The sequence below is a fragment of the Candidatus Omnitrophota bacterium genome (assembly GCA_028716565.1).
GTDB lineage: Bacteria > Omnitrophota > Gorgyraeia > Pluralincolimonadales > Pluralincolimonadaceae > Pluralincolimonas.
In genome coordinates, this window is the sequence record JAQUPL010000001.1 from 228,671 (window position 1) to 286,341 (window position 57,671).

At 52.8% G+C, this 57,671-nt stretch carries 48 protein-coding genes and 1 tRNA gene (2 of these 49 running past the window's edge); 1 reads left to right on the forward strand and 48 read right to left on the reverse strand.

Annotation, left to right across the window (positions count from 1 at the left end; translation table 11 throughout):
- The 32 genes from PHO67_01295 to PHO67_01450 all read right to left on the reverse strand — a co-directional run.
- On the reverse strand, positions 1-1,070 hold the 5' end (the start) of the coding sequence (locus PHO67_01295; protein ID MDD5545782.1) for a DNA polymerase III subunit alpha. Its footprint begins 2,377 nt before the window's first position; only the first 1,070 of its 3,447 coding nucleotides appear in the window; the start codon lies at positions 1,068-1,070; its stop codon lies beyond the left edge, outside the window.
- Positions 1,071-1,209: 139 nt separating this feature from the next.
- Positions 1,210-2,754: a glutamine-hydrolyzing GMP synthase gene (guaA, locus tag PHO67_01300; GenBank protein ID MDD5545783.1), complete on the reverse strand. Its 1,545-nt coding sequence runs from the start codon at positions 2,752-2,754 to the stop codon at positions 1,210-1,212.
- The gene (locus PHO67_01305) at positions 2,755-3,915 is read right to left on the reverse strand and encodes a GuaB3 family IMP dehydrogenase-related protein (protein MDD5545784.1); all 1,161 of its coding nucleotides are present in this window, start codon (positions 3,913-3,915) and stop codon (positions 2,755-2,757) included. It abuts the gene before it with no gap.
- A gap of 235 nt (positions 3,916-4,150) precedes the next feature.
- The gene (gene groES, locus PHO67_01310) at positions 4,151-4,438 is read right to left on the reverse strand and encodes a co-chaperone GroES (protein ID MDD5545785.1); all 288 of its coding nucleotides are present in this window, start codon (positions 4,436-4,438) and stop codon (positions 4,151-4,153) included.
- 62 nt (positions 4,439-4,500) lie between these two features.
- The gene (groL, locus tag PHO67_01315) at positions 4,501-6,135 is read right to left on the reverse strand and encodes a chaperonin GroEL (protein ID MDD5545786.1); all 1,635 of its coding nucleotides are present in this window, start codon (positions 6,133-6,135) and stop codon (positions 4,501-4,503) included.
- A gap of 20 nt (positions 6,136-6,155) precedes the next feature.
- Positions 6,156-6,443, reverse strand: a complete 288-nt coding sequence (groES, locus tag PHO67_01320; protein MDD5545787.1) for a co-chaperone GroES — start codon at positions 6,441-6,443, stop codon at positions 6,156-6,158.
- A gap of 209 nt (positions 6,444-6,652) precedes the next feature.
- The gene (locus PHO67_01325) at positions 6,653-7,429 is read right to left on the reverse strand and encodes a type III pantothenate kinase (GenBank protein ID MDD5545788.1); all 777 of its coding nucleotides are present in this window, start codon (positions 7,427-7,429) and stop codon (positions 6,653-6,655) included.
- Positions 7,426-8,385 carry a biotin--[acetyl-CoA-carboxylase] ligase gene (locus tag PHO67_01330; protein ID MDD5545789.1) on the reverse strand — a complete coding sequence of 320 codons (960 nt, stop codon included), beginning with the start codon at positions 8,383-8,385 and terminating at the stop codon, positions 7,426-7,428. The genes PHO67_01325 and PHO67_01330 overlap by 4 nt, the downstream gene beginning before the upstream one ends.
- Positions 8,378-10,351 carry an excinuclease ABC subunit UvrB gene (gene uvrB / locus PHO67_01335; protein ID MDD5545790.1) on the reverse strand — a complete coding sequence of 658 codons (1,974 nt, stop codon included), beginning with the start codon at positions 10,349-10,351 and terminating at the stop codon, positions 8,378-8,380. The genes PHO67_01330 and uvrB overlap by 8 nt, the downstream gene beginning before the upstream one ends.
- Before the next feature lies 1 nt (position 10,352).
- Positions 10,353-13,106 (reverse strand): discoidin domain-containing protein, encoded by a 2,754-nt coding sequence (locus tag PHO67_01340; GenBank protein MDD5545791.1) that lies wholly within the window; start codon positions 13,104-13,106, stop codon positions 10,353-10,355.
- Positions 13,103-13,924 (reverse strand): carboxylating nicotinate-nucleotide diphosphorylase, encoded by an 822-nt coding sequence (gene nadC, locus PHO67_01345; protein MDD5545792.1) that lies wholly within the window; start codon positions 13,922-13,924, stop codon positions 13,103-13,105. The genes PHO67_01340 and nadC overlap by 4 nt, the downstream gene beginning before the upstream one ends.
- 20 nt (positions 13,925-13,944) lie before the next feature.
- Positions 13,945-16,596, reverse strand: a complete 2,652-nt coding sequence (locus PHO67_01350) for a valine--tRNA ligase (protein ID MDD5545793.1) — start codon at positions 16,594-16,596, stop codon at positions 13,945-13,947.
- Position 16,597: 1 nt separating this feature from the next.
- Positions 16,598-18,166, reverse strand: a complete 1,569-nt coding sequence (cimA, locus tag PHO67_01355; protein ID MDD5545794.1) for a citramalate synthase — start codon at positions 18,164-18,166, stop codon at positions 16,598-16,600.
- An 11-nt stretch (positions 18,167-18,177) separates the two neighbouring features.
- On the reverse strand, positions 18,178-19,404 hold the full coding sequence (locus tag PHO67_01360) for an aspartate kinase (protein ID MDD5545795.1): 1,227 nt from the start codon (positions 19,402-19,404) through the stop codon (positions 18,178-18,180).
- Positions 19,405-19,425: 21 nt separating this feature from the next.
- Positions 19,426-20,625, reverse strand: coding sequence for a cofactor-independent phosphoglycerate mutase (locus PHO67_01365; protein MDD5545796.1), 1,200 nt, complete (start codon positions 20,623-20,625; stop codon positions 19,426-19,428).
- Positions 20,626-20,628: 3 nt separating this feature from the next.
- A complete protein-coding gene (thrC, locus tag PHO67_01370; protein MDD5545797.1) occupies positions 20,629-21,693 on the reverse strand; it encodes a threonine synthase in 1,065 nt (354 codons plus the stop codon).
- A 4-nt stretch (positions 21,694-21,697) separates the two neighbouring features.
- Positions 21,698-22,990 carry a homoserine dehydrogenase gene (locus tag PHO67_01375; protein ID MDD5545798.1) on the reverse strand — a complete coding sequence of 431 codons (1,293 nt, stop codon included), beginning with the start codon at positions 22,988-22,990 and terminating at the stop codon, positions 21,698-21,700.
- Positions 22,991-23,029: 39 nt separating this feature from the next.
- Positions 23,030-23,106: transfer RNA gene (locus tag PHO67_01380), tRNA-Pro, on the reverse strand.
- Positions 23,107-23,175: 69 nt separating this feature from the next.
- Positions 23,176-24,180 carry an NAD(P)-dependent glycerol-3-phosphate dehydrogenase gene (locus tag PHO67_01385; GenBank protein ID MDD5545799.1) on the reverse strand — a complete coding sequence of 335 codons (1,005 nt, stop codon included), beginning with the start codon at positions 24,178-24,180 and terminating at the stop codon, positions 23,176-23,178.
- A complete protein-coding gene (gene plsY / locus PHO67_01390) occupies positions 24,170-24,796 on the reverse strand; it encodes a glycerol-3-phosphate 1-O-acyltransferase PlsY (protein MDD5545800.1) in 627 nt (208 codons plus the stop codon). Before plsY ends, PHO67_01385 begins: the two co-directional genes overlap by 11 nt.
- A 1-nt stretch (position 24,797) precedes the next feature.
- Positions 24,798-25,349, reverse strand: a complete 552-nt coding sequence (pgsA, locus tag PHO67_01395) for a CDP-diacylglycerol--glycerol-3-phosphate 3-phosphatidyltransferase (GenBank protein ID MDD5545801.1) — start codon at positions 25,347-25,349, stop codon at positions 24,798-24,800.
- 3 nt (positions 25,350-25,352) lie between these two features.
- Complete coding sequence (lepB, locus tag PHO67_01400; protein ID MDD5545802.1) at positions 25,353-25,952, reverse strand: signal peptidase I; 600 nt, start codon at positions 25,950-25,952, stop codon at positions 25,353-25,355.
- Positions 25,953-25,962: 10 nt separating this feature from the next.
- Positions 25,963-27,753 (reverse strand): translation elongation factor 4, encoded by a 1,791-nt coding sequence (lepA, locus tag PHO67_01405; GenBank protein MDD5545803.1) that lies wholly within the window; start codon positions 27,751-27,753, stop codon positions 25,963-25,965.
- Positions 27,753-29,216: a phosphoglucomutase/phosphomannomutase family protein gene (locus PHO67_01410; protein MDD5545804.1), complete on the reverse strand. Its 1,464-nt coding sequence runs from the start codon at positions 29,214-29,216 to the stop codon at positions 27,753-27,755. Before PHO67_01410 ends, lepA begins: the two co-directional genes overlap by 1 nt.
- 24 nt (positions 29,217-29,240) lie before the next feature.
- A complete protein-coding gene (locus PHO67_01415; GenBank protein ID MDD5545805.1) occupies positions 29,241-30,512 on the reverse strand; it encodes a pitrilysin family protein in 1,272 nt (423 codons plus the stop codon).
- Entirely contained in the window at positions 30,505-30,924 is a 420-nt protein-coding gene (ruvX, locus tag PHO67_01420; GenBank protein ID MDD5545806.1) for a Holliday junction resolvase RuvX, read from the reverse strand. Before ruvX ends, PHO67_01415 begins: the two co-directional genes overlap by 8 nt.
- Positions 30,921-31,988 carry a sugar phosphate nucleotidyltransferase gene (locus PHO67_01425; protein MDD5545807.1) on the reverse strand — a complete coding sequence of 356 codons (1,068 nt, stop codon included), beginning with the start codon at positions 31,986-31,988 and terminating at the stop codon, positions 30,921-30,923. The genes ruvX and PHO67_01425 overlap by 4 nt, the downstream gene beginning before the upstream one ends.
- Positions 31,989-32,010: 22 nt before the next feature.
- Positions 32,011-32,805 carry a tryptophan synthase subunit alpha gene (gene trpA / locus PHO67_01430; GenBank protein ID MDD5545808.1) on the reverse strand — a complete coding sequence of 265 codons (795 nt, stop codon included), beginning with the start codon at positions 32,803-32,805 and terminating at the stop codon, positions 32,011-32,013.
- Between the two features lie 58 nt (positions 32,806-32,863).
- Entirely contained in the window at positions 32,864-34,054 is a 1,191-nt protein-coding gene (gene trpB / locus PHO67_01435) for a tryptophan synthase subunit beta (GenBank protein ID MDD5545809.1), read from the reverse strand.
- Positions 34,055-34,137: 83 nt separating this feature from the next.
- Positions 34,138-34,443, reverse strand: a complete 306-nt coding sequence (locus tag PHO67_01440; GenBank protein ID MDD5545810.1) for a hypothetical protein — start codon at positions 34,441-34,443, stop codon at positions 34,138-34,140.
- A gap of 5 nt (positions 34,444-34,448) precedes the next feature.
- The gene (locus PHO67_01445) at positions 34,449-40,250 is read right to left on the reverse strand and encodes a FecR family protein (protein MDD5545811.1); all 5,802 of its coding nucleotides are present in this window, start codon (positions 40,248-40,250) and stop codon (positions 34,449-34,451) included.
- 18 nt (positions 40,251-40,268) lie between these two features.
- A complete protein-coding gene (locus PHO67_01450; GenBank protein ID MDD5545812.1) occupies positions 40,269-41,672 on the reverse strand; it encodes a tetratricopeptide repeat protein in 1,404 nt (467 codons plus the stop codon).
- A gap of 284 nt (positions 41,673-41,956) precedes the next feature.
- Between PHO67_01450 and PHO67_01455 the strand changes: the two genes are divergently transcribed.
- Positions 41,957-42,472: a PEP-CTERM sorting domain-containing protein gene (locus PHO67_01455; protein MDD5545813.1), complete on the forward strand. Its 516-nt coding sequence runs from the start codon at positions 41,957-41,959 to the stop codon at positions 42,470-42,472.
- Positions 42,473-42,479: 7 nt separating this feature from the next.
- On the opposite strand, the gene PHO67_01460 is transcribed toward PHO67_01455, so the two are convergent.
- From PHO67_01460 to alaS, 16 genes are all read right to left on the reverse strand, one after another.
- Positions 42,480-44,372, reverse strand: coding sequence for a CHASE2 domain-containing protein (locus tag PHO67_01460; protein ID MDD5545814.1), 1,893 nt, complete (start codon positions 44,370-44,372; stop codon positions 42,480-42,482).
- A complete protein-coding gene (locus tag PHO67_01465) occupies positions 44,369-46,366 on the reverse strand; it encodes an ATP-dependent DNA helicase (GenBank protein ID MDD5545815.1) in 1,998 nt (665 codons plus the stop codon). Before PHO67_01465 ends, PHO67_01460 begins: the two co-directional genes overlap by 4 nt.
- Positions 46,367-47,224, reverse strand: a complete 858-nt coding sequence (gene htpX / locus PHO67_01470) for a zinc metalloprotease HtpX (protein MDD5545816.1) — start codon at positions 47,222-47,224, stop codon at positions 46,367-46,369.
- 14 nt (positions 47,225-47,238) lie between these two features.
- Positions 47,239-47,781, reverse strand: coding sequence for a PilZ domain-containing protein (locus tag PHO67_01475; protein MDD5545817.1), 543 nt, complete (start codon positions 47,779-47,781; stop codon positions 47,239-47,241).
- A 14-nt stretch (positions 47,782-47,795) separates the two neighbouring features.
- On the reverse strand, positions 47,796-48,416 hold the full coding sequence (locus tag PHO67_01480; GenBank protein MDD5545818.1) for a phosphoribosylanthranilate isomerase: 621 nt from the start codon (positions 48,414-48,416) through the stop codon (positions 47,796-47,798).
- The gene (trpC, locus tag PHO67_01485) at positions 48,410-49,186 is read right to left on the reverse strand and encodes an indole-3-glycerol phosphate synthase TrpC (GenBank protein MDD5545819.1); all 777 of its coding nucleotides are present in this window, start codon (positions 49,184-49,186) and stop codon (positions 48,410-48,412) included. Before trpC ends, PHO67_01480 begins: the two co-directional genes overlap by 7 nt.
- On the reverse strand, positions 49,183-50,193 hold the full coding sequence (gene trpD, locus PHO67_01490) for an anthranilate phosphoribosyltransferase (protein ID MDD5545820.1): 1,011 nt from the start codon (positions 50,191-50,193) through the stop codon (positions 49,183-49,185). Before trpD ends, trpC begins: the two co-directional genes overlap by 4 nt.
- Positions 50,193-50,762 carry an aminodeoxychorismate/anthranilate synthase component II gene (locus PHO67_01495; GenBank protein ID MDD5545821.1) on the reverse strand — a complete coding sequence of 190 codons (570 nt, stop codon included), beginning with the start codon at positions 50,760-50,762 and terminating at the stop codon, positions 50,193-50,195. The genes trpD and PHO67_01495 overlap by 1 nt, the downstream gene beginning before the upstream one ends.
- A gap of 4 nt (positions 50,763-50,766) precedes the next feature.
- Positions 50,767-52,248 carry an anthranilate synthase component I gene (gene trpE, locus PHO67_01500; protein ID MDD5545822.1) on the reverse strand — a complete coding sequence of 494 codons (1,482 nt, stop codon included), beginning with the start codon at positions 52,246-52,248 and terminating at the stop codon, positions 50,767-50,769.
- A complete protein-coding gene (gene hisI, locus PHO67_01505; GenBank protein ID MDD5545823.1) occupies positions 52,248-52,637 on the reverse strand; it encodes a phosphoribosyl-AMP cyclohydrolase in 390 nt (129 codons plus the stop codon). The genes trpE and hisI overlap by 1 nt, the downstream gene beginning before the upstream one ends.
- 86 nt (positions 52,638-52,723) lie before the next feature.
- Positions 52,724-53,521 (reverse strand): imidazole glycerol phosphate synthase subunit HisF, encoded by a 798-nt coding sequence (gene hisF / locus PHO67_01510; GenBank protein ID MDD5545824.1) that lies wholly within the window; start codon positions 53,519-53,521, stop codon positions 52,724-52,726.
- Complete coding sequence (hisA, locus tag PHO67_01515; GenBank protein ID MDD5545825.1) at positions 53,493-54,221, reverse strand: 1-(5-phosphoribosyl)-5-[(5-phosphoribosylamino)methylideneamino]imidazole-4-carboxamide isomerase; 729 nt, start codon at positions 54,219-54,221, stop codon at positions 53,493-53,495. Before hisA ends, hisF begins: the two co-directional genes overlap by 29 nt.
- Positions 54,218-54,829, reverse strand: a complete 612-nt coding sequence (hisH, locus tag PHO67_01520) for an imidazole glycerol phosphate synthase subunit HisH (GenBank protein ID MDD5545826.1) — start codon at positions 54,827-54,829, stop codon at positions 54,218-54,220. The genes hisA and hisH overlap by 4 nt, the downstream gene beginning before the upstream one ends.
- Positions 54,830-54,878: 49 nt before the next feature.
- Positions 54,879-55,487, reverse strand: coding sequence for an imidazoleglycerol-phosphate dehydratase HisB (hisB, locus tag PHO67_01525; GenBank protein MDD5545827.1), 609 nt, complete (start codon positions 55,485-55,487; stop codon positions 54,879-54,881).
- A complete protein-coding gene (gene hisD, locus PHO67_01530; protein MDD5545828.1) occupies positions 55,488-56,711 on the reverse strand; it encodes a histidinol dehydrogenase in 1,224 nt (407 codons plus the stop codon). It lies immediately after the preceding gene.
- Positions 56,708-57,671, reverse strand: partial view of an alanine--tRNA ligase gene (alaS, locus tag PHO67_01535; protein ID MDD5545829.1) — the 3' end only. 1,700 nt of this gene lie beyond the right edge of the window; the window shows 964 of its 2,664 coding nt (coding positions 1,701-2,664); its start codon lies beyond the right edge, outside the window; it ends in the stop codon at positions 56,708-56,710. Before alaS ends, hisD begins: the two co-directional genes overlap by 4 nt.

Sequence of the window (57,671 nt, forward strand, 5' to 3'; positions counted from 1 at the left end):
ACGGGTATGCCTTTCGATTTCGCGTAATTTATAAAATCCCACGCGATCAGGAAGTAGCTGGTGAAGCCGGTCTTTTTTATGATGTTGAGTTCGTGTTCGACCCTGTCCTCTATGGCCTTGTCTACGGCGGGGTAGCGCCTCTTTAGCCCGGCCTCCACGAGTTCCCTCAGGTATTCCTCTCGGTTCTTCCCCTCGGGCGGGTCAAACTGCGGCAGGTGCGTCTTGTTAAAATCGAGCTCGAGGTTGCATTTCTCGGCTATCTCTATCGTGGAATTTACCGCCTGGGGGACATCCTCGAACATCTCCTTGAAGTCCTCGGTTGATTTGAAATAGAATTCGTCCGTCGAGAACTTCATGTGGTCGGGGTCGTTTAAAGTCGATTGGGTCTGGATGCAGAGCAGGCCTTCGTGCGCGCGCGCAGATTTTTTCCGAAGGTAATGGACGTCGCCGGTGGCGACAAGCGGGATCTCGAGCTCTTTCGCGAGCTTCAATAACCCTGCGTTCGCGATCTCCTGTTCAGGGATCAGGTTCTTCTGGATCTCGAGATAATAATTTCCCGCTCCGAACATCTCTTTATACTGCGCGGCGACGAGCTTCGCCTCCTCGAACTTGCCCTTTACTATGAGGTACGGGACCTCGCCCTGGAGGCAGGCCGATTGGGCGATGAGGCCTTTGGAATATTTGGCGAGGAGTTCCTTGTCGACGCGCGGCTTGTAATAGAAACCTTCGAGATAACCGGCCGAGACGAGTTTCATCAGGTTGCGATAGCCTTCCTCGTCCTTTGCCAGGAGTATCAAGTGATACGACGCCTCTTGGTTTGCCGGAGTCGACCTGTCGAAACGCGAGCCCGGCGCGACATAGACCTCGCACCCGATTATCGGCTTTATCCCGTTCTTCATAGCCTCGGAATAGAATTCTATCGCGCCGAACATATTGCCATGGTCGGTGATGGCCACCGCCGGCATCTTATATTCCTTGGCTAACGCGATGAGTTCAGGGATCTTGCAGGCGCCGTCAAGAAGGCTGAATTGAGTGTGGACATGAAGATGGACAAAGTGTGAATGCTGCACTTATGACTCCAATAAATGAATTATTGTATGAGATTTAAGTCTCGCTCGGCTTTATTTATTACTCGCAATGGCTATTATCCTGCTGCGTCATAAACCGGCTCTGCGCGAGACGTTAAATTTCATATGATCAAATCTTTTCCTACTCCCATTCTATAGTAGAAGGCGGCTTGGAGCTTATGTCGTAGACGACGCGGTTGACGCCCCTCACCTCGTTTATTATCCTGTTGGAGATCTTCTCTAGCAGGTCATAAGGCAGCCGCGCCCAATCGGCGGTCATCCCGTCGGCACTCGTCACGGCCCGGAGGGCGATGACGTTCTCGTAAGTCCTCTCATCCCCCATTACTCCCACCGTCTTTATCGGGAGCAGCACGGCGAACGATTGCCATACCTCCCTGTAAAATCCCGCCTTCTTGATCTCTTCTATCACCGCGACGTCGGCCTCGCGCAAGATATTGAGGCGTTCCTTCGTGACGTCGCCTATGATCCTTATGGCCAGTCCGGGCCCGGGGAACGGCTGGCGCAAGACAATCTCGTCCGAAAGCCCCATCGCCTTCCCGACCTGCCTCACCTCGTCTTTGAATAATTCGCGCAGCGGTTCGACAAGCTTTAGTTTCATCTTCAGCGGCAGACCGCCGACATTGTGGTGCGACTTGATGGTCGCCGAAGGGCCGCCGAACGCGGACTTTGATTCGATGACGTCGGGATACAATGTCCCCTGCGCAAGGAATCCTATCTTCCCGAGCTTCTTCGCCTCTTCTTCGAATACGCGGATGAACTCATGGCCTATTATCTTGCGTTTCTTTTCAGGGTCGACGACCCCTTTCAGTTTATTGAGGAACCGCGACTCGGCGTTCACGTATTTCAGGTTGATATGGAAATGCTTTTTGAAAGTCTTGACTACGCGTTCGGCCTCGCCCTTCCTCAGGACGCCGTTATTGATGAATATGCAAAATAGCCGCTTGCCTATCGCCTTATTGATGAGGACGGCGGCGACGGACGAATCTACTCCGCCGGAGAGGCCGCAGACGACCTTTTCTTTTCCCGCCACATCCCTTATATTTTTGACGGTATCGTCTATGAAGGACTGCATCGTCCAATTCCCCCGGCACCTGCAGATATTACACAGAAAATTCGCGATTATCCTGCTGCCCTTGGGGGTGTGGGCGACCTCGGGATGGAACTGGACGCCGTAGAGGCGCCTTGCCTTGTCAGCTATAGAGGCAAATTCGGTATTATAGGTATGGCCGATCTTGTTGAAGCCGGGGGGCAAACGCGAGACATAATCGCCATGGCTCATCCAGCTGATTATTTTATTATCGAGCCCGGCGCAGAGGCCCTCGAAATCATCTATAAGGAATTCGGCGTGCCCGTATTCGCGTTTCCCGGCCTTGGTAACTTTGCCGCCGAGCATATGAGCCATAGCCTGCATGCCGTAGCAGATGCCCAGGACAGGGATCCCCAGTTCGAATATCTCTTTCTTAGGTTTGGGCGCGCGGGCGCCGTAGATCGAGGCGGGGCCTCCGGAAAGGATAAGCCCTTTCGGGTTCAGTTTCCGGATCTCTTCGGCCGTGATGTCATGCGGGACTATCATGGAGAACACTTTATTCTCCCTGACACGGCGGGCTATCAACTGGTTGTATTGCGAGCCGAAGTCTAAAACAAGGATAACCTCATGCTGCGGCATCTATTTGCCCATTCCGACCCTTTGTACCTGTTGGAATATCTTACCTTCCGTCCTGATCGACGGGGCTATGATGATCTCTGTCTTCTGGAATTCTTTTATGCTCGAGGCTCCCACCGAACCCATCGATGTCTGTAACGCGCCCATTAAGTTCTGCGAGCCGTCGTCGAACCTCGCCGGCCCGAATAGTATCTCTTCGAGCAAACCGGTCGTTCCGACATGGATCCTCGTGCCGCGCGGAAGGTTCGCGTGCGGCGTGGCCATTCCCCAATGGTAACCGCGCCCCGGCGCCTCTATCGCGCGGGCGAACGCCGAGCCGACCATGACCGCGTCAGAGCCGCAGGCGAACGCCTTGCAGATATCGCCGCCTGTCCTCATACCGCCGTCTGTTATTATGGGGATGTATTTCTTGGTCTTCTTGAAAAAAGCGTCCCTTGCCGCGGCGCAATCCACAGTCGCGGTGACCTGCGGTACGCCGATGCCTAAGACGCCTCTTGTCGTGCAGGCCGCGCCGGGGCCGATGCCGACCAATATACCTGCGGCGCCTGCGGCCATCAGTTCATACGCGACCTCGTATCCGACGCAATTGCCTACGATGACGGGTATCTTCGACGCCCTGGCGAACCTCTTGATATCCAGGGCCTGGTATTCTTTGGATATATGCTTGACCGTGCTGACCGTCGATTGTATGACGAATATGTCCGCGCCGGACTCCTGCGCGATCTTCCCGAACCTCTCGGCGCGCTGCGGGATAGCGCTCACCGCCGCCGGGACATCTGCGTCCTTGATTTGGCGGATGCGCTTTTCGATAAGTTTTTCCTGGATCGGTTTTGTGTAGATCGATTGGATTATTTCCGTGGCTTTTTCGGGATCGGCTTTTACGAGCTGTTCAAGGACCTCATCGGGGTCCTCGTATCTTGTCTGGACGCCCTCTAGGTTCAAGACGGCGATGCCGCCGAGCTTTCCCATGGCGATGGCGAATTTAACGTCTACCACGCCGTCCATGGCAGCTGCCAGGATCGGGACGTTGAATTTTTTTCCGTCAATTTTCCAGCTTGTGTCCACTTCGGCGGGGTTGATCGTCACTCTTCCGGGGGCTAACGCGATTTCATCGAAACCATAACAGCGGCGGGCCTTACGTTTGATGCCTATATATTCACCCATATATCAGGAACCTCCTTGAAATAGGGTTATATGATACAAAAATCACCCGCAAAAGTCAAGGAAAAGAGCGTTCCGCTTTACTGAAATTTAAGTCTCGCTTGGCCTTATTTATTACTCGCCTCAACCATTAGCAACTGCGTCATAAACCGGCTCTGCGCGAGACATTAAATTTCAGTAAAAATAATACGCCCCTTAGCTATCAGCATAAGGGGCGTATTTGTATTCAGCAGTTGTATTACTTGACTATCGCGAGGATGTCGTCCGCGTCGATTATGAGGTATTCCCTCTCATCGACCTTGACTTCGCTTCCGGAATATTTCCCGAAGATGACAATGTCGCCGGTTTTCACCTCCGGCGCAACGACCTTGCCGTTCTCGAGCGTCTTGCCAGAACCGACCGCGATGACCTTCGCTTCCTGCGGCTTCTCTTTCGCCGTGTCAGGGAGGATTATCCCGCCCTTGGTCTTATCCTCGGCCTTAAGCACCTCGACGATCACTTTATCGCCTAACGGTTTCAAGTTCATTCAAGTCCTCCTGATGGGTTTATCCTAACAGATAGACCTTCCTGATCCTTATAAGGAAAGGTCTAGTACATTCCCTCGCCGTAGCCGCCGTGCGGTGGCATAGGAGGAGTCTTTTCTTTTTCGGGTATGTCCGTGACCACGCACTCGGTCGTAAGCAACAGGCCCGCGATCGATGAAGCGTTCTGCAGGGCTGTCCTTGTGACCTTTGTCGGGTCGATGACGCCGGACTTTATCATATCTACGTAATCGGCCTGCATGACGTCGTAACCTACGGCCGGGTCTTTTTCGTTCTTGACGTGTTCCGCGACGACTGAGCCTTCAAGTCCCGCGTTCTCGACGATATGGCGGATCGGTTCCTCAAGAGCCCTCTTCACTATATCGACGCCGATCTGCTCATCGCTTGAAAGTTTCATCTTTTCAAGCGCCGGGATGCAGCGAAGGAGCGCTACACCGCCGCCCGGGACGATGCCTTCCTCGACAGCCGCGCGCGTGGCGTGCATCGCGTCCTCGACGCGGGCTTTCTTTTCCTTCATCTCGGTCTCGGTGGCCGCGCCTACATTGATGACGGCTACTCCGCCGGAGAGTTTAGCCAGCCTTTCCTGCAGCTTCTCCTTATCGTAATCCGAATCGCTTTTCGATATCTGGGCCTTGATCTGCTCTATCCTGCCCTTGATATCCGAGGTCTTGCCGGCGCCCTCGACGATCGTGGTGTTATCTTTATCGATGGTGACCCTCTTGGCGCGCCCGAGCTCATTTATGTCGATGTTCTCGAGTTTCTTTCCGAGGTCTTCGGTGACCGCTATGCCGCCGGTCAGGACCGCGATATCATCAAGCATCGCCTTTCTCCTGTCGCCGTAGCCCGGGGCTTTAACCGCGCAGCACTGGAACGTTCCGCGTATCTTATTGATGACCAATGTAGCGAGGGCTTCGCCGTCCACTTCCTCGGCTATTATGACCAAAGGCCTTCCGGTCTTGGCTATCCTCTCGAGCAGGGGCAGCATCTCCTTTATATTGGAGATCTTCTTCTCGTGGATAAGTATGTAAGGATCTTCGAGCGCGGCTTCCATCTTCTCCGCGTCCGTGACGAAATACGGCGAGAGATAGCCCTGGTCGAACTGCATGCCTTCGACGACTTTTACCGTCGTCTCGGTCGATTTGGCTTCCTCAACCGTGATGACGCCATCCTTGCCGACTTTGTCCATAGCTTCAGCTATCTGGTCGCCGATGGTCATGTCGTTGTTGGCGGCAATGGACGCGACCTGAGATATCTCTTTCTTGTCCTTGCCTATGGGTTTGGTTATCTTCTTTAGGTGGGCCACTACTTCCTCGACGGCCTTATCGATGCCGCGCTTCAGGGCCATCGGGTTCGCTCCGGCCGTTACGTTCTTGAGGCCTTCGCGGTATATCGCCTCAGCGAGGAGTGTCGCCGTGGTGGTGCCGTCACCGGCGTTGTCAGAGGTCTTGCTGGCGACCTCTTTTACCATCTCAGCGCCCATGTTCTCAAACGGGTCTTCGAGCTCTATCTCTTTGGCGACCGTTACGCCGTCTTTGGTTATCGTAGGTGAGCCGAATTTCTTGTCGAGGACTACATTGCGGCCTTTAGGGCCGAGCGTCACTACTACCGCCCTTGAAAGTTTTTCGACGCCTGCGAGTATCTTGCGCCTTGCCTCATCACTATAAAGCAGCTGCTTTGCCATTTTCTACCGCCTCCCTTTTGTTATTTGACTATCGCCAAAACTTCCGATTCCCTTAATATTAGAAGGTCTTCCCCTTTGTAGTTGATCTCGGTGCCGCCGTAACGGCCGTAAAGGACCGTATCTCCGGCTTTCACTTCCAGTTCTTTTATCTTTCCGTCATCCAGGAGCTTTCCTTTACCAACGGATACTACTTTGCCCTTGGACGGTTTCTCCTGCGCCGTGTCAGGCAGGATTATGCCGCTTTTTGTCTTACTTTCGCTCTCCGTGGGCTTGACCAAAATCCTGTCACCTAACGGTTGAACCGCCATTTAACACCTCCTTAAAGATTGTTTTGGCTTAAATTTAGCTAGATTTACCTAGGAATTAAGCGGAAATTAGCACTCCATATTGGCGAGTGCCAACTTTGTCATATATTATAGATTTTCTAGGGAATTTGTCAAGAAAAAAATTATTTATCCCTGAAATTTAAGTCTCGCTTGGCCTTATTTATTACTAGCCTCAACCATTAGCAACTGCGTCATAAACCGGCTCTGCGCGAGACATTAAATTCCAGGTTATATATCATATTTAATCCAAGCAAGGTAAGATTTGGATTTATCTTGTCAATTTCCGTAGAGTATTTTGCCATAAGAGCGGCGTGTCCGCCGGTGGCGATGACCTTCATAGGGCTGCCCCGCCCCGGAGCGATATGTTCATATTTTGCCTTTAGTTTCGCGATAACTCCGTCACAGAGGGCGCCGGTGCCGTGAAATACTCCGCTTTTCATGCTGTCGGCTGTGTCGCGGCCGATCAGGCCTTTTGGCGGCGTGAATTTTATCTTAGGAAGGAGCGCAGCTTTCTGCGAGAGGGCGTTAAGGGAAGTTTCGATCCCGGGGAATATCAGGCCGCCGAGGTACTCCCCTTTCTTTGAGATGACATCAAAAGTGATAGCCGTACCAAAATCGATGACTATAGCGGGACAACCATAGAGCTCTTTTACGGCCACCGCGTCAACGAGCCTATCCTGCCCAACCTGACCCGGTTTGCGGTAAAGGTTCTTTATAGGCGCCTTGATGTTCTCTCCCAGGACTAGCGGGCGGATCTTATATTTTTTCTCTATTGCTTTCTTGATAATAGGGGTTGCTTTGGGCACGACGCTCGATAATATCGCCGTCTTGATACCCTTCGGAAGTTTTATCGTTTTTTTGGATAAGACGCCCTGCGTAGGGATCTTCCAGGATGACCTGAGCCTCTTCCTCCGGAATACCCCGAATGCGACGGATGTATTTCCTATGTCGATAGCTAATAGCATCATCTCACCATCAGCACATCACCGGCGGTGATGTGCTCCGTGAACCCGTTGTCCATGCGCACGACTAGCGCTCCTCCCGCGTCAAGGTCTACGGCTGTGCCTTCTATCTTCCTGTCCTGGCAGACGATCTTTACCTCTTCGCCGAGGGTGTGCGAGAGGTCTTTCCACTCCTCTATTATTCTTTTAAAACCCTTTTCCCTGAAAATAAGATATTGCCTCTCGAATTCCCTTAAGACTTCACGCGTAAGTTCCACGCGCGAAAAATTCCTGCCTGCTTCCGCTTTCAGCGAAGTGGCTTCCCCGGGAAGGTGGTCTTTGTCGGTATTCACATTTATGCCGATGCCGAGGACTATATAGTTGACAGTGTTGACCTCGGCGCTCATCTCCGTGAGTATCCCGCAGGCCTTGCGGTCGTTTATCATTATATCATTCGGCCATTTGATCAGGGCCCCGAGGTGTGTCACTTTCCTTATGGCGAGCGCGACGGCGACCGCAGACATAAGGGTTATTTTCGGCGCTTCCGCCGGCGCGACATCCGGCCTCAGGATAGGCGAAAAATATATGCCCTTCCCTTTCGGCGAAACCCAATGCCGTCCCATCCTGCCGCGGCCCTTCGTCTGGCTTTCGCTGAAGACCACCGTCCCGTCAGGCGATCCGGATAGGGCGAGCTTATGCGCCACATCCATCGTCGAATCGGTCGTCTCGTAGGAGTATATCTTCTTGCCGATTATCTTTGTCCCGAGGCCGTGGGATATCTCTTCCGGGATGAGTTTATCCGGGGTGCCTGTAAGGCGATATCCCACATGCGGCTCGCCCGTTATCTCATACCCCTCTTTGCGCAGCTGTTCGATGTGCTTCCATACCGCGGCGCGCGTGATCTTCAGTTTTTCACTTATCTCTTCGCCGGAGATGAACTCGCCGTTCGAGGAGCGGAAGATATTTAAAATTTTATCATCCATTCAATCTCTTCCTTAATTCCGCGATCTTATCGCGGATGACTGCGGCTTTTTCGAATTGCAGGTTGCGCGCGGCGAGGTCCATCTCGTATTCTAGTTCCTCTATGATCTTTTCTGTCTCATACCCGCCGGCCTTGACGCCTACCGCCTCCATCTCGACCTCTTCGGCTTCCTGGAGCATCTCGATACCTTCACGGATAGCTTTTTGTATCGACTTCGGCGTGATATTATTCTCCTTATTATACTCCAATTGCAGTGCGCGTCTACGGTTTGTTTCACCGATCGCGCGCTTTAGCGAACCGGTGATGTTATCGGCATACATTATTACCCGGCCGTTTATATGGCGCGCTGCGCGTCCTGAAAGCTGGATAAGCGACGTCTCGGACCGCAGAAACCCCTCTTTATCCGCGTCCAGTATCGCCACAAGCGTGACCTCGGGAAGGTCCAGCCCTTCCCTCAACAGGTTGACGCCGACAAGGCAGTCGAACTTGCCCTGGCGCAGTTCCTTAAGTATTTTTACCCTCTCTATCGCGTCGATATCCGAGTGGATATATTTTACGCGCAGGTCGAGGTCCTCCAGGTATGCCGATAGGTCCTCTGCCATGCGTTTGGTGAGCGTCGTGACGAGGACGCGCTCTTTCTTCTTCGCGCGCTCGCGGACTTGGACGATGATGTCGTCGACCTGGCCTTCGGTCGGCTTTATTATTATCTCCGGGTCGACAAGCCCTGTCGGCCGTATCAGCTGCTCGACGACTTTCGCGCCGGATTTCAGTATCTCGTATTCGGACGGCGTTGCTGAGGCAAATATCGCCTCTTTCATCAGCGTCTCGAACTCATCGAAACGCAGAGGCCTGTTGTCGAGGCACGACGGCAGGCGGAAACCGAATTCGACGAGGGTCTTTTTGCGCGAGCGGTCGCCCTCATACATCCCCCTCACCTGCGGGATGGTCACGTGCGACTCGTCTATTATCAACAAAAAATCCTTCCGGAAATAATCTATGAGGCAGTACGGACGCGCGCCTGCCGGCCTGCCGCCCAGGTGGCGGGAATAATTCTCCACGCCGTGGCAATAGCCTATCTCCTGCAGCATCTCCATATCGTATTTCGTGCGGCTCTCGAGGCGCTGTGCCTCAAGGAGCTTTCCTTTGGCGCAGAAATATTCCAGCTGCACGGCGAGTTCCTCTTTTATCATTTTTATCGCTTCTTCTATCTTCGGCGGCGAGGTGAGGAAATGTTTCGCAGGATAGACAGCCGCGCGGTCGAGCTGGGATATTATCTTCTGCGAGACAGGGTCGAACTCGGTTATCTTCTCTATCTCGTCGCCGAACATCGATACCCTTATCGCCTTCTCGGAATACGCCGGGAATATCTCTACAGTGTCTCCGCGGACGCGGACCTTGCCGCGGATGAATTCGATATCGTTGCGCTCATATTGAATACTGAGCAGGCGCCGCAGGACCTCGTCTCGGTCTATCTTTTGGCCTTTATCGAGCACGACCATCATGTTCGAATAATCCTCCGGCGAACCGAGGTTGTAGATGCAGGATACGCTGGCGACAATGATCACATCGTCCCTGGACATAAGCGAAGATGTCGCGGCAAGGCGCAACCGGTCGAGCCGGTCGTTTATTGAAGAGTCTTTTTCTATATAAGTGTCTGTCTGCGGGATATACGCTTCGGGCTGGTAATAATCGTAATAACTGACGAAATATTCTACGGCGTTCTCCGGGAAAAACTCCTTGAATTCGCTGTAAAGCTGCGCCGCGAGGGTCTTATTGTGGGAGATGACGAGGACGGGTTTGCCGGTCTTTTCAATGACATTGGCCATTGTGAAGGTCTTGCCCGAGCCGGTAACGCCCAAGAGCGTCTGGTAGCGCTTTCCGCCCAGGAGCCCTTCGGACAACTCCTTTATCGCCTGGGGCTGGTCGCCCTCGGGCTTAAAAGATGATACGAGCTTGAACTTCGCCATGTCAGAACTTTACTTCAAGTTCCTTTGTGTCCGCGGGAACGCTGATCCTGTTCTTGCCGAGCGTCAGGATATACCCACCCGGAGGCGGCGTCGCGCAATCGGTAGACAGCTTGACAAAGCCCTTGGCTCGCGAGCTTTCTACTTTGAAAGATACCTTGCCAAAATACGTCGGGGCATCCTTTATCTCTATGACCTTGCCGTCATCGAGCCACGAGTCCGGGATGCAGGACAAAAGCACCAGCTTATCGCCGTCCTCGCGAAAAAGCATGTCGCGCAGCAGTAAAATATAATGCGCGGCCGACCAGCCGTGCGGGACGTCGCCTACTATCCCTTCGGTGATCTCCCTCAATCCTTTAGAGTTGACCTTGGTCGGCATCGCCTCCATCCATCCGCCGGGGCAGGATTGGTGCTCTATACCCCACTCGATGCTCTTAAGCGCGACGTCTTCCATTCCAATATATATAAGGGGATGCGCGAGCTTGAAATTATATCCCCAGAAGAGCTGCTCGTATTCAACGAACCACCCGCCGTCATAGTCCGAGAACTTCCCGGCGTTCTTCCAATATTGCTCATATGAAGTCTTGAACAGCTCCGCAGGTACCGGGATGCCCATATTCTCTCCCGGGAATAATGCCGGCCTGTGCGCCCACGCCATCTGCGTATCGCCCAGTATGCGGTGATCCATGTCCTTTATGCGCATCTCTTTGGGCCAGTAATCGGCGAACCCGGGCATGAACGACAGCCCGTTCTTCTTCATCGATTTTTCGATGCTCGCGATAGTGGCGGAATGGAGGCTTCCGTATTCGGCTTTCATCCATTTGGCGTCATCCGGTTTTCCGAGTATCTGCGCCGACTCGTAAGCCGCCTTAAGGCCTATCATCGCCCACCAGTCATCTACGTAAAGGTAGGCAGGTATCTTGAAATTGTCCTGGCTCACCCCCTTAGGAAGGAGCCCGTAAGCCACGTCTTCCTTCGGCAGTGACATCTGCGGGGCCCGGACCTTCCTTATGAGTTCGCACGCCGACTTCATCCTGGGATATGCGGCCTCCAGGTATTTAACGTCCTTTGTCAGCCGGTAATGCTCGTAAGGCGCGAAGATGCTGCCGCCGAGCTCGTCTACGTAGCCGCCGCCTTCCTTGTAATTGAAGTGTTCGGTTGAGGCGCGCGCCTCTTCGGTAAGCCCTGCCTTGTCGAGCGCGTTGTCCATATCTATCGCGTCATGCATGAAGAACGATGTATATTCATACGGGCCCGGGAAAAGTTTATGTTCCTCGTCCATTATCAGGATGTAATAGAGAGATGAATAAAAACAATCACTGTAGCGCTTATCCGGGATATTCATTACGAGCGGGATGCGGCCTTTCCAGTATTTGAACGTCAGCGCGAGCGCTTCGTCGAAACCTTTATCCTTGATGTCGTTAAATGACAACTCCGCTCCTGTGCCTGATGGTACGATAAAATCAAGGGATTCTGTAGTACCGGCAGGTATCTTTTTCCTGTAAGATAGCGAATCCCTCAGGTCTTTGCCTAGAGGGCCTTCCGCCCTTTCGTCAAGGAAGAGCCGCGGCGCGCCGTTTATCTTTACGGTATGGTCGGCGTCGTATTCGATCGTCTTCATATCCGTAACTTTCCATTTAGGGTAAAGCGGGTTCGGCCGGATGACTGCCATTATCAACACTTCTTTATCCCGGGCGCTTGTATTTTTGACAGATTCCCTGGCAAAGGTCAGGACTTTGCCTGCTTTTTCATCGAACCAGGAGAATATCTTCGTCTCGCCTTCGATACCGTTGCCTTTCCACGATACCACCGTCACAGGATACCCGCCGTCGACCAATTTCCAATCGGTATGGAGCGTTTCCGGGGTATAGAGCCGGTCGTCATCGTTTACCCAGAAACTGACCCTGAACGGGTAAGGATAGACGGCAAAAGAACCGTCCTTTCCGATGAAAGTCTTGAATTTGGAACCCTCCCACCCGGCGAGGCCGCGGGCCTTGTTCAGGCCTTTGTGTTTGGCGATATCGTCCCAGTCCTTGAATTCGATCTTCTTCATCACGCTTTCCTTCCCTTTGTTGTCTTCACAGTTGATCTTTATGTGGCGTTTCCCGAATATGTTAGCATATATCCTGTCCTGTCCGCCAGTGCAAACCTCTTTATTATAGACGGTCTTCCGGCGGTTATCCTCTTCGATCTCCACGCGGTACGATCTTGGGAAGTCCTCCCCCCATGTTATAAATAAAGCGCCGATATTCCTGTCCTTCTTGAGCTCTATCGAGATCGTAGTCCTGCCGTTATCGCTCGAGGTCTTTATCGGTATCTCGTCATCGAGCCCTTTGATCCTGATCTCCCAGATCGAATATCCCCACGCCGTGCCGCGCTCCTTTAAGTCCAGTTTTATGAATCGCGCCTTCTTCCTCCCGAAATATACGTCGTCGACTACCCCTTCGCCTTCGGACGTGGAATAGGCGTTCTCCCAATTTTTCCCGTCCTCTGATATGAGTACGTCGTAGGATCTCGCGTAAGCGGCCTCCCAGTTTATGATCAGGCCGACCAGGTCCTCGGTCCTCCCGAGGTCTATCTGGAGCCATTGCCTGTCGGAGAACCCGCTCGACCATCTCGACTGCAGGTTATTGTCGAACGCGTAAGAGGGCCCGGTGGAATCGTTTTCGGATGATGACGCATTCACCGTTGCGGCGTTTGAAAGATGGGCTATCGCCAAAAATATGCAAAGGATCATTGCGGTCTTTATCTTTTTCATTGCACGATCTCCAGGGAGAAGTCTATCGCCTTTACTGAATGTGTCAGCGCGCCGATAGATATCATCTCTACGCCGGTTGAAGCGATCTTTTTTACGTTCTTGAGGTTAACGCCGCCCGAGACTTCCAGCCTCAGCCCGTGACGGTATTTGTCGCGCAAAGCTACGGCGGACTTGATCTCTTTCAAATCCATATTATCCAGCATTATTATGTCGGGGTTGATCTTAAGGGCTTCGTTAAATTGCTTAAGGTCCTGGACCTCTATCTCGGCCTTTATCTTTTTCCTCTGGCAGGACCTGACGGCTCGAGAGACGGCGTCCCAGTTGTAACCGGCCGCGGCAAGATGGTTATCCTTGATCAATACCTGGTCGTGGAGGCCTATGCGATGATTGGTGCCGCCGCCGGTCTTGACCGCGTATTTCTCGAGTATGCGCAGTCCCGGCGTGGTTTTGCGGGTGTCCATTATCTTTGTTCTATAAGGTCTTACCGCTTCAACGAATTCGGCCGTCAAAGTAGATATTCCCGACAGGCGGCTTAGGAAGTTTAAGGCCGTCCTTTCGGCGCTGAGTATTGCTTTCGCATCCCCCTCTATATATGCGATCTGCTGTTCCGGCCGTATCGGTTCGCCGTCCATCGCGAGCGGCATGAATTTTATCCCGGAGTTGCGCATGACGAATACCGCCATAGCTATCGTGATGCCGCAGAGCACGCCTTCTTCGCCGGATATTATTGCCGCCTGCGCCGTCTTCGGCTTTTGGAAGAGTGCCGCGGACGTTATGTCCCTGTCTGCGGCGTCCTCATCGAGTGAGCGGCGTATCATCTCCAAGATATCCTTGTCGGCTAGCTCTCTAATCGTTTTAAGTTCTCCCTTAATTTTCCCAAAGATACTTTCGCCTCGGAGAGCTTCTCCTTCTCCTTGTCGATGATATCTTTCGGCGCCCGTTCAACGAAGTTCTTGTTATTCAGTTTCGATTCTATGGATTTAACATATTTTTCAAGTTCTCCGGCCTTCGACATCATCTTCTTCTTTTCCGCCTCGATGTCCACAAGCCCCTCGAGCGGCACGCATATCTCGCAATCGCCGAATACGGCTACCGAGGAGGCCTTCGGCCGTTTCAGTTTTTCAGTGACCTCAAGCGATTCGAGCCTTCCCAGGTTCTTTATATAATCGAGCGACTTGTCGATAGCGGCGCGGCTCTTCGCGCTCCCGGCCGCGACTATCGCTTTGCAGCTCTTCTGCGGCGGGATGTTCACCTCGGCGCGGATATTCCTGATGACGGTTATTATGCCTATCGCGAGGTCCATCTCCTCTTCGGCTTTTTTATCTATAAGGTCCTTCTGTAGGTGCGGCCACGGTTGGACCATTATCGAGTCCCTCTTGTGCGGCAGGATGCTCCATATCTCTTCCGTAAGGAACGGCATTATGGGATGCAGCAGCCTTAGGCTTTTCTCCAGCACCTTATATAAGATCACCTGCGTATTTTTTTCCTTTATGCGGCTCTTGGCTATCTCCAGGTACCAGTCGCAATATTTATGCCAGATGAAGTCGTAGAGCAGGTTTGCCGCCTCGCTGAACCTGTACGATCCGAGCGCCTTTTCCAGGCCCTCGAGCGTCGAATAGAGGTTGCTGAGTATCCACCTGTCGGCGAGAGTCAGGTCCGCGTTCTTGTATAAGACGCAAAGGTCAGTGTCGACGTCTTCCGAGAGGTTGGCCATAACGAACCTCGACGCGTTCCAGATCTTATTCGCAAAATTCCTGCCGACCTGGAATTTTTCTTTCGACAGGAATACGTCCTGGCCCACTGCGGTGATCGAGATTATGCTGAACCTCAGCGCATCGGTGCCGAACTCGTCTATTATTTCGATAGGGTCGATGATGTTTCCCAGGGATTTGGACATCTTCGCGCCGGTCTCGTCGCGCACCGTGCCGTGGATGTAAATATCCCGGAACGGCGCATCGCCCATGAACTCATATCCTGCCATTATCATGCGCGCGACCCAAAAGAATATTATCTCCTGCGCCGTTACCAAAGTCGATGTCGGATAGAAATACGCGAGGTCCTTTGTCTTCTCCGGCCAGCCGAACGTCGAGAACGGCCAGAGCCACGAGGAGAACCAGGTATCGAGGACATCTTCGTCCTGTACGATATCCGTCCCGCCGCAATCCGGGCATTTCTGAGGTTTTGAGCGCGCTACTATTATTCCCTTCTTTCCCTCGCTCGCTTTTTGGCACTTTCCGCAATAATAGACAGGTATCCTGTGGCCCCACCATATTTGCCTCGAGATGCACCAGTCGCGGATGTTCTCCATCCAATCGAGATATACCTTGCTCCAGCGCTCCGGATAGAATTTTATCTTGCCGCTTTTGGCCGCCTCTATGCCCGGCTTAGCCAAGGGTTTCATCTTCACGAACCACTGTAATGAGAGGTAGGGCTCTACAACGGTGTGGCACCTGTAGCAGTGTCCGACCGAATGCGCGTGCTGGTCGATCTTCTCGAGAAGGTTCATCTCTTTCAAGTCTTCGATTATCGCCTCGCGCGCCTCGAACCTGTCCATCCCCGCGTAATCCCCGGTGTTCTTGCTCATGCTGCCGTCAGGGTCCATCACGACTATAGGTTCAAGGCTGTGCCGCCTGCCCATGTCAAAGTCATTGGGGTCGTGGGCAGGGGTCACTTTGACCGCGCCGGTGCCGAATTCCGGGTCAACGATATCGTCGGCGAAGACCTTTATCTCCCTGTTAATAAGAGGGAGTATCAGTGTCTCGCCCACCAGGTTCTTATACCTTTCGTCCTTCGGATTTACCGCGACCGCGACATCGCCCAGCATCGTCTCAGGGCGCGTCGTAGCGACGGTGACGTACCTCTTCTCGCCTTTTACCGGATATTTTATGTAATAGAGCAGGCCGTTGAGGTCTTTGTGCTGGGCCTCCTCATCGCTTAACGCGGTCTGGCACCTGGGGCACCAGTTGATGATGTAATTTCCGCGGTAGATAAGCCCCTTTTCGTAAAGGCGTATGAATACTTCATTGACCGCGCTTGAAAGGCCTTCGTCCATCGTGAAACGCGTGCGGTCCCAGTCGCACGAACAGCCGAGCCGCTTCAACTGCGAGATTATGGTGGTGCCGTACTGCTCGCGCCACTGCCAGACGCGCTCTATGAACTTTTCGCGGCCGAGGTCCTGCCTCTTCTTCCCTTCTTTCGCGAGCATCTTCTCGACGACGTTCTGTGTCGCGATGCCGGCGTGGTCTGTCCCGGGAAGCCACTCGGCGTTCCAGCCCTGCATCCTGCGCCACCTTATGATGATATCCTGGATAGTGTCGTTGAGGGCGTGGCCCATATGGAGGATGCCGGTAATATTAGGCGGCGGGATGACTATCGTGTAGGGCTTGCGTTCCGAGTCGGGTTCGGCATGGAAGAGTTTCTTCGACTCCCAAAGCTTGTACCACTTGTCTTCCGTCACCTTCGGGTTGTATGCAGAAGGTATCTCTGGCATATTATTTTCGGTCTTTGAGCAGTTTATATTCGATGGAATCTACCAGGGCGTTCCAGGACGCCTCGATGATGTTCTCGGATACGCCGATAGTCCACCATGAGTCCTTCGCATCTTCCGATTGGATGAGGACGCGGACCTTCGCCGCGGTGCCGGCCTTTTCGTCAAGCACGCGCACCTTGAAGTCGGAAAGGCGCATCTCCGCCAAAGCAGGGTAGAATTCCAGGAGCGCCTTGCGCAGCGCGTTATCCAGGGCGTTAATAGGGCCGTCTCCCTCGGCCGCGGTATGCTCCTCGACTTTGTTGACTTTTACCTTTATAGTCGCTTCGGAAAGCAGCTTGTTGCCTTTATGCTCCGTAACGACCTTGAAGCCCTCGAGTTCGAAGAATCTCTTGTATTTCTTGAACGCCCGCTTCAATAAAAGTTCCAGCGAACCTTCCGCGGCCTCAAAATGATAACCCTCATGCTCAAGTTTCTGCAGAAGTTTCAGGATCTTCTTGGTCTTGGGCGCCTCTTTTGTAAGGTTGAGGTCCAACTCGAGCGCCTCGGCCTTCAGCAGGATAGAGGTCTTTCCGGAAAGTTCGGATACCAAAAGCCTCCTCTTGTTCCCGACCAACCGCGGGTCGATATGCTCGTATGTGACCGGGTTTTTCATTATAGCGTTGATGTGCACCCCTGCCTTATGGGTGAAAGCGCTGTTGCCCACGAACGGCTGGTTCTCCTGCTGTTTTACGTTGCTGATCTCTGCGATAAATCTCGATGTCTCGGTCAGTTCCTTAAGTTGCGCGTTAGTCACGCAGTTGATCCCTAATTTCAATTTAAGGTTACCGATCACCGCTGCGAGGTCGGCGTTTCCGCAGCGCTCGCCGTAACCGTTAAATGTCCCCTGGACCTGCGCGCATCCCGCCTGGACGGCCGCGATAGAATTAGCGACGGCCATGGCGCAGTCGTTGTGGCAATGGATCCCTACCGGGCAGTCAAGTTTCGCCAACACTTCTTTTACGGTATCGACGAGATCCGATGTAATCGTCCCGCCGTTCGTGTCGCAAAGGATGATGCAGTCCGCTCCGGCGTCGCGCGCGGCGAACAGCGTTTTCGCGGCGAAATCCGGATCGCTCTTGTAGCCGTCAAAGAAATGCTCGGCGTCGTAAAACACCGTTTTCCCTTTTGACTTTAAGTACGAAACGGTCTCTGAGATCATCTTTAAATTCTCTTCGAGCGGGACCTTGAAGACGTCCCTGACATGCATGTCCCATGACTTTCCGAAAATAGTGATATGTTTTGTGCCGGAATCCAGGAGCCCGCGGACGATGGCATCGCGGCTGATCGCCGTGTTGGCGCGGCGGGTCGATCCGAAAGCGACGATACCGGAATTCTTCAATTTAAGTTTCTTCGCGGCCTTGAAGAACTGCATATCCTTCGGGTTGGACCCCGGCCATCCGCCCTCGATATAATGGATGCCCAGGCCGGCAAGCTTCTCCGTGATGCGCAGCTTATCATTCACCGAATAGGAGATCCCCTCGGTCTGCGCACCGTCGCGAAGCGTCGTGTCGTATAATTTCACATCTTTCATTTTATTCGCCTTTATTTTGCCTTCTTCAGGTCAAATTCGTCATGGAGGGTCTTAAGCGCCAATTCCCCGTGTTTCTTCCCGATGACGCAGGATATCTTTATCTCGGATGTAGATATCATCTCGATGTTTATTTTCTTCGAAGCCAGCGCCTTGAACATCCGCGCCGCGATGCCGGCGTGGCTCCTCATTCCGATGCCGACTATCGATATCTTCGCTATGTTCTCGTCCTTTACCACCTCTCCGGCGCCTATCTCCCTGGCGACCTTCTTGGCGACCTTCATGGTCTTGGCCAGGTCCTCGGTCAGGACGGTAAATGAGACGTCGGTGGTGCCGGTTCGGCTCACGTTCTGGACTATCATGTCTATGACTATGTTATTTACCCCTAATTCCTTGAATATAGTGGCGGCGATCCCCGGCTTGTCCGGGACATCACAGATGGTCAGCTTTGCCTCGTCTTTTTGCAGCGCGACACCGCTTACGTCTATTCTCTCCATCGATTTTGCCTCCTTGCAGATTATAGTCCCTTCGGCGTTCGAGAAACTCGAGCGGACATGTATGGGTATATCGTAACGCTTGCCGTATTCTACGGACCTCGCCTGCATCACCTTCGCGCCGAGCGAGGCGAGTTCCAGCATCTCGTCATAACTCACCTTCGAAAGTTTTTTGGCGTTCTTGACTATCCTCGGGTCTGCGGTGTAGACCCCGTCGACGTCGGTATATATCTCGCATATCTTCGCGCCGAGCGCGCTCGCGAGCGCGACCGCGGTCAGGTCGCTTCCGCCGCGGCCGAGGGTGGTTATTTCCTTCTTTATGCTCATTCCCTGGAATCCGGCGACTACCACTATCTTGCCTTCCTTAAGCCGTTCCTTTATCCTGTCGGCGGATGATATATTTAAAATACGCGCTTTGGTATGGGAGGTATCGGTTATGATGCCGACCTGGGCGCCGGTAAAAGATATCGCCGGCTCGCCGAGCTTCTCAACTGCCATAGCCAGTAAAGCGCACGATATCTGTTCGCCGGTAGAGATAAGCATGTCCATCTCGCGTTCGGACGGGTCGTCGGTGACCTTGTATGCAAGTTCGATGAGCTCGTCTGTGGTGTCGCCCAGCGCCGACACGACGACCACGACGTCATAGCCCTCTTTTTTGTAACGCACAACGCGTTTGGCGACGTTTATGATCCTTTCGGGATTCGCGACAGAAGAGCCCCCGTATTTTTGGACTATTAGCGATCTCACTTTTATTCCGCCTTCCTCCTTTTAGCTTTTCATGAAGTATTCCATAAGCTCGTGGCCGTGCCCGAAGGCAAGGCCGGTCGCCTTGGCCGCCGCTTCGCTGTACTCCGCAGTGTTATTAGGCTCGATGCCCTTACCGAATACCGCGAAGGGCACCGGTTCGGCAGTATGGGTCCGGAGCGATACCGGGGTATTATGGTCCGGCAGGACCATGACCCTGAAATCCTTTTGTTTCTTGAATTTTTCGAGGAGAGCCCCGACGATGAACCTGTCGAAATTCTCGATCGCAACTATCTTGGCGCGCAGGTCGCCGTTATGTCCGGCCTCATCAGGCGCCTCGACATGCACGAAGACAAAATCCCTGTCTTTGAGCGAATCTATCGCGTATTTCGCCTTGCCCTGGTAATTTGTATCGTAATAGCCGGTCGCCCCCGGCACGTTTATGACGTTGAGCCCTATTGATTTGCCGATACCTTTTATCAGGTCTACGGCGGAGATGACCGAGCCGTCGACGCCGTATTTCTGCCTGAACTTCGGCATGTTAGTCTCGACCCCCTGGCCCCAGAGCCATATCATATCGGCCGGGTTCTCTTTCAGGTCTATCCTTACATGGTTTACTTCGTGGTCCGGCAGTATGGCCCTCGAGTCCTCCATGAGCTTTATCAAAAACTTCGCGCCGTCGCCCTTCGGGAGATGGCTTTTTATCTTCATCCCGGTTATATCGTGCGGCGGCTCGCACGCGGTGGCGCGTAGCGCCTCCTTCAAAGAGCCGTCCCTGACTATCATCAGGTGCCTGTAGCTTACGCCCGGATAGAACTTTATATTATCCGAACCGAGCTTCTTATCAAGGAATTTAATTAAGGTCGCCGCCTCTTCGGAGGTTATGTGTCCCGCCGAATAATCGGCCATCCGTTCCTGGTCTATAGTGACCAGGTTGCACCGGAACGCGATGTCATCCGGCCCGAGCTTTATCCCCATGTTCGCGGCCTCAAGCGGCCCCCGCCCCGAATAATACTTCGACGGGTCATAACCGATGATAGAGAGGTTCGCGACATCCGAAGCCGGCGCGAAACCTTCCGGGATGGTATGGACCAGGCCCGACCTCCCGTTCTTGGCTATAAAATCCATGTTCGGGACCTTGGCGGCCTCGAGCGGTGTCTTGTTCCCTAATTCCTTGATCGGGTAATCCGCCATGCCGTCGCCGACCAGGACGATATATTTCATTTCTTATATGCCTATCGCCTTTAGGACCGATCTCATATCGGCCTTGACCGATTTTGGTTTGCTTAAAGTTGAAATAGCCCTGTCCGGGTCCTTGAGCCCGTGCCCGGTCAGGATGCAGACGATCTTTACCTTTTTAGCCGGGTTTTTCTTGAAGAAACCCTTGCGCATCATCTTAATAAGGCCGGCCACAGACGCTGCCGAAGCCGGTTCCGCGAATACGCCTTCTTTTAACGCGATGAATTTATAGGCATCGAGTATCTCTTTGTCCGAGACCATGCCTATGGTCCCGCCGGATTCATCGCGCGCCGCCTCGGCTTTTTCCCAACTCGCTGGATTGCCTATCCTTATCGCGGTGGCGATAGTCTCGGGATGCTCTATTATATGCCCCCTCACGATAGGCGCGGCGCCCTCGGCCTGGAAGCCCATCATCTTCGGAAGCGCTTTTATCTTTCCATGTTGCTTGTATTCTTTGTAGCCCTTCCAGTACGCGGTGATGTTTCCCGCATTGCCGACCGGGATGAAATGGTGGTCCGGCGCGGACTCAAGCGCCTCGCAGATCTCGAACGCTCCGGTCTTCTGTCCTTCTATCCTGTACGGGTTTAAAGAATTGACGAGGGTTATCGGGTATTTGCCGGTTATATCTTTTACGAGTTCCAGCGCTTCATCGAAATTCCCTTTAACTGCCAACACTTCGGCCCCGTAGATTATCGCCTGGGCGAGTTTTCCCAACGCTATCTTACCCTCAGGGATAAGGACAATGCATTTGATACCCGCGCGCGCCGCATAAGCGGCGGCAGAGGCCGAGGTATTCCCGGTCGAGGCGCACATTATCGCCTTCGAACCCTCCTCTACGGCTTTCGAGACGGCCATGGTCATACCGCGGTCCTTGAACGAACCGGTCGGGTTCGCCCCGTCGAATTTCAGGTAGACCTCATATCCTTTCCCGATCTTCTTGCTTAAATTACAGGAATATATAAGCGGTGTATTCCCTTCGTTCAGGGTTATGACCGGGGTCTTGGAAGAAACAGGAAGATATTTCCTGTATTTGTCTATTAATCCTCGCCACATCATATTATCTCTCTACCCTTATCGCGACGGTCTTGCGCCTTATCGCCGCCATCCTGTCTATCTCCTCAAGCGCCTGCCTCATATTCTTCTCTTTCGCCTCGTGGGTCATCATAACGACCGGGACGATGCGCGCCGCGCGCCTTTCCTTCTGTCCGACGCTGGCTATCGATATCTTGTGGCGGCCGAGTATCCCGGCGACCTTGGCGAGCACACCGGGCTTGTCGATGCATGAGATGCGGATATAATAACTCGCCTCGATATCGCCTATCTTCCTTATCTTCTTTATCGATTTGTTCTTCATGTAGATCGGGACCCTGCCGACGGAATTAAACCTTAAATTCCTGGCGAGGTCGATGATATCGCCTACAACCGAGCTTGCCGCGGGGTTCTGTCCCGCCCCGCGCCCGTAGAAGAGGGCCCCGCCGACCATGTCGCCGTGGACATAGATGGCGTTATAGACGCCGTTAACATTGGCAAGCAGGTGCTCTTTCGATAAGAGGGTCGGGTGCACCCTTACCTCTATTTCGCTGTCGCATTTTTTTGCGATCGCGAGGAGTTTTATGGCGTAGCCGAATTCGTCGGCATACCTGATATCGTTCTGCGATATATCGAGTATCCCTTCAACGTAGATATCCTTGAGTTTTACCGCCTTCCCGAAACCGAGCAGGGTCAGGATAGCGAGCTTATGGGCGGAGTCATAACCCTCGATATCGAGCGCCGGATTGCGCTCGGCATATCCCTTCTTCTTCGCCTGTTCGAGGGCGTCGGAGAAGCTCAACCCCTCTTCGGCCATGGCCGAAAGGATGTAGTTCGAGGTACCGTTCACGATGCCGAGTATGGTGTCGATCTCGTTGGCGACGAGCCCTTCACGCAAAGACTTGATTATCGGGATGCCGCCGCCTACCGAGGCTTCGTAGAAGATATCTACTCCTGCCTTCTTCGCCGCGTCGAATAGCTCTTCGCCGTGTTCGGTTATAAGCGCTTTATTGGCGGTGACGACGTGCTGTCCGCTCTTTATCGCCTTAAGCACGAATTCCTTGGCCGGATGGATACCTCCCACGAGCTCAACGACGATATCGATGTTTGGATTCCCGAGGACCTTGTTGACGTCGCTGGTCATAAGCTTCCTGTTGATCTTGATGTTCCGCTTGCGCCGCAGATCGTTGTCGCAGATGACCTTAAGCACGACTCGCGCGCCGACCTGCCGTTCTATCTGGGCGGATTTCTGCAATAACGCCTTCGCGACGCCGACTCCTACGGTCCCGAACCCTATCAGGCCTACGTTGATCTTCTCCATTCTCATTACCTCTTGTTATTCAAATAATTATATCAAAAATGGTCGGGGCGAGCGGACTTGAACCGCTGACCACTTGTACCCCATACAAGTGCTCTACCAAACTGAGCCACGCCCCGGATTATTCGGATTTAGAAAATAAATTATAGCAGATTTTTGGGGAGGTGTATAGAGGGAAATTACGCAGCTTAGTTATTGCTTTCCGACTTTTTCTTCCGCGTCATGAGGTCGCGGACTGCGGCCTTGGGGTCTTTGCCGTCATATATGATGGCGTAAATCTCTTCGGCTATCGGCATCTCGATGCTGTATTTCTTTTGCAGTTCGTGGCAGGATTCGGCGGTGCCGACGCCCTCGACGACCATCTCTGTCGATTTGAGGACCTGCTCCGGCTTATTGCCTTTACCTATTTCCTCGCCGAACCACCTGTTCCTGCCGTGTGTGCTGACGCAGGTAGTTACGAGGTCGCCCAAACCGCTGATCCCGTAGAAAGTCTCCTGCTTGGCGCCCATCGCCGTGCCGAGCCGGGCTATCTCGACGATACCTCTTACGAGCATGCCGGACTTCGTATTTACGCCGAAACCCATCCCGTCGGATATTCCGGCGGCGATAGCGATGACATTCTTTATCGAACCGCCCAGTTCTACGCCTATGATGTCGGTATTCGTATATACCCTGAAAGTTTCGGTCATGAAGAGGTCCTGTATCTCCTGCGCGGTCTTTTCATCCTCGGAAGCGGCGACGACCGTCGTGGGAAGCCCGCGCGCGACCTCGTATGATATCGTAGGCCCGGAAAGGGCGCCGATCCTGACTTTCCCGAGGACGTCACGGACGACCTGTGACATCCTCATCATCGAATGGTTCTCTATTCCTTTTGAAACGCTGACGATCAGCTTCCCGTTCAAATTTATGCCTTTCATCCGGTTGGCGACCTCTCTCACGTGCTGCGAAGGTACGGCGAGCACGAGGATATCTGCATCGCGGACCGCGCCCGCGAGGTCGGAGGTAAGCAATATTGGATCCGGTATTTTAATTCCGGGCAGGAATTTCACGTTCTCCCTCGCAGACTTCATCGTTTCGATGTAGTCCGGGAATGCGCCCCACAATGCGACCTTATTTCCCCTGGCGTTTAACATCATCGCCAGTGTCGTTCCCCACCCTCCGTCGCCTATTAGCGTTATTTTTTTAGTGTTCATTTTTTTTCCTGAAAGTAAAGGCGTGTTCTTCGCCCCGCACCAGCCTCTTTATATTAGGATAATGCTTGTGGACGGTGATCCCGCACATGACCGCGGTTATAAGCACGAATACCGGCGGATACGGCATGACCGCCAGCATTATGGGTATCGAGACCGCGCTTATTATTGAGGCGAGGGAGACGTAGCGTTTCCACGCGAAAATGATTATCCATATCGCTAAGGCTACGAGGAATACGTTCGGCGCCACCCCGATGAATACGCCGGATGAGGTCGCGATCCCCTTCCCTCCCTTGAAACCCAAAAAGACCGTCCAGATGTGCCCGATGATCGCCATGCAGCCGAGCATTAGCGCGTAAGTACCGGGCTCTATAGACGTCACGCCGAGACGGATAAACATCTTCGCAACGAGCGCGACGCAGACCCAACCCTTCAGGATATCGATAACGAGCACCAAAAGGCCCGGGAGCTTTCCTACGACCCTGGCCGTATTCGTCGCACCGACGTTGCCGCTGCCGTGTTCGCGGATATCGATCCCCTTTAAATATTTCGCGACGAGAAAACTCGTCGGGATCGATCCTATGAGATAGCAGAGTATAAAAGATGCCGCGATAAGCATGTTATTTTTTCCCGTGCGTCCCGTTCAAGAGCCTTGCCCCGCGCAATATGTAACCGATGCCCGACGCAAGGGTAAATATCACCGCGAGGTACCATATATATTCTGAATGCTTGTATAGCAAAAGGACGCTGATTATCGCCATCATCTGGAAGAAAGTGGTCAGCTTCCCGAGCACGCTGGGCGCTATCTTGATTTCGCCATTGGTCAGGAAAATTACGATGACGCCTATGGCTATAATTATATCGCGGCTGACAACGATTATTGGCACCCAGAGCGGCAGCCTTATGCTCCCGCTCCAGACCGTGAGCGCGATAAATGACGTTATGAGCAGGAACTTGTCGGCTATCGGGTCCATTATCGTGCCTAAGGGCGTCTTTTGTTTGAGGACGCGCGCCAGGAAACCGTCTATGGCGTCGGTAAGCACGGCTATCACGAATATCGTGAGCGCTATGAATCTCAGATGGTCCTGTTCCGGCTTATAATAGAGGATGAGGCCTAAAAAAACCGGCGTCAAGAGGATCCTGAGTATCGTTATCTTGTTTGCGATGTTCATACCCTATTTGTCGGTTATGATCTGCATCCTGTTGAACGGCATCAGGACGAAGACCGCCTTTCCTATAAGGCCGCTTTTCGGCACGAACCCCCAATACCTGCTGTCTTTACTGTTTGCGGAATTATCGCCCAGGACAAGGTAGGAATCATTCGGCACGGTTATGGGCTTATCCCCCTGCCAGACATCACCCCTATTGTAATAATAGATGCGCCTGAACGCGGGAGGGTCTTCCACTACTTTGCCGTTCAGGACGATCTTGCCGTCCTTGATCTCGACTGTGTCTCCCGGGCCGGCGATGAACCTTTTTATGAACGAGACCTCGGGGTTCGGCGGCGGCGCCTTGAAGACTACTATGTCGCCGGTCTTCGGCTCCCTGAATCCCGGGAGGCGGAAGTTTACGAACGGCAGGCGCGGCCCGTAAATGAATTTTACTACGACGATCCTGTCGCCGATAAGGAGGGTCGGTATCATCGAGCCGGACGGGATCTTATAGAACTCGAATATGAAGATCTTGATCACGAACGCCAGGAGAACGGCGACGACGATTATCTCGACCGTCTCCCTGAACCAGGATTTCTTTTTCTTGGCCTCTTTATCAGTCATTTTTCTCCCTTTAGAGTTTAAGGACCGCCATAAAGGCTTCCTGCGGTATCTCGACTTTTCCGAACTGCTTCATGCGTTTCTTGCCTTCTTTTTGCTTCTCCCAGAGTTTGCGTTTTCTCGATATGTCGCCGCCGTAGCACTTCGCGGTGACGTTTTTTCCGACCGGCCTGACCGTCTCCCTGGCGATTATCTTGCTTCCTATCGCCGCCTGGAGCGCTACCTCGAACAACTGCCTGGGGATAAGCTCCTTCAATTTAGTGACGAGCTGGTTGCCCTTCGTATGCGCGTTGTCCTTATGGATAATGAACGAGAGCGCGTCGCACGGTTTGCCGTTTATAAGTATGTCGAGCTTCACGAGGTCGCTCGCTATATATTCCTTGAACTCGTAATCCAGCGAGCCGTAGCCCCGGGTCATCGATTTTATTTTATCATAAAAATCCACAATAATCTCGGATAAAGGGAACTCATAGATGAGCATCGCCCTTGTCGGGTCGAGATACTCGGTCGATTTGTATATCCCCCTTCTCTCCTGGCATAACTGCATCACGTTCCCGAGCGAATCCGATGGCGATATGACGAACGCCCTTATGAACGGCTCCTCGATCTCGTCGATCTCCTGCGGGGCCGGGAGCTTGCTCGGGTTCTCGATCTCGACCGTCTCGCCATTGGTCTTTATGACTTTATATACGACGCTAGGCGTGGTCGCGATGAGGTTAAGGTTATATTCCCTTTCAAGGCGTTCCTGTATGATCTCCATGTGAAGAAGGCCGAGGAAACCGCAGCGGAATCCGAACCCGAAAGATACGGAGGACTCGACTTCATATATAAAGGAAGCGTCGCTCAGTTCCATCTTTTCCAGCGCGTCCCTGAGGAACGGGAAGTCCTTTGCGTTTACCGGGTAGAGGCCGCAGAAGACGAGAGGCCTTACTTTCTTATATCCGGGGAGCGCATCGGCCGCCGGCCTCCTGAAATCAGTTACCGTATCACCGACATGGACCTCTTTTGGCACCTTGATATTACAGGTGATGTAGCCGACCTCTCCGACCGAGAGTTCATCGACAGCGACAGGCGCAGGCTTGAATACGCCCACCTCTTCTATGTCGTAGACGCGGCCGGTGCCCATCATCTTGATCTTCATTCCCTTCCTGATCGTCCCGTTCTTGAGCCTTATATATACGACGACGCCCTTGAACGTATCGAACGCCGAGTCGATTATAAGCGCCTGCAGGGGGTTTTCTGTTTCGCCCTTCGGAGCCGGTATTTTGTCGACGATCGCCTGTATTATCTCGTCTACGCCTATCCCCGATTTAGCGCTGGCCATTATCGGCTCTATCTCAGTCAAATGGAGCGTATCCTTGAGTTGCTGGACCACCCTATCCGGTTCGGCGCTCGGCAGGTCTATCTTGTTTATTACGGGGATGATGACGAGGTTGTGTTCCCGCGCGAGATAGAGGTTGGCGACTGTCTGGGCCTCGACGCCCTGCGCCGCGTCGACGACGAGAAGCACACCCTCGCATGCGGCAAGCGCTTTTGAGACTTCGTAGGTGAAATCGACGTGGCCGGGCGTATCGATGAGGTTGAGGATGTAATCCTTCCCTCCGGCCGAATGGTTTAACCTTACGGCTTTGGCCTTGATGGTGATGCCGCGCTCCCTCTCAAGGTCCATACCGTCGAGCATCTGGTCGTGGAATTCCCTCTGGGAGATAGCCCCTGTCTTCAGGAGCAGCCTGTCGGCTAAGGTCGATTTCCCGTGGTCTATATGCGCGATGATGCAGAAATTGCGGATTAACGACTTATCCATTATTTGATCGTTTTGGACATCCTGTCGACTATGGCGATGAGGTCCTTGGCTTCCTTGTCGGTATGAGCCTCGCTGTAGACCCTGAGGATCGGTTCTGTGCCCGAAGGCCTTATCAGGAGCCAGCTCTCGTCGTCGAAGATGAATTTCAGGCCGTCGTAGGTCTTTATGTCGACGATCTTACGCTTGAATATCTTTTCTGAGCTTTTTCCCCGCTGATGCGGGACTTCGCCCTGCAGTTTCGAGAAGAGGACCTTGACGACTTTTTCCCTGGTCTTAAGCGGTATCTCGACGTCCTGCCTGTGATACCTGAATTTGCCGAACTTCTTTTCCATATTTTCTATAAGTTCGAGTATGGGCTTCTTCTCCTGCTGCATCATCTCGACGAGCAAGAGCCCGGTCAATATGCCGTCCCTTTCCGGGATGTAGTTCTTCACGCCTATGCCGCCCGATTCCTCCCCGCCGACCAGGACGTTCTCGCGCTGCATCAGTTTCGCGATGTGCTTGAAGCCGACCGGCGTCTCGAAGAATTTCAGGTTATAATACTTCGCTATCTTGTTCATGAGCATCGGTCCGGCTATATTCTTGACGAGCGCCCCTCTCCAACGCCTGTTCTCTATGAAATGCAGGGCGATAAGGCACATTATCTCTCCCGGGTTAATGAACCTTCCGCCCGGGGCGACCGCGCCTACCCTATCTGCGTCGCCGTCGGTGGCCAGGCCTATGTCGTACCTGCCCCTCTTCATGATCTCCATCAGTTTTGGCATGTTATGCGGGAGTGGCTCAGGCTTCAGCCCTTCGAATGAAGGGTTCGGCTCGGCATTGATAGTATCTATTTTTACCTTAGTGCCTTTTAAGACGGCCGCGTGATAACTGTTCCCGGCCCCGTGCATCGCCTCCGCCACCACTTTGAGGCCGCAGTTCTTCAAAAGGTCCAGGTCGAGATATTTCCGGACCGCGTCGAGATATTTCGGCATCGGGTTTATCACCTCGACCTTCTTTGTCCTGACGGCCTCTTCGAGCGATACGGTCTTTACCTTATTCTTGTATAGGAAGGCCTCGACCTTATGGGTCACGGTCTGGTCCGCAGGAGAGCCGAACGGCGTCTTTATCTTGAGCCCGCTGAACCTTCCCGGGTTATGGCTCGCGGTGATGATGAGCCCTCCGTTCAAACCCAGCAGCCTTATATTGTAGCTTGTCGTCGGCGTAGGCGACGGCCTGTCAGAGAGATATGTCTTTATGCCGTTGGCGGCCAAAACCTCTGCTACGGCCTGGGCGAATTTATCGGATATGAAACGGGTATCGTAGCCGATTATGATACGGCGCGGGGCCTTGAATTCCTTATTGAAATGATCTGCGCATGCCTGCGCCACTATCCGCACATTCTCAAAAGTGAAATCCTCGGCTATCAGGCCTCTCCAGCCGTCTGTCCCGAATTTGATCTTCGATTCCTCTGCCTTCTTCATCTTATCTCCTATTTTGTTTGCTGCTCACCCGATATGCAGGACTTCAGAAATATTTTTTTCCCCGGACTTGTCCGCGGTCCCTATGACGGCCATATTCAGGCGCCGGTCAACGAATACGCGCCCGGCGACCCGCCTGACGTCATCAGGAGTTATTTTTTCGATCTCGGCGACGACTTCCTGCGGCGCGGGGATCTTACTTTCCGCCGAAAGATGCTCGCCCATCCATAACATCTGGTCAAGCGTATCCTCCAACCCCAGGAGAAGCTGGCCTTTATAGAACTCGCGGGCGCGCTCGAACTCATCCTTGCCCACGGTCTTCTCTTTTATCTTTTTAAGTTCCTTCATTATAAGTTCGGTGGCTTTTATCACATTTTTGTTGTCGAGCCCGGCTGAGATGAGAAAAGCGCCGGTATCGTTCAATTTTTTGGTGTGGGTATTTATTTCGTATGCCAGGCCCCGTTTCTCGCGGATCTCCTTAAAGAGCCTGCTCGACATATTGCCGCCCAGGATAATATTCAGTATCGTCAGGGCGTATTTATCGGGATCGCCGCGGCCGAAAGCGCGGATCCCTATCGCGAGGTGCGCCTGCTCTGTTTCTTTCGAGAGCGACTTAAAATTCGGCCTCTTCTGCGCCTCCGAGGCATTTTTATATGAGGATTTTATTCCGGGCCGCGCGGCAGCCAGGTATTTTTCGCAGGATGAGAAGAACCTGTCCGAATCAAGGTTCCCGGAGGCTGAGACTACTATATTTGCGGGATTATAATATTTATTTTTATAACCGGATATATCGGTTCTCTTCATATCCGAGACGGTCTCGACCGTGCCGGCGAGGTTCCTGCCGAGAGGCTGGTCCGGCCAGAGCAATTCCACAAGCATCTCCTGGACGTGGTGGTTCGGAAGGTCCATGTAAAGTTTGATCTCTTCCTTGATCACCGTCTTTTCCTTTTTAATATCGCCGGGATCGAGTTTTGCGTTCAGGACCATGTCCGAGAGGATGTCGAGGGCAATGTCCATATCCCTGCTTAAGACCTTGACGAGATAGCAGGTGAATTCCTCGGAGGTGAAGCCGTTCATCGCCCCGCCTCTACCTTCGATAGCCTCTTTTATATCGTCATTCGTCCTCTTCTTGGTCCCCTTGAAAAGAAGGTGCTCCAGGAAATGAGATACGCCGCTTACCGCCTTCGTCTCGTAACGCGCCCCGACGTTAAGCCAGATGCCTATAGAGATAGAATCCCTGTTAGAGATCTCCTTGACCACGAACCGCGCGCCGTTGTCGAGGGTCTTGAATTTATACATTATGCTTCAGCCTTTCGAGGTATGATTCGAGGATCAGTTGCGCGGCCATCTTGTCTATGACGCTCTTCCGTTTCTTTCTCGATACATCGGCGGATATCAGGAATTTTTCGCTCTCTTTAGTGGAAAGCCTCTCGTCGTAGGTATAGACCGGGATCGAGAGGCGGCCCTTGAGGGTCTCGACGAATTCGTTCACCTTTTCGGCGCTCTTTCCTTTAGTCCCGTCCATATTTATCGGCATGCCCACGACCACCGACTCGGCCTTGTATTCCCCGACGATCTTCTCTATCTCTTTCAGGTCGGTCTCAGGGTCTTTCCTTGTTATGACGGTCACACCCTGGGCTATTATGCCGAGCGGGTCGCTTACCGCAACCCCTATCCTTTTCTCTCCGGCGTCCAGCGCCAACACTCTCATAGGCATTTCTTAAGGTCCTTGTCCGATTTCATGAGCCCGACAAGCCTCTTGACGTCCTGCGCCCTGTCGCGGCTGCAGACGAGCACGCAGTCGCCGTCGCGGACCACTATAATATCGGATACGCCTATTGTCCCGATTATGCCCTGCGAGGATACTATCACCGAATTTTTAGTGTCTATCTCCTTGTGGGACCCGATCGTGAAATTGCCGTCCTTGTCTGTCGTGAGATGGCGCGCGAGCGAATCCCAGGAGCCGAGGTCGTCCCAGTAGAACTTCCCTTCGACCGCGAATATCCTCTTCTCTTTTTCAAGGACGCCGTAGTCTATCGAGATCTCCTCGAGGTTGGGATAGACGCTGTTAAGTTTCCCGTAAAAGCTGAAATGGCCGATGCTCGGTTCCAATAGCTGCAGTCCGAGATACAGCCTCGGCAGGTTCTCCTTTATCGCGTCGAGGATGCTCGTCGCTTTCCATATGAACATGCCGCTGTTCCAATAATACCTCTTCTCCTTCAGGAATTTCATCGCGTTCCGGAGGCTGGGTTTTTCGACGAACGCCATTACCCTGTGGACCTTCGCCTTCAGGCCCGGGCCTTTTATCCTGAACTGGCCGCTTGTGTCTATCCTCAGGTAGCCGTATCCTGTCGCCGGGAAAGTAGGTTTTACGCCGATCGTCACAAGGCCGTTAGATGCCTCGGCGACCTTCACTCCGGTCAAAAGCGCGTCTATGAATTTATCCTTATCCTTTATGAGGTGGTCCGAAGGCAGGACGATCATCGTCGCCTGGGGATCAAGTTTCTTAATTATCATCGCGGCGAGCCCGCATGCCGCCGCGGTATTTTTCGCGGCCGGCTCGGCGATTATGTTCTTTATGGACGGCAGGTCGGCTTTTATCGAGCCCAATTGCTCCTTGTTCGTTATGACGTATATCCTCTCATTGGGCACTATGGACCCTATCCTGTCTACAGTCTCCTGGATAAGGGAACGCCTGCCCATGAGCTTAAGCGTCTGCTTCGGGGTCTTTGCCCTGCTCTTAGGCCAGAACCTCTCTCCTCTTCCGCCGGCGATAATTACCGCATAGATATTTTTATTAATGGGAGGCCTCCGCTAATTTTTGGACGTAGTCGCCTACGCGTATTATGAAATCCTTGCGTTTAGAGTCCTTCTCTATCTCTTTAACGATCGCCGAGCCGACGATGACGCCGTCGGCGACCCTGGCTATCTCGCGGACCTGCCCAGGCCTGGAGACGCCGAACCCGACGCAGACAGGTTTATCCGAATACCTTTTTATCAGGCGGACGCGGGATGCGAGCTCTTTCGGGAGGTTCGCCCGCGCGCCGGTGATACCGGTGAGTGAGACGTAATAAATGAAACCTTTCGATCCCTTCGAGACTAGCCTGATCCTGTCGGGCGTGCTCGTCGGGCTTAATAAAAATATCGTGGCGAAATCCCTCTTCTTGGCTTCAGCTACCAGGTCTTCCGCCTCATCCGGCGGCAGGTCCGGGATGATGACACCGTCGACGCCGTTTCCCGAGCAATCCGAGACGAATTTCTTCAATCCGTATTTCAGGACCGGGTTATAGTATCCCATGAGGATTACAGGTATCTCCGTGGAGTTCCTTAACCCTTTGACGAGCTTGATTATATCTTTTAGCTTTGTGCCGCGTTTCAGGGCGCGCTCGGACGAGGCTTGTATAACCTGGCCGTCGGCGACCGGGTCGGAGAAAGGCACGCCGAGCTCTATGATGTCGACCCCGCGCTTATCGAATTCAAGCACGAGTTTTTTCGTAGTCGAAAGGCCGAAATCCCCGGCCGTAAAGAACGCGACCAGCGCCTTTTGCTTTTTCTTTCTAAGTTCCCTGAATTTTTTATCTATTCTGTTCACCCCGCAACCTCTCTATTATTCAAAATTTATTCTCCCGCACTTTATATGAATGCGGGGTTCATCTTCTTGACGCCAATGTTTTCGAGACCATATCTACGTCCTTGTCCCCTCTTCCCGAGAGGCATACGACGACGATATCGCTCTTTTTATGTTTCCGCGCGTGCTTCGTGAGGTACGCTATCGCGTGCGATGATTCGAGGGCCGGTATTATGCCTTCAGTCTCAGATAACAACTGGAACGCGTCCAGCGCCTCGTCATCTGTCACCGATTCATATTTCGCGCGGCCTATTGATTTAAAATAAGCGTGTTCCGGGCCGACGCCCGGGTAATCGAGTCCCGCGGATATGGAATGGGCTATCTTTACCTGGCCGGCTTTATCCTGGAGAAGATAGCTCTTGCTCCCGTGCAGGACGCCCACCTCTCCTCTTCCGAGGGTCGCGGCGTGCAAGCCGGTAGACAAGCCGCGTCCGGCCGCCTCCACACCTATGAATTTTACTTTTTTATCGTTGAAGAAGGTATAGAATAAGCCCATCGAATTAGAGCCGCCTCCGACGCATGCCAGCAGGTAATCCGGCAGCCTGCCTTCAAGCTTTAATATCTGGCGCTTCGTTTCTTTTCCTATTACGGATTGGAAATCGCGGACCATCATCGGGAAGGGGTGCGGGCCTGCAACCGAGCCGATGCAATAATGCGTCGTCCTGACGTTCGTGACCCAGTCGCGCATCGCCTCGTTCATCGCGTCTTTTAAAGTCTTGCTTCCGCTTGAGACGGGCGTCACCTTTGAGCCGAGCAGGCGCATCCTGAATACGTTCAAGGCTTGGCGTTCTATATCCTCCGTGCCCATAAAGACCTCGCATTCGAGACCGAAGAGCGCGGCGACAGTGGCTGTTGCCACCCCGTGCTGGCCGGCGCCGGTCTCGGCGATGATCCTCTTTTTGCCCATCCTGAGTGTCAAAAGCCCCTGGCCCAGGGTATTGTTTATCTTATGCGAACCGGTATGGTTGAGGTCCTCGCGCTTAAGGTATATCTTTGGGCCCTTCAGCCTTTTAGTGAGGCGCTCCGCGTAATATAGCGGGCTCGGCCTTCCGGCAAAGTCGGAGAGATAATAATCCAGTTCTCTCCTGAATTTTTTGTTGTTTTTAGCGGCGTTATATCCGCGCTCAAGCTCGTCGAGCGCGACCATCAGCGTCTCCGGGACGTATTTGCCCCCGAAGATGCCGAAATGGCCTTTTTTGTCAGGCAGACTCACGTCATAACCCCTTTATTTTAAGTAAGTAAACTTAAATATTAGCACAGAGTCCAAGAGTAGTCAATTTATAATTAGGGCGGGACCTACTTTGATTTGAGGTTTTTGTCGAGGATCTCTATCCGCGAATCGGCCTTTTTCTTGTGCTGCAGCGCGAGGCGTTCTTCTATAACAAGGTCAAGCTGTTCTTTCAGCGTATTAGGAGTGATCTTTAATGAAGGATTTTCACTGATGCGCAGCGCGAGAGCCATCTTCAGGTCTTTATTGGTAATAGGCTCGCCGTTGACCGTCGCTATGACTTTTTCGACCGGCTGGACGGCAGCCGGTTTTTCAGCCGGCCTGCCGCAGCCTAACAATAAGAAAGTAGCTAAAAGTAAGAGTATTTTTTTCATTAAATTCATGGTGTTAAAACTCCGGCTACCACTTCATCAAGTATATACGAGGTTCCATCGTAAGTTATTGAACCGGCGGCTTGACCTGTGGCCGTTGAGCCATTTATCTGACCAAGGATATCTGCAGTATATGTGGTTTCAGTTATGTTGGTATATGTATGGTTGAGATAATCGGAAAGGTTAGAAATAGTATCTATCTCTCCTATGACAGGAAGTGCCGACCGAATTAGCTGACCATAACCGACAAATATTCCAGTATCATATACGCTTAAATCAATACTGCCAGCAATCAAGTTGGCATTTCCGGATACGTCGGTAAGTAATGCGGTATAGGTTTCGGTTATCGGGACCTGGACCATATCGGCTAACGCGACTTGGTCAAAACCTAGCGCGCTTGTCGCGATCTCGGCCAAGTCTACCCAATCGCCCTCCACTTTGGCGTTCCAGGTCGTATCTACATTAGTAATGTCGGAGATGGTGCCGTCTACCATGCCTACCCATAACGTATCTTCTCCCTCCGTGTGCATCCCGAAAGAAACGCCGTGGAAACCATTTGAGCTCGCGGTCCCAAGTAAATATCCATCGACCACGCCGTCATCATAAGACTTGATGCCTAATGCCAGCCGCCAGTTTGAATTCTCCTCTATATTTCCTGTGCCTGCCAGCATACCACTGTATGTACCCGTATCAGGCATGCCTTCGGGGATCCCCAGGTTTGTAACCGCTTCTCCTCCGAACAGGCCGGCCATAAGGACGCCGTTAATATTGCCCCATCCGCTCCCTGCGACATCGATCTCGTTTGTTATTATATGTTCCTCTTTCAGATCGATTATCTGTTCATATCTTCCGATGGCGAGCGCCTCCCATCCATCGGTGTCATTATATACGCCGGCGATATTTCCGGATATCTCGCCTAACCTGGTGCCGTAGAGAGTGACGCCGTTCATCGTCGCCAGGAATCCGTTGTCCGTCCATTCCGACCCTGATATCACAGCGACCCAGGGGCTGCGCCCGTAGATCCTGTCGCCTTCACCGGCCAAGACCGAATTCCACGCGCCGGTTGGCAGAGACGCGTAGGCACCGCCCGCCGACGCGCGCCACAGACCCCAGTTTTGGTCACGAAGCTGAATATGTTCGCCGCTGACAAAGCCGCTGACGTTGCCGTTTATAACGGCGTCTAAATCGCCGTATTCAAATACTACGTCTATATCATCATTCATCACGTCCATTAAAAAGAGCTCAGGCGATATATCAGTCTGCTGGCCGGGATAAGCGGTCATATTTCCGTAAGCGTCAAACATGCTTATCGACGGATAGAAAGCGCCGTTGACGTAGGCGGGATTACCTGTCCCGTCGGAAGATAACACATACCCGGCGAGATAATCGTCATCGCCGTCGGCGTCAAGATCGCCGGCATTACGGACATAAATGGCTGCCAGCATGCCTTTAAGCGAGTTATTTAATGTTGTGCCTCCCACAGAACCGTATAGCACAGAGTTCCCGTTGGTGACCGCAACAAAATCCGAACCCCAGAGATTGTAGTAACCCGCGCCGTCTTCATTGATATCCGGATTATCGTAATTGCCGAGTATCGTGAACTCCGGCGAATTATCCCAGAGCACCCCAGTACTGCCTAGGACGCCGTTGACATATCCGTAATCGAGCATATCGTAATCGCCGAAATATCCGTCGATCATCATTCCGCCGGTCACAAGCGGTTTCTCCACCCACCCGCCTATAGCCGAAAGGGCGAACGTCGAATACCCCTCGCGGTCGTTATATATGCCGCGGGCGTCTCCGAATATCGTCGACATCACGTTTCTTTCAAGGTCTATGGCGGTGCCGAATACGTCGCCCACTATCTTGTTACCGGAAACGCTGCTGTTCGAGATAGTGACGAGCTCATAATAGTTGTAGTAAGGTTCGTCACCGTCGTAATAGCCAAGCACAACCGCGCCTTCTTTTGCGTTCCCTTCATACCACGGTTCTCCCCATTCTCCGGCGAGGGTGATGTTGAACAGGCCCCACGGGTTATTCGCGATATAGTATGAACTTTCGCTCGCTGAGCCATAAACTAAATTAATGCCGTCGAACGATCCTCCGACCATATATTCCGCGTGATAGCCGTCTTCGGCAAATCTTTCGAAGAGGTCTTCAGGAGAGACTACGGTGCCGCCCATCGCCTGCCGGTATAGCGCGCCTTCAGCCTGCCACATCTCTATTTCATCGTTGTACCTTCCGTTGATATCGCCGTGAAGCAGGCCGACAGCCCCGTTCGCCGCATAAATGGCCCACATGCTGCCGTCGGACATTGATCCGTCCTTCCAGATGCCGGCGGAGAAGCCTTTAAAAGCGCCGCCGTCGAGAGTAGTCGAATTATCCAGTTCGGCATTATAGCTTTCTATGGGAGTGTTCCACAACAACGGGTTTTCTTCCGCGTAATTGTAGAATTTACCCATCGCCAATACCGGGAATGAAGCCTCATTCCACCACTGCTCGACTGTCGAGCCGATCAACCCCCATTCCTCGCCCGCTTTATCTATATAGCCGTAATTGTCATAGTATAAGCTGCGGACCTCATAACCCCACAGGCCGCTTAGGGTAAGCCGTCCGCCGTTCCAGACACCGGCACCGACTCCCAGCCAGTCGCCCTCGCCTTCCCCTTCATATATTCCGAGTATCTTGCCGTCAATATTGCCCATCTTTGTATAGGTGATGAATTTCCCGTGCAGTTCGGCATCCACATCTTCTATGTAGTCGGATACCTCATCCCACGTCCCGGTCAAATCGGCCATCCAGTATCCGTAATCGTCGTTGAGGTAACCTTCACCTTCTCCGTCTCCATATTTAAAATAATAGGCGCCGAACGGATCATCCCCGCCCATAACGCCGGACCACGTAGTTTCGGATCCGGGGTCATCGTTTTCAAACCAGCCGGTGATCGTCTGCCCGTAGACGCCCCAGTTCTGCGCTATTCCGCGTTCGTGATCGACTATCGATAATGTCCGGAAGTCATCTTGACCGTATATGTATCCGCCCGTCGTTAAGGTGCCGGAAAGATAACCGTACCCTTCGGTATTCCATATGGGGAGCTCTTCCGCGGGGATGCCCAATTCCCCGGCCGAGACCATTTGGGTCTTTGTCATCTCTCCCTGCAGGAGGTACATCCCGATATCCGTCGAATACGCGCCCTTCAGGTCGCCTGACATCACTCCGGCATTGCCGGCCGGGTCTATATACAACAGCCTCGCAAGTCCGAGTAATTTTGCATCCTGTCCGTCGCCGGCTGTGAAGCCGAAAAACGCGCCGCCGTCATATGTAGTATATGGTCTGGTTTCATCGCGCGGATTATCGCTGCCCATATTCTCAAACCAGATAAACGGTTCGTAAAATTCTCCCTCATAGCCTTCGCCGTACTCAGGGTTGACGTCCGGTTCCACGTACCCTATGGAAGTGACATTGAAGGATCCCGCGCCCCAGAGGTCTCCGGTAGTGCCGAATAATCCGCGGAAATCGCCGTCATGGAAGTAATCGCCGTAATTATAAGTATATAAACATATGTCAAAGTCTCCGCTGGAGGTCAGGGGTTCTTCTCTGAAGCCGCCCAGCCCTATCCCTTCGAAACCTTCTCCCTCAATGTTGCCCAGTATCGTACCGTAGTATGTACCTAACTTATCGTAATCAAGGTAGGTTCTGAGTATGTCTATTCTTACGGCGCCCGAGCCATCGTCAACGCCCTCAAGCGAGACGAAAAATCTTCCGCCGGCATCACCGTAGTACCCGCCTGCCGCTCCGAGCCAATTATTCAGGTTATGCGAGTTAGAATATCCGCCGTTATATACGTCTCTCCATATACCCCAGTTCTCTCCGGCGATCGTTTTTATGTCCTCGTCGAAGACGACGTCGAACTGACCGCTGCCATTACCGAAATAGGCGTTCAACCAGCCGTTGCCGGTACCGTCCTCCCACCCGTATTCCTTGCCGGGCTCAAGCTGGGCCATGGGTATTGTATAGAGGTCCCCGGTGCCGCTCAAAGTGCCTGCCCCGGCTAGCGAGACGCTATTCGTACCGGAAAAATATCCGAAAAGGTTACCCGCTAAACCGGAAGGATCTATATATATAGAAGATACAACGCCTTCCCAACTGTGCCAGCTTCCTCCGGCCCAGCCCGTAAAAGCTCCGCCGTCTGTGCTGGTGCCGTACACTTCTCCGTGCCAGAGGCTGTAGCCGGGATTTTCATATGAACCGGCAGCGTTAGTGGAGAAGATCCCTGACCATGGGACGGCAAGGGCTGTCGTGTTTGAAAGGTCTATCTCGATACTATTAGGACCTTCTAGCCCCTCATCGGGCCCGAAAGCGCCTTCGATCCTTCCTGAAAGATAAACGGGTAAAGTCGCAGAGCCGCCGCCTTCGCCGCCGGTCGTACCGCCGCCCACTCCCGTATTGTCGGTAAATATCTTGTCGCTGAAAGGATTCTGGTTCCAGTTGGTGTCGGGGTTATCACCTGTACCTCCTCCAGTACCTTCAGAATATCCCTCAGGGGCGGAATAACCTTCAGCCCCTCCTTCGACATCCCATCCCTGGTTCCATTGTGAACGTTGCTCATCGGTGACATGGATCGGGTTCGATACATTACCGTTCCCGTCGGCGCCGGATGAGGTTCCAGCTGCCACATTTTGGATGATTCCGGATATCATGCTTTTCAAGACACCGTTACCGTCTTCGAAATATGCGCTTGTAAGATTAGGCAGGATGTTAAGGAAAAGGATCGTGCCGCGGACGGAAGCGACGGCTGTCGGGGTCTTGACTTCAAATTTGGAATTGCCTTTAAGTTTCTCTACTTTGGCGCGGAGTTTGCCCTTCTTCGACTCAAAGAGGCTCTCATGCTCTCCGCTCCCGGTCTCCTTGAGGCGTGTTATAGTGAAATTCGAGTCCTGTTGTAAAGTGATGACATCACCGTTCTCGACCCTGAATTCCACTTTTCCGTTCTTGTTCGTCTCTATTGTATCGCCGCCTCTGAGGGTCTCGTTCACTTTAGCGTCGTGCCATACGGCCGAGCCGCCGTTCTTGACTTTAACGCTTCCGGAGAGTTTGACGATGACCGCCTTCATCTCGCCGGGTTCGCTGTAACCCTCGGCCGCCGCGGATTCCCCGGCAGGGGCTTTCGCTATCAGAGTATCTTTTTCGTGCGCGGTTCTCTCCATGGCAAGGATCGTCCTGGGAGAGGTAGGCCCGCTGTCCGCGAGTATTACCGATGACTCCCCGCTCTTTATCTCGACCTTCTTTTCGGGAGCGGCGGAGCTTGAGAATGACAAGCTGCCGTTCAGGACCGTCGCCGAGGTCGCCGATTTCTGGTAGGCCACTACGACATCGGTCCCTTTTATGCTTCCGGAGGCGTTAGGGGTATTGATGAGGAAATTATCTTTGCCCGGAGCTTTGGAGACAACCGCTCTTATCTTCCCGCGTTCTATGTTCAAAACGGCCGCTATACGTTTTCCGTCGAGGCCTACCCTGTAATCCTTGATCTCAAGCCTGGTTTTTTCCGAGAGGGTGACGACAGACTTGTCAGAGAACGTTAACTCCGCCTTAGAGATGCTCTTCGTTCTCAGGATGTCTCCCGCAGATACATCCTCTCCGCCTTTTACCGGCACCGCTTCGGTCCTACCCGGGCTAAGCAGGTCTACATTACCCTCGGCGGCGGATACCCTGCCTATCACTTCGGCGCTCGCCGTGACGGCGAAAGCAAGGGACGCCGCGGTAAGTATAAATACTCCCGCCGTTAATAGTTTTGCGGTCCGGCTTTTCATCTTACATATCTCCTCATTTTAGAATTTGTATTGTATCCCTAAACCGTAAATGCTTCTGTCGTAATCGTAGACCGCTATATTCGAATGGTCCTTCACGTAGGTGTACCTGAACTGCAGCTCCGCTTCCTTCCAGAAGTTATACGCGAGCATGGAAGAGACCGTATAGACCTGGTCATCCCGCTTTTTCCCGAATATTGTGTTCGTATCGGCGAAGTCCTGGAGGAAAGCGTCGCCTGCGATGCTTAGCTTAAATTTTTTAAAGAAAGGATAGAGGATCGTCGCGGTGAACCTGTTGCCGAGATAGTTCCAGTTCACGCCTTGTGTATATTCCCTATTCAGCCCGTAATGGAGCCCGAAGAAACCTTTATTCTCCGCGAAGAAGAAAAAGTAACCCAGGCCACCGCCGAAATCATTCGAGTTCCTGTTCTCGTCGGGTATGAAGGGGTCGCGGGCAAAAGCCTTCTTCTGATACTTAAAATTAGCCTGAAGCATGTGCCTTCCGCCGATTATGTAATTGACAACGGGGCTGGCGCTGACCGTCGTCATATATTTGGTCCTTCCTACATCGGTATAGTTATATCCCGCGGCGATGCCCAAAGTCCCATTCTTGAAATAATAATTCGGCGTTACCACGACGGTCTGGCTCAGGACATCGTAAATGCCGAGGTCATTCTGGTGCGCGAAGTACAGGGAATACTGGCCGTCGAGTCCCAGCTTATCATTTAACTTCAGCCTGCCCTGGCCCATGAAGTTCACGACTTCCCTCCAGTCAGCCTCATCGCTGATGCCGGTCGCGACAGTATCGTCGCCGGGCTTAAGCAGGACGTTCGTGTCGTATTCCCCTCCGATGCTGACAGTCGCCCTTAGGGGCCTCTCAGCCTCCTCTTTTCTCTTAAGGGCCTCCATATATTCGCTGGAAAATGACGCGAGGTCGGAGTTGGGGTCGAGGATTATTATCTCGTGAAATACCTTTTTAGCCTCGGCGAACCTCTTCTCCTTTAGGTGCGCGATGCCTATCTGGTAATCGGCGGCCCGGGCGAGCGTCGGGTCGATAGCTTTTGCGTTCTCGAAGGCTGTTATCGAGTCCATATTTTCGCCGGCCTTCAAGAGCACAAGGCCTTTCAGGAAAGCTGTCTGCGAGGGCTTGATATTTTCCTTTTCCGCCGTCGCTATATAAGACTTCGCCTCGTTTGTCTCTCCCAGTTGATAGAGCACTTCAACAAGCTCGACAAGCGCTTCCTTGATCTTCGGCGTAAGCGTAACCGCGTCGGTTAACTGTTCTTTCGCGAGCTTATAGTCCTGCAGCTGCTTATAAGTTATACCGAGGTAATAGGCGGCCAGGCACGAATTCGGGTCCTCCTGCCTTGCCTTCTTAAGGAGAACGACCGCTTCATCGAAGTTCTCTCTTTTATACTGACTCATGCCTTGCTCAAGAGACGTATCAGCGGTTGCGGTATTGAAGATAAAAAAAGAAGATATAAAGACGGAAAATATCATTACCAGGAGGGCTTTTTGCGGCATTTATGCTCTTCCTTTTGTTTTACTAGATTTGTTTTTAAAGATATAATACGAAGTATGCCGTAAGATGAAATAACTCTATCATTTCCTTATAATTATGTCAAGATAAATATCTTGACATAAGGCGCCAAATCGCATATTATACTACAAGCGACCAAAATCTAACCGTTGAATCCAAGGGGCTTTATATGAAAAAACTATCCATTATTTTGCTGGTGGTAGCTTTTCTCTCCGTTGCTCACTCTGCATTTCCCGATACTTTCGATACTTTACAGGGTATTGTTTTTTATCCATTTTCCACCGCAGAACATTATACAGAGATCCATAATTTCGATCTTGGGCAAACCCCCTATCTATATTTAGAGCTTCCGTCGGGAAATTACGGTTTTTATACGTCCTCTATTGAAACTAACTGGTATCACGGTGACTCAGATGAAGGCGGCTATACTGCATTAGGTATAGAACGACTTGTCTACAATAATAATCCGACCCCGACCTTATCCCGGGACTGGAGCAACCCGTCTAATATCGGCACCTGGTATATCTCTGCGAATTGCACTATTGTTGGTACTTCGTATTTAACCGGACAAGCCAACACCTGGTTCACAATCAGCGACCCGAATGCTGTCCCGGAACCCGTCAGCACTATCCTGTTTTTGGCAGGCGGGGCGACACTCGCGGTAAGACGCCTGCGTAAAAAGTAATTCCCTTCTATTCTATTTTCAATATAATCACCGTCATGTCGTCGTGTTGGGGCGTGCCTTGGCTGAATTTCTCGACTTCCCCTACCAGCTTATCGGCCAGGCCCTGGGCCGAAAGCCGCCTGTTCAATAATGCCGTATCGAGTATTTGTTTCTCGCCGAATTCTCTCTTGTTCTTGTCCCTCGCCTCTGATATGCCGTCCGTATACATCACGAATACGTCTCCCGGTGAAACATCGAACTCATCGGCCGTAAACTCCGAGCCGGGGATTATACCTATGGGGCTTCCGACCGATTGCGTCAGCGCCACCACGTCCCCGGAATCTTTCACCCAGACGAGCGGGTTATGGCCGCCGTTCGAATATTTTATCTTCCTCTCCTTGGGTTTGTAGATGAGGTACTGGAGGGTGACGAACATCCCGGAGACCCCTTCTTCAACGAGCCTGTCATTTATCGCGGTAAGGGCTTCATCCGGTTCGTTGAAGTCATGGGAAAGACCGCGGAAATCCGCCATCGCCTTCGCCATGAACAGGGCTGCCGGGACGCCTTTGCCTGAGACATCTCCGATGACGATCCCCAGCCTGTCTTCCTTCAATTTGACGACATCGTAAAACAATTTTATGAAATCGTAAAAATCCCCTCCGACATGTTTTGCCGGAACGAACTTGACCCCTAATTCGACGCCTTTAGTCCCCGGAAGGTTTTGGGGCAATAGCGACTGCTGTATCCGGCTTGCTATCTGGAGCTCTTTTTCTATAAGGCCCTTCTCGAACCTCGTTATAATGAACTGGTTAAGTGTCACGGCAGGATACGCGACGCACAGCAATATCAGTATGCTTACATAATCCAACCATATATTAAAAAAAGAAAATGAAATATACGATATAGCCGATATTCCTGCTGCCAGGACCGCGAAAAAAGCCAGACCCTCGAACGGGGTCCTTTTCGGGAGAGTAAGACCGATGGCTGAGCCGATAATAAGGAGTATAAGTAATATTCCCGGCCTGTATACCCGATCGATGAAATCCTTTTTAAGGATCGTGTTAATCGCGCTTGCCCTTATGCCTACGCCCGGGTATAAGCTGGACATCGGAGTAGACCAAAAGTCCTCGCTTCCGGTCGCGGTCAACCCTATGATGACGATCTTGTCCTTCAGCATCTTAAGGTCTATGGCAGGTTTTTCGCCGTCCTGCGCCTGTACGCCGGCCAATGCCACGGCCGCGTAAGATGCCCTTTTAAATTTGGCGTATTCTCCGGGATAATTTATCCACATCATCCTGTTCGCGTCAGTCCTGACATTGAGTTTCTCGGGTGTTGTGCCTAAAAAATGCGCGGCCACGAGCGCGTCCAAGGATAAGTATTTTTTTCCTTCATGGGTGAGCTCTACCGGAACCTTCCTGACTTTCCCGTCCGGCTCTACTAGGATGTTCACGAAACCTACGCCTTTGGCGTTCCGCTGCAGTTCCGGCAACGGCAGGGTAATATCCCTGGGCTTGATGATGTTCTTCCTCATGTCGTCCTGGCCGAGGTCGAAAAAAGCCGAATAGAATATGTTGCCGGTTATCTTGGTCTGTTTAGATAGTTTTATGTCTTCCTCTGGCTTATCCTCCTCCGGTTCGCTGAAGATGATATCGAAGACTATGGTCTTGGGGCCGTAATCATCTATGATATCCAGCAATTCTGCGTGATATCCCCTGTCCCACGGCCACCTGCCGAAGGCCTTAAGGGCCGCGTCGTCTATCTCTATGATGACTATATCGGGACTTGCCGGCCGCGGGCCGCGCATCTTGAAAAGTAAGTCAAGCCCCTGGTATTCAGCGAGCTCAAGGATGCCTGTCAGGTAGGCAAAGCCTATGACCGCCGCGCAAATTAGCCCTATTAAAAGCCCGCTTTTCTTTTTCATTCTATTATTATCTCGCATTCCGGCAAGGCTGACAAGAATTTCCTGCCGTATGGTTTTTGCAATATCCTGCTGTCCAGGATAACGACGATGCCGGTGTCGTATTTCGTGCGCACCAGCCTGCCGAAGCCCTGCTTTAATTTCAATATCGCCTGCGGGAGGCTGTAATCCTGGAACGGGTCCCCGCCTTTATCCTTTATCTTTTCCATCCTCGCTTCTGCGATCGGGTGGTCAGGCACGGCAAAGGGCAGCCTCGTGATAATAACGTTGCCCAACGCCTCGCCCGGCACGTCGACGCCTGTCCAGAACGAATCTACGCCGAATATCACCGAGCCGACGTCGCGTTTGAAAGCCTCGAGCATCTTGGTGCGCGGGAGCCCGGCGCCCTGTTTTAATACGGGGATGCCGAGGTCATGGAGGAAAGGCGCGGTCTCCTCATATACGTCATCCATGAACCTGTAACTCGTGAACAGGACGAACGCCCTCCCCTCGGTCCGTTCGAGGTAATCTTTCAGTTTATGGACCACTTCCGCCTTGTATTTATCGTAGTCGTTAGGGTCCGGCATCTTTTTCGGGATATGGATCTTCACATTATTTGCGTAATCGAACGGTGAGCCCAGTAATTTCTCGTCGCACCTCTTTAAGCCGAGGCGGCTTTTTATGTATTCGAAATTCTTCTCGGTCGATAACGTGGCGCTTGTAAGCACGACCGTGTCTATCCTCGAAAAGAGCGTCCCGTTGAGCGCCGGGGCGATGTTGATGGGCGCGCACTCGAGCGATATCCTGCGCCTGCTTGCGGCCCGCAGGCTGCCCGATGCCTCCGCCCAATAGACGTAATCCGGCGCGCCCATCGACAGGGACATTTCCAATGCCTGGATTAGCGCGTCCGTCCTGTTCATGTAATACTTGAAATCCATCTCTTCTTCTTTGGAGCGTGCCCGCTCGAACTTGTCCTCGAGCATGCGGGAGAGAGCCTTGAGCGGTTTTGAAAGGCAGTCATCCGTGAAATCCGGCTCACTGACCCTGCGTATGGTATCCCTGTCGAGCCAATCCGCGACGCCGTCAAAGAAAGTGTCCGAGGCCTTCTTCAGGTCGGAAACAAAGTCTTTCAGCCCGTCATCGCTGACAGAAGCAAGGAACCCTTTTTTCTTCGACGGGTTATACAGGGAATCGAGGAGGTATTTTACCCTGAAGTTAGATATCTCATGACCGAGATGTTCGGTCGCGACATCTTCAATCGTATGCGCTTCGTCGAAGACGACGCACGAGTAATTCGGAAGGAGCGAGTACTCGGATTGGCGCAAGGCAAGGTCGGAGAAGAAGAGATGATGGTTCACTATCAAAATATCCGCTTCCTGCATATTGCTGCGCGCCTTCATAAGGAAACAATCATTCCTGTAAGGGCACTTCTTCCCTAGGCAGGTGTCCGGCTCGCAGCATACCCGCTCCCATACCTTCGGGCTGGGCTCCTCGCTGAAATCCGAACGCGAGCCGTCTGTCGTGACCTTGGACCAGGCGAGGATATTCCGCAGGTCGCCGACCTCCTCCTTTGATTCGAAGAGGTCCGTCTTTGAAGAGAAGACCCTGTTGAGCCTCCTGAGGCAGAGATAATTAGAACGACCCTTTACCAGGCAGTAAGTGAAGTCGAACGGCATGACGGACTTGATGAACGGGATATCTTTTTTTATGAGCTGTTCCTGGAGGCTGATGGTGTTTGTGGAGATGACCGCTTTTTTACCGGATGAGACCGCGGAATCTATCAGGGGCACGAGATAAGCGAAGGATTTACCGACGCCTGTGCCGGCCTCGGTTATAAGGTGCCTCTTCTTCCTGATGGCGTCCTCGACGGCCTTTGCCATCTGACCCTGCTGCGGGCGGAATTCGTAATCTTTAAAGGCGTTCGCGAGCAGCCCGCCCTTGCCGAAAAATCCCTCCGCGTCGATATTAGCGGCCTGATCATTCGTGCCTCTGAGCAACGGGCTGTTAGGTAAGATCATCTATCTCGGGCTTATTGCAAGTTCCTCCAGCCGCGCGATCCTGCGTTCGATAGGAGGATGCGTGCTGAAGAGGTTAGTGAAGCCGCCGCCTGTAAGCGGATTGACGATAAATAAATGCGCGGTCGTCGGGTTCGCCTGCATCGGTACCTGGCGGGAGTAATTATAAAGCTTCCTTAACGCGTTCGCCAGCGATAAGGGCCTTCCGCTCAATTTGGCGCCGGATTCATCGGCCATATACTCCCTCGAACGGGAGATCGCCAATTGTATGAGCGTCGCGACGATGGGAGCGAGAATGGCTATTATCAACAGGGCGAGCGGGTTTCCGCCTTCCCTGTCGTTATTCCTTCCGCCGATACCTCCGAATATTGCCGCCCATCTCGCTATATTTGAAAGCATGTATATCGCGCCGGCGACTGTGGCGACTACGGTCATGATCAGGGTATCCCTGTTATGGACGTGGGAAAGCTCGTGGGAGATGACGCCTTCGAGTTCGTCGTCGCTTAATAAACGCAATATGCCTTCAGTCACGGCCACAGAAGCGTGCGCAGGGCTGCGTCCCGTAGCGAACGCGTTAGGTGTCTCGACGGGGATTATATAGATCTTCGGTTTCGGGATATCGGCCTTGGTCGCCAGGTTCTGGACTATCCTGTGGATCTTCGGGTAATCCCGCAGCTGCGCCTCCTTTGCCTTATACATCATCAGGACTATCTTGTCGGAGAACCAGTATGAGAAGAAGTTCATCAGGACCGCGAGGCCGAAGGCTATGATCATCCCGTTCCTGCCGCCTATAAAGTTCCCTACAAAGATAAGCAGGAGCGTAAGTAATGTCAGGAAAAATACCGTTTTAAATACGTTCATTTTTAAGCTACCTCCTAAAGATTCTTTATCTCGGATACTTCCTTATCTATCAGGTGCGCGACTTCGGAGATCTCTTTGATCGCGTTATCGACCGCCTTCTTGAAGTAGATGGCACCGGGATGCCTCTCCCCGAGCTCGACCAGGCGCGCGCCCATGTCTATCAGCGTCAGGTACATCTTCTTGAGTTCCTGGGCATCCTTGTAGTTCCTGAACTTCCTGTTCAGGAACTTTACCAGTTCCTTCTTCTCTTCCGTGTCGATCTTCGTGAACCTTACTCCGATGCCGGGATAATACGTGGGATTCTTGTCCTTATCGGCTATCCAGGCCACCCGCCCGGTAACGTCTATGGGATGGGAGACCGTCGGCAGTGAGAACTCCAGGTCCATGTCCATCCCGAGCTTGAATTTCTTGTTGGTCTTGAGGAAGAGGCCGTGCTGGGCGAAATTTTTCGTCCTGAAAAGATAGGCCTTGCTGCTCGCGGACTTATCCTTTTTTCGGTGCCACTTGACCTCGACGTCCAGCGCCAGGCGGCGGTGCAACCTCTTGTTGGAAGCCATGTTGGATCCTTTCGCTAGTTAATATCTTTCGCTTTTTCGATGAAACTCTTCATCAGGCCGTGGTCCTTCCTGCCCGGGCCGGCCTCAAGCCTGCTCGAGGCATCCACAGCGTAAGGCCTTACCTTATTTATCGCCGACTTAACGTTGCCGGCGTCGAGTCCGCCCGCGAGGATCACGGGTTTCCCGGATCTTTTTGCTTTTACGGCCAGGGACCAATCGAATTTGACGCCCGTGCCACCGCTCTTTCCCCTCACGCACGAATCGAGCAGGAAAGCGTCGGCCGGGTACCTGCCCAACCCTTTCAGGCTGTCCCTGCCGCTGACGCGGACCGCTTTTATTATTTTATAGTATTTATTGAGCCCTTTGCAATAGTTCGGAGATTCGTCCCCGTGCAGTTGGAGGAGGTCGAGCCGGCAATCGCGGGCTATTTTAAGCACTTTTCCTTTTTTTTCGTCTACAAAAACCCCCACCGCGGCTACGTATGGGGGCAATTTCATTATTATATCCTTCGCTTTCTTCGGTGTGATCCCCCGGCGGCTTTTAGCGAAGACGAAACCCAGGGCGTCGGCCCCGTAACGGCAGGCCGCCGCGGCGTCTTTATAATTGGTTATTCCGCAGATCTTCACTTTTACCAAGCCATCACCCTCTTTACCTCTGCGCCGATGTCGTCTGCCTCCATGAAGACAGCCCCGATAAGTACGGCTTTTACTCCTATTGAAGCGAGGGACTGCACGTCTTCCGGTTCCCTGACGCCGCTCTCCGAGACGATTATCTTTCCGGGCGCAACCTTCGCGATCAATTCGCGCGTTATATTAAGGTCAGTCTCCAGGGTTCTGAGGTCCCGGTTGTTGATCCCGATTATATCCGCATCTATCCCTAGCGCCTTGTCGAGGTCGCGCTGGTCGTGGACCTCTATGATCACGTCCATGCCGAGGGATTTGGCCTCATGGAAGAGCGCCTTAAGCATTCCCCTGTCGAGCGCAGCGGCTATAAGGAGCACCGCGTCGGCGCCGGCTATTGCCGTCTCATATATCTGGTATTCGGATATGATAAAATCCTTACGAAGGATAGGCAGGTCAACGGCCTGCCTTACCGCTTTTAGATGGTCCATGCTCCCCTGGAAATATTTATCCTCGGTCAGGACGGATAACGCTGCCGCCCCGCTCTTCTTGTATATCCTCGCGATCGCCTCCGGGTCATAATCATGCCTTATTACGCCGTGCGAGGGCGACGCCCTTTTCAATTCGGCGATCAGGTTTATCCTGCCGCCCCTGGAGATAGCCGCCTTGAAGCCGCGGTTCTTGACAGGGGAAGCCGTCCTCTCGATCTCGTCGAGAGGCAAACTTTCCTGCGCTTTTTCCATTTTGTGTTTCTTGTGTTCGATTATATCTTCGAGACCTATCATGAGCTTGCCGCCTCCTTTAATTCCTGGAGTTTCCCGAGTGCCATCCCGGATTCTATCGACTCTTCGGCTGACTTTATGCCCTCTTTGATGCTCGAGGCCTTATCCGCCGCGTATATGGCGCAGCCGGCGTTTAACACAACAATATCGTACTTAGGGCCTTTCTCGCCGCTCAGGATATCCATCGCTATCTTCGCGTTCTCGGCGGGCTCCCCGCCTTTCAGGTCCCCGGGCCTGGCCTTCTTTATCCCGAAATCCCGCGGAGAGATCTCGTAGGTCTTTACTTTCCCGTCTTTGAGTTCGGATATCCGTGTCCTGTCAGTCGTGGTCACTTCATCTAGCCCGTCTTTCCCGTTGACGATGAGCGCGTGTTTTGAGCCCAATCTCCCGAGAGCCTTCGCGATGGGTTCGGTCAATCCCGGGTCGTATACGCCCAATAACTGGTTTGTGGCTCCGGCAGGGTTGGTCATCGGGCCCAGGATGTTAAATATCGTCCTTATGCCTATCTCCTTGCGCGGGCCTATTGCGTATTGCATCGCCTTGTGCAGCGCCGGCGCGAAGAGGAACCCGATGCCGGCTTCATCTATGCACTTCGAGACCGTATGTTCCTCCGCGTCGATATTTACGCCCAGAGCCTTCAGCAGGTCTGCGCTCCCGCATTTGGAAGAGACGCTCCTGTTGCCGTGCTTGGCGACGATCACCCCGGCTCCTGCCGTGACGAAAGCCGTTATCGTCGAGACGTTAAATGTCTGGCATTCGTCGCCGCCGGTCCCGCACGTATCGAGGACGACAGGGTGCCTCGTCTTTATTTTCGTGGCGTGCCTGCGCATGATCTCGGCCGCACCGGTTATCTCTTCGATCGTCTCTCCCTTTATCCGCATAGCGGTCAGGAAGGCGGCGATCTGCGAAGGCAGGGCTTGGCCTGTCATCATCTCCTCCATCGCGAGCTCTATCTCGTTCTTGGAAAGGTCTTCGCATTTAACTAATTTGGCTATCGCTTCCCTTATCATTATCTCTTTAGCTCCAGGAAATTCTTCAGTAATCTTTTCCCGTCGGCCGTCAAAATCGACTCCGGGTGGAACTGCACGCCCCAGACAGGGAATCTTTTGTGCCTCAGCCCCATAATCTCTTTCTCTTTCGTCTCTGCCGTTATCTCGAGGGATTTCGGGAAAGACTTACGCTCCACAAGGAGCGAATGGTACCTTGTCGCGTCAAAGGGGTTCTTTAATCCCTTGAATATATCTTTGCCGTTATGGTATATCTTCGAGGTTTTGCCGTGCATCGGCCTCTCGCCCTTTACTATTTTACCTCCGAATACCTCTCCTATGCATTGATGCCCCAGGCATACGCCGAGGATAGGAACTTTTCCGGCGAACTCGCGTATCACCTCGTTCGAGATGCCCGCGTCTTTGGGGAATCCCGGTCCCGGAGAGATGACTATCTTTTTAGGGCGGAGCGCTTTTATGCTCTTCAGGGTCATCTTGTCATTCCTCACGACCTTAAGGTCCTGGCCCATTTCGCCCAGGTACTGGACGAGGTTATACGTGAACGAATCGTAATTATCGATGATTAGGATCATCTCATTAAATCCCTTTTTCGGCGGCCTCGATCGCCTTCATGGTCGCCCTGGCTTTATTTACCGTCTCCTGGTATTCCTTTTCCGGGTCCGAATCCGCGACTATCCCGCCTCCGGCCTGGACATAGGCATTGTTGCCCTTTTTGACGATCGTCCTGATATTAATGCAGGTGTCGGTATTCCCGGAAAAACTGAAATACCCGACAAGCCCGGCATACGGGCCGCGCCGCGTATTCTCCAGTTCCTCTATTATCTCCATCGCCCTGACCTTCGGCGCGCCTGAGACAGTCCCGGCAGGGAAGGTCGCCCTTATCACGTCGAACATATCCTTATTGGGTTTGAGTTTCCCGGTGCATTCGCTGACTATGTGCATCACGTGGGAATATTTTTCGATGACCATAAGCTCTGAGACCTTTACCGTCCCGTACCTGCAGACGCGGCCGATATCGTTGCGGCCGAGATCGACGAGCATTATATGCTCCGCCCTCTCCTTTACGCTGGAGAGGAGGTTTTTTTCAAGCTGTTTCTCTTCCTCTTCGTCCCTGCCCCTGGGCCTTGTGCCGGCTATCGGCCTCAGTTTGACTATCCCGTCCTCGCTCCTTACCATAAGCTCTGGCGAAGCGCCGACCAGCGACAGGTCCCCTAACTTGAGATAATACATGTAAGGAGAGGGATTTATCATCCGCAGCGCGCGGTAGAGGTCTATCCCCGAGGAGGTTATTTTTGCGCTGAACCTCTGGGAGGGGACGACCTGGATTATGTCGCCTATCCTGATATAGCTCTTCGCTTTTTTAACAATAGAGACGAATCCTGGTTTTGTAAAATTTGATCCTACATCCAGATGGAAATCTTTGGGCCTCGCGGCCCTGTTTGTCTTGACGGCGAGCGGGGCGTCCAGGAGCTTTACCAGGTTATCGATCTTTTTTATGGCCTTGCCATACGCCTTTGAGGGATCCCCTTCGATGTGCGCGTTAGATACGACCTTTATCTTATGTTTCACGTGGTCGAATATCAATATCGTGTCGGTCAGGAGAAAGACCGAATCAGGGACCTTCAGTTCGTCTGGATTTTTGGAAGGCAGTTCCTCGAAGAACCTCACCATATCGTAACCCATGAAACCGACAAGCCCGCCGCAGAAACGCGGGAGGCCTGCCGTATGGACAAATTTATACCTCTCAAGGATCTTCTTCATCTCGTCGAGAGGGTCGCCTGATGCGGCAAACCGCTTCGTCTTCCCGTCCTCGATCATCTCTATATTACGCCCCTTACTCTTGAAGACCAGGGACGGGCCCGAACCAAGGAACGAAAACCTCGCTATCTTCTCCCCGCCCTCGACCGATTCAAGCAGGAACGAATAATCGCTATTGTCGATCTTCATGAAGGCCGAGACAGGCGTCCCGAGGTCCGCGGTGATATCCTTAAAGACGGGTATCAGGTTGCCTTTCTTGGCAAGCCTTATAAATTCCTCTTTTGAAGGTGTGTAGCTCATTATTTTTTATAGACCTTATCCGGGTCGAATATCTTCTTGCCGGATACGGCGGTATTCCCTTTCCTGTCTTTTAACTTGCGGTAAAAACACGAACGGTAGCCCGTGTGACAGGCCCCGCCTACCTGTTCGACCTTGACGAGAAGGCAGTCTGCGTCGCAATCGAACCTTATCTCCTTTACTTTCTGGACATGGCCGGACGATTCGCCCTTCAACCACAATTTCTTCCTCGACCGCGAATAGAAATGCGCCCTCTTCGTCTCTAAAGTCTTCTTCACGGCGACGTCATTCATGTAAGCCACCATGAGTACCTCGTTATTCTTGTAGTCCTGTACGACGGCCGGTATAAGCCCGTTCCCGTCGAATTTCAATCCGGAGATGAATTTATTCATCCCGCACCTTCCTTTCTACACCTTTCGCAGAATACCCATTGCACCTTTAATGCGCCGAATAATAAGAAGGCGCGGGATTCTTGGATTTATAGCCTGACAGCGACTCCCTTTTTATTTAAGTATTGTTTTGCTTCCTTTATCGAAAACTCCTTAAAATGGAATATCGACGCGGCCAGTACCGCGTCCGCCTTTCCCTTCGTCAATCCGTCGTAAAGGTCTTCGAGCGTGCCCGCGCCGCCGGAGGCTATCACGGGTATTCCTACCGCCCCGGATATGGCTCGGGTGAGCTCCAGGTCATAGCCTATCTTCGTCCCGTCGCGGTCCATCGAGGTCAACAGTATTTCGCCGGCGCCGCGCCTCTCGGCCTCTCTCGCCCACTTGATGGCGTCCTTTCCCGTGGGCGTCCTTCCGCCGTGGGTGTAAACTTCCCAGCTCTTTCCCTTGCGCTTTGCGTCTATCGCTACAACTATACACTGGTCGCCGAACCTGCCGGAAGATCCGGAGATGAACCCGGGATCATTCACCGCTGCCGTGTTTATCGAAACTTTATCCGCCCCGGCTTTTAACAGGTTGCGTATGTCGGCGATATTCCTTATCCCGCCGCCGACGGTAAGCGGCATAAAGACCTTCTCAGCCGTTCGCCTCACGACCTCGAGCATGATATCCCTGTCCTCGTAACTGGCGGTTATATCTAGGAAGACCAGCTCGTCAGCGCCCTCTTTTTCATAAAATGACGCGTTCGTGACCGGGTCTCCCGCGTCGCGCAGGTTCAGGAATTTCACGCCTTTTACGACGCGGCCGTCCTTTACGTCGAGGCAGGGTATTATCCTTTTTGCGAGTCCCGTTAGAGAAGACTTAACGGGATGAACATATCTTATTGGCATCTTTTAATAGTATCTTTCCGTCATAAATCGCGCGTCCGACTATGACGCCGATTATCTCTTTTTTGTTATATTCCTTCAGGATCCTCAGGTCGGCGAGGCTCGAGATGCCGCCGGAGACGATCATATCGATCTTGACCTTGCCTATGAAGTCCAGGATATTCGCGAAACCCGGCCCCTGGAGCGTGCCGTCCCGCGATATGTCCGTATATTCTACCGCCTGCACGCCTAGCGTTTTTATCCTTTTCGCGAAATCAGCCGCTTTTATATCGGTCGGGTTGACCCATCCTTTTGTCTGAAGGAACCCGTCTTTTACGTCGAGGCTTACGATTATTTTATCCTTGTATTTGTCCACAGCTTTTTTAAGGAACTCCTCGTCCTCGCAGGCCTTGGTGCCTAGTATGGCGTATGAGGCGCCGGCCCTGATTATCGTTTGGAGGTCCGCCTCGGTCCTTATGCCGCCGCCGACTTCAACCGGGATGTCGATCGAGGCGGTGATCTTGCGTATCCAGTCGAGGTTCTTTAATTTACCCTCCAGCGCGCCGTCAAGGTCGACCAAATGAAGGCGTTTCGCGCCTTCGCTCTGCCACCGCAACGACATCTTGACAGGATCGTTCGAATAGACCGTCTCCTTGGAGAAATCCCCCCTGAAAAGCCTTACGACCTTTCCGCCCCTTATGTCTACCGCAGGCATGACTATCATAGCTTTTCGAAATTCCTCAATATTTTCAGGCCCAGTTCCTGGCTTTTCTCCGGGTGGAACTGGGTCGCGTAAATATTATCCGAACAGATCACCGACGGAAATTTGACTCCGTAGTCTGTCCAAGCAGCTACGCATTTCTTATCCGCCGGCGCCGCGTAATAAGAGTGGACGAAGTAGAAATATGAGCCTTCGGGCACGCCTTTAAGCAGCGGGCAATTCCCTTTTATCATTAATTGGTTCCATCCCATATGCGGTATCTTCAATCTCTTCGACTTGAACTTTACGACCTTGCCTTTTAAAAGGTCCAGGCCTTTGCTTATGCCGCCTTCTTCGCTCTTGGAAAATATAAGCTGGAGCCCCAGGCATAGTCCGAGGAAAGGTTTTCCCCGGACTATAAATTCCTTTATCGGCTCTATCAGGCGCCGCGACTTGAGCTCCGCCATAGCGTCTTTGAACGCGCCGACCCCGGGCACGATCACCTTATCAGCGCGCAGGATATCGCGGGGTTTGCTTGAAATCATCACCCGCGTGCCGGCCTTCTCCAATGCCTTGGAGACGCTGCGGAGGTTGCCCATACCGTAATCGACTACGACGATACCGGGTTTCATACTATTAAGCCGATCCCGGTATTCCGAAGATAATTTGGCGAGGTCGTCATCATAACTTCCCTTTTGTAGACGGGACCCCTTTGATGCGCGGGTCCACCCTTGTCGCATCGCACAGGGCCCGGCCTAAAGCCTTGAATATCGCCTCGAGGACATGGTGCAGGTCCTCCCCGCGGTACTCGATGTGCAGGTTTATGCCCGAATTCCTTACAAATGCCTCAAGGAATTGTTTAGCGCTGTTCAGGGAATAGCCCTGCCTGTCGATATATGTCGGCGGTACGGGTTTCCCCACGCACCGCATATAAAGCGAAGGCCTGCCGCTTATATCCAGGGCGATGCGGGCGAGGGCCTCTTCCATAGGCACCGCGACGTTCATCGAGCCGAACCTGCGGATGCCTTTTTTCTTCCCGAGCGCCTTAGCGAAGGCCTCCCCGAGCGCTATACCCACGTCTTCGTTCGTGTGATGGATATCCACCTCGAGGTCGCCCTTCGCGAGGATCTTAAGGTCGAAACAACCGTGCCTGGCGAACAGGGAAAGCATGTGGTCGAGGAACCCGACGCCGGTATAGACGCGGAATTTCCCGCTCCCGTCGATGTTGAGCTCTATTTTCACGTCCGTCTCTGTCGTCTTCCTGCGGTGTTTTACGGTCCTTTTTTTCATCTAGAACCTCACTTTGATCGATTCCATGTGCTTATTCAACCCCTCGAGCTTCGATATCTTCTCGATGGACTTCTTAGCTTTTTCCAACGCTTTTTTCGAATACGATATGATGTGCGATGACTTGACAAAGTCCTCCACGCCGAGGCCGGAGAAGAACCTCGCGGTCCCGCTAGTCGGCAGGACATGGCTGGGCCCTGCAACATAGTCTCCTATGGCAGTGGGTGAATATTGGCCCAGGAATATGGCGCCTGCGTTATGTATCTTCTTAAGCCACTTCTGCGGGTTCTTGACCATTATCTGTAAGTGTTCCGGCGCAAGGCGGTTGACTATATCGCACGCCTCATCGAGGTTCTTCGCCAGGATTATATAACCGTTCGCGACCTCTTTCTTGAGCGTCTTCGCGAGCGGCTTGGATGTCGTCACCAGTATCGGCAGTCCTTTGAAGTGCTCGCTCTGCGCCTCGAGGTCCTTTATCGCGAAAAGCGGGTTCGTCGACCTGTTCGCGAGGATGACCACCTCGGACGGGCCGGCTATCATGTCTATATCGACATAACCGAAGACCTGACGCTTCGCTTCGGTGACGTAATCGTTTCCCGGGCCGACTATCTTGTCGACTTTCGGGATCGTCTTCGTGCCGAAGGCGAGCGCGGCTATCGCTTGGGCGCCGCCAACCTTATAGATCTCGTCGACCTTAAGCAGGTTCGCGACCGCCAGTATGTGCGGGTCGATGCTTTGATACTGGTTCGGGGGCGTGCAGAGGACGATGGATTTCACGCCGGCCACCTGCGCCGGCAGGACTGTCATGTATACCGTAGATATAAGCGGGGCTGTTCCGGCCGGGACGTATATACCGACCCTTTCGATAGGCGCGTATTTCTCGCCAAGCACCACGCCGTCTCCGTCTACGATCCTCCACGACTTCTTGCCTTTAAACTGTTTCTTATAAAATTTAGTGACGTTATCGATGATATTCTTGAGTTCGGATATGAATTCGGAGTCGATATCCTGGAATGCGCCGCTCGCTTCGCTCTCGGTGACCTTTAGCTGCCTGGCAGATAGTTTTACCTTGTCGAACTTGCGCGTGTACTTTATGACCGCGTCGTCGCCGTTCGCCTTGACGTCCTCTATTATCCTGTTGACGCACTCGGTGACGCGTTTCTTGCGGTTGTTATACCTGTTGCAGAGTTTCTCGAATTCCTTGCTGTAAAGTTTTATTACTTTCATATTTTAAGTTCCTTTACCGCCGCGATGCCGGCCTTCAGTGCCTCATCAAGCTTTGAGATATCCTTGCCTCCGGCCTGGGCAAGGTCTGGCCTTCCCCCGCCGCCGCCTAAGATTATCTTTGATATATATTTAATGACCGCGCGCGAATCGAGGCCTGACTTGGCCAGGTCCCGGGACATTCCTACGACTATAAAAGCCTTTTCATCATACGCGCCGAGCAATATGGATACTGCTTTCTCTTTCAGGACAGTCTTTATGGCGTCGGTGAGGCTCACGAGAGTATCGGGAGCGCAGCCGTCCATTCTCCTGGCGATAAGGGTGATACTATTATCCAATAATTCCTTCTTCGAAACAAGGTCTTTCGCCTTCTCCGAAATGTTGGCCGCCTCGTAATTCTTGAGCTTCTTTTCGAGGTCTTTTACCCGGTCCGCCAGTTTTTCTATCTGCGCGGGCAGGTTTTCCGGCTTTACCTTAAGCATCTCGGCCACGGCCTTCAGGTCGCTTTCGGATTCCTTTATTTTATTGTAAGCGGCTTCTCCCGCGATCGCCTCTATCCTGCGTATCCCTGCCGCGACAGACGACTCGCCGGTTATCTTGAATAGCCCTATCTCGCCGGTGGCATTCAGGTGCGTCCCTCCGCATAACTCCCTGGAGATATCCTCGACGCTCACTACGCGCACGTTCCTGTCGTATTTTTCCCCGAATAAGGCGGTCGCTCCGGACTTCTTTGCTTCCTCAAGGTCCATCTCTTTTACCTTGAGCGGAGCGTTGCGCCTGATATAATCATTGACCAGACTCTCGGCCGCCTCAAGTTCTTCCCCTGTTAGGCCCTTGAAATGCGTGAAATCGAACCTCAACCTCTCCGGCGCGACGAGAGAACCCGACTGGTTGACATGCGCCCCAAGCACTTTCCTTAACGCCGCCTGCAGCAAATGCGTGGCCGTATGGTGCCTGGCAATG

What these genes read in the sequence shown, in the direction of transcription:
- PHO67_01440 (MDD5545810.1), bottom strand. Translation starts at nt 34,443, where the DNA reads ATGAAAAAAATACTCTTACTTTTAGCTACTTTCTTATTGTTAGGCTGC.
- hisA (MDD5545825.1), bottom strand. Translation starts at nt 54,221, where the DNA reads ATGATAGTCATGCCTGCGGTAGACATAAGGGGCGGAAAGGTCGTAAGG.
- lepB (MDD5545802.1), bottom strand. Translation starts at nt 25,952, where the DNA reads ATGACTGATAAAGAGGCCAAGAAAAAGAAATCCTGGTTCAGGGAGACG.
- trpC (MDD5545819.1), bottom strand. Translation starts at nt 49,186, where the DNA reads ATGATAGGTCTCGAAGATATAATCGAACACAAGAAACACAAAATGGAA.
- PHO67_01375 (MDD5545798.1), bottom strand. Translation starts at nt 22,990, where the DNA reads ATGGAGAAGATCAACGTAGGCCTGATAGGGTTCGGGACCGTAGGAGTC.
- PHO67_01385 (MDD5545799.1), bottom strand. Translation starts at nt 24,180, where the DNA reads ATGAACACTAAAAAAATAACGCTAATAGGCGACGGAGGGTGGGGAACG.
- nadC (MDD5545792.1), bottom strand. Translation starts at nt 13,924, where the DNA reads ATGATACGCCGCTCACTCGATGAGGACGCCGCAGACAGGGACATAACG.
- trpE (MDD5545822.1), bottom strand. Translation starts at nt 52,248, where the DNA reads ATGAGCTACACACCTTCAAAAGAGGAATTTATAAGGCTTGCCAAGAAA.
- groL (MDD5545786.1), bottom strand. Translation starts at nt 6,135, where the DNA reads ATGGCAAAGCAGCTGCTTTATAGTGATGAGGCAAGGCGCAAGATACTC.
- groES (MDD5545785.1), bottom strand. Translation starts at nt 4,438, where the DNA reads ATGAACTTGAAACCGTTAGGCGATAAAGTGATCGTCGAGGTGCTTAAG.
- guaA (MDD5545783.1), bottom strand. Translation starts at nt 2,754, where the DNA reads ATGCCGCAGCATGAGGTTATCCTTGTTTTAGACTTCGGCTCGCAATAC.
- PHO67_01460 (MDD5545814.1), bottom strand. Translation starts at nt 44,372, where the DNA reads ATGAAAAAGAAAAGCGGGCTTTTAATAGGGCTAATTTGCGCGGCGGTC.
- PHO67_01305 (MDD5545784.1), bottom strand. Translation starts at nt 3,915, where the DNA reads ATGGGTGAATATATAGGCATCAAACGTAAGGCCCGCCGCTGTTATGGT.
- PHO67_01365 (MDD5545796.1), bottom strand. Translation starts at nt 20,625, where the DNA reads ATGAAATATATCGTCCTGGTCGGCGACGGCATGGCGGATTACCCGATC.
- hisH (MDD5545826.1), bottom strand. Translation starts at nt 54,829, where the DNA reads ATGAAACCCGGTATCGTCGTAGTCGATTACGGTATGGGCAACCTCCGC.
- PHO67_01495 (MDD5545821.1), bottom strand. Translation starts at nt 50,762, where the DNA reads ATGATCCTAATCATCGATAATTACGATTCGTTCACGTATAACCTCGTC.
- PHO67_01340 (MDD5545791.1), bottom strand. Translation starts at nt 13,106, where the DNA reads ATGAAAAAGATAAAGACCGCAATGATCCTTTGCATATTTTTGGCGATA.
- PHO67_01330 (MDD5545789.1), bottom strand. Translation starts at nt 8,385, where the DNA reads ATGGATGATAAAATTTTAAATATCTTCCGCTCCTCGAACGGCGAGTTC.
- pgsA (MDD5545801.1), bottom strand. Translation starts at nt 25,349, where the DNA reads ATGAACATCGCAAACAAGATAACGATACTCAGGATCCTCTTGACGCCG.
- PHO67_01445 (MDD5545811.1), bottom strand. Translation starts at nt 40,250, where the DNA reads ATGAAAAGCCGGACCGCAAAACTATTAACGGCGGGAGTATTTATACTT.
- hisF (MDD5545824.1), bottom strand. Translation starts at nt 53,521, where the DNA reads ATGCCAATAAGATATGTTCATCCCGTTAAGTCTTCTCTAACGGGACTC.
- PHO67_01475 (MDD5545817.1), bottom strand. Translation starts at nt 47,781, where the DNA reads ATGGCTTCCAACAAGAGGTTGCACCGCCGCCTGGCGCTGGACGTCGAG.
- PHO67_01410 (MDD5545804.1), bottom strand. Translation starts at nt 29,216, where the DNA reads ATGAAGAAGGCAGAGGAATCGAAGATCAAATTCGGGACAGACGGCTGG.
- uvrB (MDD5545790.1), bottom strand. Translation starts at nt 10,351, where the DNA reads ATGGCGAAGTTCAAGCTCGTATCATCTTTTAAGCCCGAGGGCGACCAG.
- PHO67_01415 (MDD5545805.1), bottom strand. Translation starts at nt 30,512, where the DNA reads ATGTATAAATTCAAGACCCTCGACAACGGCGCGCGGTTCGTGGTCAAG.
- hisI (MDD5545823.1), bottom strand. Translation starts at nt 52,637, where the DNA reads ATGAATAAATTCATCTCCGGATTGAAATTCGACGGGAACGGGCTTATA.
- cimA (MDD5545794.1), bottom strand. Translation starts at nt 18,166, where the DNA reads ATGAAAGATGTGAAATTATACGACACGACGCTTCGCGACGGTGCGCAG.
- trpD (MDD5545820.1), bottom strand. Translation starts at nt 50,193, where the DNA reads ATGATAAGGGAAGCGATAGCCAAATTAGTTAAATGCGAAGACCTTTCC.
- hisB (MDD5545827.1), bottom strand. Translation starts at nt 55,487, where the DNA reads ATGAAAAAAAGGACCGTAAAACACCGCAGGAAGACGACAGAGACGGAC.
- htpX (MDD5545816.1), bottom strand. Translation starts at nt 47,224, where the DNA reads ATGAACGTATTTAAAACGGTATTTTTCCTGACATTACTTACGCTCCTG.
- hisD (MDD5545828.1), bottom strand. Translation starts at nt 56,711, where the DNA reads ATGAAAGTAATAAAACTTTACAGCAAGGAATTCGAGAAACTCTGCAAC.
- plsY (MDD5545800.1), bottom strand. Translation starts at nt 24,796, where the DNA reads ATGCTTATCGCGGCATCTTTTATACTCTGCTATCTCATAGGATCGATC.
- PHO67_01450 (MDD5545812.1), bottom strand. Translation starts at nt 41,672, where the DNA reads ATGAGTCAGTATAAAAGAGAGAACTTCGATGAAGCGGTCGTTCTCCTT.
- PHO67_01350 (MDD5545793.1), bottom strand. Translation starts at nt 16,596, where the DNA reads ATGCCAGAGATACCTTCTGCATACAACCCGAAGGTGACGGAAGACAAG.
- thrC (MDD5545797.1), bottom strand. Translation starts at nt 21,693, where the DNA reads ATGTGGCGAGGATTAATAGACAAATACAGGAAATATCTTCCTGTTTCT.
- PHO67_01465 (MDD5545815.1), bottom strand. Translation starts at nt 46,366, where the DNA reads ATGATCTTACCTAACAGCCCGTTGCTCAGAGGCACGAATGATCAGGCC.
- PHO67_01455 (MDD5545813.1), top strand. Translation starts at nt 41,957, where the DNA reads ATGAAAAAACTATCCATTATTTTGCTGGTGGTAGCTTTTCTCTCCGTT.
- PHO67_01325 (MDD5545788.1), bottom strand. Translation starts at nt 7,429, where the DNA reads ATGATGCTATTAGCTATCGACATAGGAAATACATCCGTCGCATTCGGG.
- groES (MDD5545787.1), bottom strand. Translation starts at nt 6,443, where the DNA reads ATGGCGGTTCAACCGTTAGGTGACAGGATTTTGGTCAAGCCCACGGAG.
- ruvX (MDD5545806.1), bottom strand. Translation starts at nt 30,924, where the DNA reads ATGAGAGTGTTGGCGCTGGACGCCGGAGAGAAAAGGATAGGGGTTGCG.
- lepA (MDD5545803.1), bottom strand. Translation starts at nt 27,753, where the DNA reads ATGGATAAGTCGTTAATCCGCAATTTCTGCATCATCGCGCATATAGAC.